The sequence below is a fragment of the Microbacterium sp. MRS-1 genome (genome assembly GCF_000585455.1).
Classification (GTDB): Bacteria; Actinomycetota; Actinomycetes; order Actinomycetales; family Microbacteriaceae; genus Microbacterium; species Microbacterium laevaniformans.
The window spans coordinates 1-55,732 of record NZ_JAUF01000048.1 but is presented as its reverse complement, the minus strand read 5'-3'; the positions used below and the strand labels follow the sequence as shown (position 1 = coordinate 55,732).

The 55,732-nt window shown below is 68.8% G+C and carries 51 protein-coding genes and 2 tRNA genes; 26 read left to right on the top strand and 27 right to left on the bottom strand.

The genetic code is table 11. The features are described 5' to 3' along the window. Positions 1-50 precede the first annotated feature (50 nt). Together istB and drmC are read left to right on the top strand one after the other, a co-directional pair. Positions 51-866: an IS21-like element helper ATPase IstB gene (gene istB / locus AS96_RS09555; protein WP_016464970.1), complete on the top strand. Its 816-nt coding sequence runs from the start codon at positions 51-53 to the stop codon at positions 864-866. Positions 867-932: 66 nt separating this feature from the next. Continuing rightward, positions 933-1,541, top strand: a complete 609-nt coding sequence (drmC, locus tag AS96_RS09550; RefSeq protein ID WP_231477205.1) for a DISARM system phospholipase D-like protein DrmC — start codon at positions 933-935, stop codon at positions 1,539-1,541. A 111-nt stretch (positions 1,542-1,652) separates the two neighbouring features. Here drmC and dnaB read toward each other — a convergent pair whose 3' ends face one another. Further along, positions 1,653-3,035 carry a replicative DNA helicase gene (dnaB, locus tag AS96_RS09545; RefSeq protein WP_036288932.1) on the bottom strand — a complete coding sequence of 461 codons (1,383 nt, stop codon included), beginning with the start codon at positions 3,033-3,035 and terminating at the stop codon, positions 1,653-1,655. 457 nt (positions 3,036-3,492) lie between these two features. Here dnaB and AS96_RS09540 point away from each other — a divergent pair, with 457 nt between their 5' ends. Then, entirely contained in the window at positions 3,493-4,452 is a 960-nt protein-coding gene (locus AS96_RS09540; RefSeq protein ID WP_036288942.1) for a hypothetical protein, read from the top strand. A gap of 83 nt (positions 4,453-4,535) precedes the next feature. Further along, positions 4,536-5,516 (top strand): hypothetical protein, encoded by a 981-nt coding sequence (locus tag AS96_RS09535; protein ID WP_036288930.1) that lies wholly within the window; start codon positions 4,536-4,538, stop codon positions 5,514-5,516. Positions 5,517-5,681: 165 nt separating this feature from the next. Here AS96_RS09535 and rplI read toward each other — a convergent pair whose 3' ends face one another. From rplI to rpsF, 4 genes are all read right to left on the bottom strand, one after another. Next, positions 5,682-6,134: a 50S ribosomal protein L9 gene (gene rplI, locus AS96_RS09530; RefSeq protein WP_036288929.1), complete on the bottom strand. Its 453-nt coding sequence runs from the start codon at positions 6,132-6,134 to the stop codon at positions 5,682-5,684. 12 nt (positions 6,135-6,146) lie between these two features. Continuing rightward, a complete protein-coding gene (rpsR, locus tag AS96_RS09525; protein WP_005054609.1) occupies positions 6,147-6,401 on the bottom strand; it encodes a 30S ribosomal protein S18 in 255 nt (84 codons plus the stop codon). Positions 6,402-6,502: 101 nt separating this feature from the next. Further along, a complete protein-coding gene (locus AS96_RS09520; RefSeq protein WP_005054611.1) occupies positions 6,503-7,009 on the bottom strand; it encodes a single-stranded DNA-binding protein in 507 nt (168 codons plus the stop codon). 5 nt (positions 7,010-7,014) lie between these two features. Next, entirely contained in the window at positions 7,015-7,353 is a 339-nt protein-coding gene (gene rpsF / locus AS96_RS09515) for a 30S ribosomal protein S6 (RefSeq protein WP_036282987.1), read from the bottom strand. A 195-nt stretch (positions 7,354-7,548) separates the two neighbouring features. Here rpsF and AS96_RS09510 point away from each other — a divergent pair, with 195 nt between their 5' ends. Both AS96_RS09510 and AS96_RS09505 read left to right on the top strand, forming a co-directional pair. Then, a complete protein-coding gene (locus AS96_RS09510; RefSeq protein ID WP_036288927.1) occupies positions 7,549-9,114 on the top strand; it encodes an MFS transporter in 1,566 nt (521 codons plus the stop codon). Between the two features lie 25 nt (positions 9,115-9,139). After that, on the top strand, positions 9,140-10,309 hold the full coding sequence (locus AS96_RS09505; protein WP_036288924.1) for a hypothetical protein: 1,170 nt from the start codon (positions 9,140-9,142) through the stop codon (positions 10,307-10,309). 259 nt (positions 10,310-10,568) lie between these two features. Here AS96_RS09505 and AS96_RS09500 read toward each other — a convergent pair whose 3' ends face one another. The 5 genes from AS96_RS09500 to AS96_RS09480 form a co-directional block, all read right to left on the bottom strand. Beyond that, positions 10,569-12,230: a dipeptide ABC transporter ATP-binding protein gene (locus AS96_RS09500; RefSeq protein WP_036288921.1), complete on the bottom strand. Its 1,662-nt coding sequence runs from the start codon at positions 12,228-12,230 to the stop codon at positions 10,569-10,571. Further along, a complete protein-coding gene (locus AS96_RS09495; protein ID WP_005054620.1) occupies positions 12,230-13,234 on the bottom strand; it encodes an ABC transporter permease in 1,005 nt (334 codons plus the stop codon). The genes AS96_RS09500 and AS96_RS09495 overlap by 1 nt, the downstream gene beginning before the upstream one ends. 14 nt (positions 13,235-13,248) lie before the next feature. Then, positions 13,249-14,340, bottom strand: coding sequence for an ABC transporter permease (locus tag AS96_RS09490; protein ID WP_005054622.1), 1,092 nt, complete (start codon positions 14,338-14,340; stop codon positions 13,249-13,251). Positions 14,341-14,461: 121 nt separating this feature from the next. Beyond that, a complete protein-coding gene (locus AS96_RS09485; RefSeq protein ID WP_036288918.1) occupies positions 14,462-16,108 on the bottom strand; it encodes an ABC transporter substrate-binding protein in 1,647 nt (548 codons plus the stop codon). Between the two features lie 177 nt (positions 16,109-16,285). Next, positions 16,286-16,696: a hypothetical protein gene (locus tag AS96_RS09480; protein ID WP_036288916.1), complete on the bottom strand. Its 411-nt coding sequence runs from the start codon at positions 16,694-16,696 to the stop codon at positions 16,286-16,288. 151 nt (positions 16,697-16,847) lie between these two features. Here AS96_RS09480 and AS96_RS09475 point away from each other — a divergent pair, with 151 nt between their 5' ends. Genes AS96_RS09475 through AS96_RS09460 form a run of 4 tightly spaced genes read left to right on the top strand, consistent with a single transcriptional unit; the run spans position 16,848 to position 20,382 of the window. Next, positions 16,848-17,753 (top strand): ABC transporter ATP-binding protein, encoded by a 906-nt coding sequence (locus AS96_RS09475; protein ID WP_036288913.1) that lies wholly within the window; start codon positions 16,848-16,850, stop codon positions 17,751-17,753. Next, positions 17,750-18,583 carry an ABC transporter permease gene (locus AS96_RS09470; protein WP_036288910.1) on the top strand — a complete coding sequence of 278 codons (834 nt, stop codon included), beginning with the start codon at positions 17,750-17,752 and terminating at the stop codon, positions 18,581-18,583. Before AS96_RS09475 ends, AS96_RS09470 begins: the two co-directional genes overlap by 4 nt. Before the next feature lie 24 nt (positions 18,584-18,607). Beyond that, positions 18,608-19,780, top strand: a complete 1,173-nt coding sequence (locus AS96_RS09465; protein WP_051498823.1) for a sensor histidine kinase — start codon at positions 18,608-18,610, stop codon at positions 19,778-19,780. After that, positions 19,777-20,382, top strand: coding sequence for a response regulator transcription factor (locus tag AS96_RS09460; RefSeq protein WP_036288907.1), 606 nt, complete (start codon positions 19,777-19,779; stop codon positions 20,380-20,382). Before AS96_RS09465 ends, AS96_RS09460 begins: the two co-directional genes overlap by 4 nt. A gap of 137 nt (positions 20,383-20,519) precedes the next feature. Here the strand turns inward: AS96_RS09460 and AS96_RS09455 are convergent, their stop codons facing one another. From AS96_RS09455 to AS96_RS09445, 3 genes are all read right to left on the bottom strand, one after another. Continuing rightward, positions 20,520-20,903 (bottom strand): DUF779 domain-containing protein, encoded by a 384-nt coding sequence (locus tag AS96_RS09455; protein ID WP_036288904.1) that lies wholly within the window; start codon positions 20,901-20,903, stop codon positions 20,520-20,522. Positions 20,904-20,995: 92 nt separating this feature from the next. Further along, positions 20,996-22,543, bottom strand: coding sequence for an acetaldehyde dehydrogenase ExaC (gene exaC, locus AS96_RS09450; RefSeq protein ID WP_036288901.1), 1,548 nt, complete (start codon positions 22,541-22,543; stop codon positions 20,996-20,998). A 243-nt stretch (positions 22,544-22,786) separates the two neighbouring features. Beyond that, the gene (locus AS96_RS09445) at positions 22,787-23,278 is read right to left on the bottom strand and encodes a MarR family winged helix-turn-helix transcriptional regulator (RefSeq protein WP_036288898.1); all 492 of its coding nucleotides are present in this window, start codon (positions 23,276-23,278) and stop codon (positions 22,787-22,789) included. 40 nt (positions 23,279-23,318) lie between these two features. Here AS96_RS09445 and AS96_RS09440 point away from each other — a divergent pair, with 40 nt between their 5' ends. Beyond that, positions 23,319-24,230, top strand: a complete 912-nt coding sequence (locus tag AS96_RS09440) for a DMT family transporter (RefSeq protein WP_231477204.1) — start codon at positions 23,319-23,321, stop codon at positions 24,228-24,230. Here AS96_RS09440 and malQ read toward each other — a convergent pair. From malQ to AS96_RS09420, 4 genes are all read right to left on the bottom strand, one after another. Next, a complete protein-coding gene (gene malQ, locus AS96_RS09435; RefSeq protein WP_036288895.1) occupies positions 24,202-26,340 on the bottom strand; it encodes a 4-alpha-glucanotransferase in 2,139 nt (712 codons plus the stop codon). The genes AS96_RS09440 and malQ overlap by 29 nt on opposite strands. Positions 26,341-26,491: 151 nt before the next feature. Next, positions 26,492-27,820 carry a GAF domain-containing protein gene (locus AS96_RS09430; protein WP_036288893.1) on the bottom strand — a complete coding sequence of 443 codons (1,329 nt, stop codon included), beginning with the start codon at positions 27,818-27,820 and terminating at the stop codon, positions 26,492-26,494. 138 nt (positions 27,821-27,958) lie between these two features. Beyond that, a complete protein-coding gene (locus AS96_RS09425; protein ID WP_036288890.1) occupies positions 27,959-29,398 on the bottom strand; it encodes a CCA tRNA nucleotidyltransferase in 1,440 nt (479 codons plus the stop codon). 39 nt (positions 29,399-29,437) lie between these two features. Further along, on the bottom strand, positions 29,438-30,985 hold the full coding sequence (locus AS96_RS09420; protein WP_036288888.1) for a DUF7059 domain-containing protein: 1,548 nt from the start codon (positions 30,983-30,985) through the stop codon (positions 29,438-29,440). Positions 30,986-31,141: 156 nt separating this feature from the next. Here AS96_RS09420 and AS96_RS09415 point away from each other — a divergent pair, with 156 nt between their 5' ends. The 4 genes from AS96_RS09415 (at position 31,142) to trxA (ending at position 36,456) form a co-directional block, all read left to right on the top strand. Then, positions 31,142-33,367, top strand: a complete 2,226-nt coding sequence (locus AS96_RS09415) for a DUF6049 family protein (protein ID WP_036288886.1) — start codon at positions 31,142-31,144, stop codon at positions 33,365-33,367. Then, positions 33,360-34,970 (top strand): murein biosynthesis integral membrane protein MurJ, encoded by a 1,611-nt coding sequence (gene murJ / locus AS96_RS09410; RefSeq protein ID WP_036288883.1) that lies wholly within the window; start codon positions 33,360-33,362, stop codon positions 34,968-34,970. The genes AS96_RS09415 and murJ overlap by 8 nt, the downstream gene beginning before the upstream one ends. 83 nt (positions 34,971-35,053) lie before the next feature. Next, positions 35,054-36,034, top strand: coding sequence for a thioredoxin-disulfide reductase (trxB, locus tag AS96_RS09405; protein WP_005054660.1), 981 nt, complete (start codon positions 35,054-35,056; stop codon positions 36,032-36,034). A gap of 98 nt (positions 36,035-36,132) precedes the next feature. After that, a complete protein-coding gene (gene trxA, locus AS96_RS09400) occupies positions 36,133-36,456 on the top strand; it encodes a thioredoxin (protein WP_005054661.1) in 324 nt (107 codons plus the stop codon). Positions 36,457-36,514: 58 nt separating this feature from the next. Here trxA and AS96_RS09395 read toward each other — a convergent pair whose 3' ends face one another. The 9 genes from AS96_RS09395 to rpmH form a co-directional block, all read right to left on the bottom strand. Next, complete coding sequence (locus tag AS96_RS09395; protein ID WP_036288880.1) at positions 36,515-36,856, bottom strand: hypothetical protein; 342 nt, start codon at positions 36,854-36,856, stop codon at positions 36,515-36,517. A gap of 9 nt (positions 36,857-36,865) precedes the next feature. Then, the gene (locus tag AS96_RS09390) at positions 36,866-37,897 is read right to left on the bottom strand and encodes a ParB/RepB/Spo0J family partition protein (RefSeq protein ID WP_036288877.1); all 1,032 of its coding nucleotides are present in this window, start codon (positions 37,895-37,897) and stop codon (positions 36,866-36,868) included. Further along, on the bottom strand, positions 37,897-38,832 hold the full coding sequence (locus tag AS96_RS09385) for a ParA family protein (protein WP_016463839.1): 936 nt from the start codon (positions 38,830-38,832) through the stop codon (positions 37,897-37,899). The genes AS96_RS09390 and AS96_RS09385 overlap by 1 nt, the downstream gene beginning before the upstream one ends. Before the next feature lie 1,003 nt (positions 38,833-39,835). Further along, positions 39,836-40,489 (bottom strand): 16S rRNA (guanine(527)-N(7))-methyltransferase RsmG, encoded by a 654-nt coding sequence (gene rsmG, locus AS96_RS09380; RefSeq protein ID WP_036288874.1) that lies wholly within the window; start codon positions 40,487-40,489, stop codon positions 39,836-39,838. A 5-nt stretch (positions 40,490-40,494) separates the two neighbouring features. Further along, positions 40,495-41,001 (bottom strand): Jag family protein, encoded by a 507-nt coding sequence (locus AS96_RS09375; RefSeq protein WP_036288871.1) that lies wholly within the window; start codon positions 40,999-41,001, stop codon positions 40,495-40,497. Between the two features lie 26 nt (positions 41,002-41,027). Then, complete coding sequence (gene yidC / locus AS96_RS09370; protein WP_081768022.1) at positions 41,028-42,155, bottom strand: membrane protein insertase YidC; 1,128 nt, start codon at positions 42,153-42,155, stop codon at positions 41,028-41,030. Positions 42,156-42,158: 3 nt separating this feature from the next. Further along, a complete protein-coding gene (gene yidD / locus AS96_RS09365) occupies positions 42,159-42,569 on the bottom strand; it encodes a membrane protein insertion efficiency factor YidD (RefSeq protein WP_036288869.1) in 411 nt (136 codons plus the stop codon). Further along, entirely contained in the window at positions 42,542-42,880 is a 339-nt protein-coding gene (gene rnpA, locus AS96_RS09360; protein WP_036288867.1) for a ribonuclease P protein component, read from the bottom strand. The genes yidD and rnpA overlap by 28 nt, the downstream gene beginning before the upstream one ends. 10 nt (positions 42,881-42,890) lie before the next feature. Further along, complete coding sequence (rpmH, locus tag AS96_RS09355) at positions 42,891-43,028, bottom strand: 50S ribosomal protein L34 (RefSeq protein WP_005054680.1); 138 nt, start codon at positions 43,026-43,028, stop codon at positions 42,891-42,893. Between the two features lie 327 nt (positions 43,029-43,355). Here rpmH and dnaA point away from each other — a divergent pair, with 327 nt between their 5' ends. The 10 genes from dnaA (at position 43,356) to AS96_RS09305 (ending at position 53,981) form a co-directional block, all read left to right on the top strand. Then, the gene (gene dnaA / locus AS96_RS09350; protein ID WP_036288864.1) at positions 43,356-44,774 is read left to right on the top strand and encodes a chromosomal replication initiator protein DnaA; all 1,419 of its coding nucleotides are present in this window, start codon (positions 43,356-43,358) and stop codon (positions 44,772-44,774) included. A 466-nt stretch (positions 44,775-45,240) separates the two neighbouring features. Continuing rightward, positions 45,241-46,383, top strand: coding sequence for a DNA polymerase III subunit beta (gene dnaN / locus AS96_RS09345; RefSeq protein ID WP_036288861.1), 1,143 nt, complete (start codon positions 45,241-45,243; stop codon positions 46,381-46,383). A gap of 61 nt (positions 46,384-46,444) precedes the next feature. After that, on the top strand, positions 46,445-47,653 hold the full coding sequence (recF, locus tag AS96_RS09340; RefSeq protein WP_036288858.1) for a DNA replication/repair protein RecF: 1,209 nt from the start codon (positions 46,445-46,447) through the stop codon (positions 47,651-47,653). Next, on the top strand, positions 47,646-48,131 hold the full coding sequence (locus AS96_RS09335; protein ID WP_036288854.1) for a DUF721 domain-containing protein: 486 nt from the start codon (positions 47,646-47,648) through the stop codon (positions 48,129-48,131). Before recF ends, AS96_RS09335 begins: the two co-directional genes overlap by 8 nt. Positions 48,132-48,254: 123 nt before the next feature. Continuing rightward, positions 48,255-50,294 (top strand): DNA topoisomerase (ATP-hydrolyzing) subunit B, encoded by a 2,040-nt coding sequence (gene gyrB, locus AS96_RS09330; protein WP_036288850.1) that lies wholly within the window; start codon positions 48,255-48,257, stop codon positions 50,292-50,294. 54 nt (positions 50,295-50,348) lie between these two features. Next, the gene (gene gyrA, locus AS96_RS09325) at positions 50,349-52,925 is read left to right on the top strand and encodes a DNA gyrase subunit A (protein WP_036288847.1); all 2,577 of its coding nucleotides are present in this window, start codon (positions 50,349-50,351) and stop codon (positions 52,923-52,925) included. After that, a complete protein-coding gene (locus tag AS96_RS09320; protein WP_036288844.1) occupies positions 52,922-53,323 on the top strand; it encodes a DUF3566 domain-containing protein in 402 nt (133 codons plus the stop codon). Before gyrA ends, AS96_RS09320 begins: the two co-directional genes overlap by 4 nt. 69 nt (positions 53,324-53,392) lie before the next feature. After that, positions 53,393-53,469, top strand: a tRNA-Ile gene (locus AS96_RS09315). 11 nt (positions 53,470-53,480) lie between these two features. Continuing rightward, positions 53,481-53,553, top strand: a tRNA-Ala gene (locus tag AS96_RS09310). A gap of 137 nt (positions 53,554-53,690) precedes the next feature. After that, positions 53,691-53,981 (top strand): YdeI/OmpD-associated family protein, encoded by a 291-nt coding sequence (locus AS96_RS09305; RefSeq protein ID WP_036288842.1) that lies wholly within the window; start codon positions 53,691-53,693, stop codon positions 53,979-53,981. 14 nt (positions 53,982-53,995) lie between these two features. Here AS96_RS09305 and AS96_RS09300 read toward each other — a convergent pair whose 3' ends face one another. Beyond that, positions 53,996-54,388 carry an MmyB family transcriptional regulator gene (locus AS96_RS09300; protein WP_269319611.1) on the bottom strand — a complete coding sequence of 131 codons (393 nt, stop codon included), beginning with the start codon at positions 54,386-54,388 and terminating at the stop codon, positions 53,996-53,998. A 41-nt stretch (positions 54,389-54,429) separates the two neighbouring features. On the opposite strand from AS96_RS09300, the gene istA reads away from it, so the two are divergent. After that, positions 54,430-55,732: IS21 family transposase (gene istA / locus AS96_RS09295; protein ID WP_231477199.1), on the top strand; the 1,303-nt coding region annotated here is incomplete at its 3' end.

Sequence of the window (55,732 nt, the reverse complement as noted above, 5' to 3'; positions counted from 1 at the left end):
ATCAGCCTGGCCGCTTATGAGCAGGCCGCGAAGAACAGGAACACCCTCCGATGACCACCACCACGACCGCCCCGGCAACCGCGGCCAGCATCTATCAGCAGCTGCGCGGCCACCTCACCGATCTCAAGCTCGCCGACGCCGCCGACGCGCTCCCATCCGTACTCGACCAGGCCCAAGCCGAGGGCTGGTCGCTGACACAAGCCCTTGAGCATCTGCTGCGAGTCGAGATCACCGCGACCGACGCGCGGCGCCTGGCAGGCCGGTTCCGGTTCGCGAACCTTCCCACCGGGCAGACCCTCGCCGACTTCGACCTCGATGCTGCCAGCGGCATCGACCAGTCCCTGCTTGCAGAACTGGGCACCTGCCGGTTCGTCGACACCGCCACCAACGTACTCCTCATCGGCCCTCCCGGCGTCGGCAAGACCCACATCGCGACCGGCCTCGGCCACGCCGCCGTCACCGCCGGCTACCGGGTCTACTTCACCTCCGCAGCCGACCTCGCGGCCCGCTGCCACCGCGCCGCAATCGAGGGCAAATGGTCCACCATGATGCGGTTCTTCGCCGGCCCCACCCTGCTCATCATCGACGAGCTCGGCTACCTGCCACTGCCCGGCGAGGCCGCGTCCGCACTGTTCCAGGTCATCAACCAGCGCTACCTGAAGACCTCGATCGTGATCACCACGAACCGCCCCGTCGGAGCCTGGGGCGAGATCCTCGGCGACGCCACCGTCGCCGCCGCGATGCTCGACCGACTCCTACACCGATCCGTCGTGATCACCCTCGACGGAGCGTCCTACCGCCTCCGCAACCACCACGCCGCAGCAGACGAACTCCGCCGCATCACCACCGGCACCAACCTGCGCTAACCTTGCCCCGCGACCTGAGGAATTCCGATGAGCAACTCTGGGGAAATTCGCTGAGCGCCGTCAGCCGTGCGCGAGATCGCGATCAGCCGGCGCAATCAAGTCAGGATGTTGTTGACCGACGCGGGACTCAGCCCGGCCGACCGGGAGAAGGCCGGGAGCGTGCTGCGCGCAATCGCCGGTGCGAAGACAATGCTGCGCGAGCTAACACCTGTGTGGACTATGCCAGGCAACGAGGCCAACACCGGGCACCTCACCAGCGAGTTCCACCGCATCGTCGGAGCGGCCCGTCAATCGGTAACAGCGGCGACCTACAACTTTCAGGACACGTCGAACATGTGGACCGCGTTGAAGGCTGCCTCCGAACAGCCCGGCGTCGTCGTCACCGTGTACGTGGACGCCGGGGTTGCCGACGGCGCCACAGTCAAGGCCCAGCTTCCGAAGGCCACTGTCTACCGCTCAGCGGTTTTGCCGAACGGCAAGCCAGTGGTCAGCCACGCCAAATTCATAGTGGTCGACCACGAGCTTCTACTCATCACGAGTGCGAACTTCAGCTACTCCGCCGAGAACAAGAACATTGAGTTTGGAATCCTCGTCCGTGACACCGCCCTCGCCACCTCGGTCGAGGCGACGATGATGACCAAACACGGTTCGCTGTTCGAGCTCATCACGGTCTGAGCATCCGGTTATGGGCGACCGCTCACCGGCTCCTTGGCATCGAGAAATGTCCAGATGGACATCGCGTGGACATTTCACCCGCGAAATGGACATCTCAGAAAAATCCCTACATTAACCGAAGTCTCCAGGGGCCATGTCCGTGAAGCGGGAGAAGTGGCCCTGGAAGGCGACGGTGATCGTGTCGGTGGGGCCGTTACGGTGCTTGGCGACGATCAGGTCGGCCTCGCCGGCGCGGGGGCTGTCCTTCTCGTAGGCGGCCTCGCGGTGCAGCAGCACCACCATGTCGGCATCCTGCTCGATCGAGCCCGACTCACGCAGGTCGCTCAGGGCGGGCTTCTTGTCGGCGCGCTGCTCGGGACCACGGTTCAGCTGCGACAGCGCGATCACCGGCACCTGCAGCTCCTTCGCCAAGAGCTTCAGCGCACGCGAGAATTCCGAGACCTCCTGCTGACGGCTCTCGACCCGCTTGCCCGACGTCATCAGCTGCAGGTAGTCGATGACCACCATCTTCAGGCCCACCCGCTGCTTGAGCTTGCGGCACTTCGCGCGGATCTCGACCAGCGTCATGTTGGGGCTGTCGTCGATGTACAGCGGCGCGTCGTTGATGCGCCCGCGGGTCGCCGCGATCGTCGTCCAATCGCGCGAGTCGAGCGTGCCCTTGCGCATGCTCTGCAGCGGAATCGCACCCTCGGCGCTCATCAGGCGCATCGCGATCTCACTGCGACCCATTTCGAGCGAGAAGACGATCGTCGGCTGCTGCGCCTTGATCGCCGCGGCCCGCGCGAAGTCCAACGCGAGCGTCGACTTACCCATGGCGGGACGCGCGGCGATGATGATCATCTGCCCGGGGTGCAGGCCATTGGTCAGCTGGTCGAGACCTGAGAAGCCGGTGGGGATGCCGGTCATTTGACCGTCGCGCCCGCGCGCCGCCTCGATCTCCTCCACCGCGGCATCCACCGCGATCTGCAGCGGCACGTAGTCTTCGGCCTGCTCCGCGCCGGTGACCGAATAGATCTCCGCCTGCGCGTTGTTGACCAGGTCGAGCGCATCGCCCTGACCGTTGTAGCCCATCTGCACGATGCGGGTGCCGGCCTCCACCAGCCGTCGCAGCAGCGCCCGCTCGCGCACGATCGACGCGTAGTAGGCGGCGTTGGCCGCCGTCGGCACGATCGAGGTCAGCGAGTGCAGGTAGTCGGCACCGCCGGATCGCTGCAGGTCGCCGGTCTTGATGAGCTCGTCGGTCACGGCGACGACATCGGTGGGCTCACCGTGCGAGTACAGCGAGAGGATCGCCTCGAAGATCAGCTCGTGCTTCGGCACGTAGAAGTCGGTGCCGCGCAGCGCCTCGATGACATCGGCGACGGCGTCGCTCGACAGCAGCATGCCGCCCAGTGTGCTCTGCTCGGCGAGGAGGTCGTGCGGCGGCGTGCGCTCGGGGCCGCGGCTCTCCAGGGGTCCACCGAAGCGATCCTCGGAGATGTCCGCGATCGACATGCAGTCCCCTTCACACGCTCGATGACCGGTCCCGCCGCGAGACCACACGTCACGTTAGGCACGGGTTCCGACAGTCGCAAACAGGCCTGTGGATAACTCTGTGGATGATGTGCGCGAAACGCCGGACACCCTGTGCACAGCACCTGTGGAAACACGCCGAGCAACCTCAAGATTCACTGACAGAAACATCCTCTGACCCGGGTTTTCCTGACTCACAACCTGTGGATGCGCAATGTGGTTGAAGTACCGCTTGAAGGTTGACGCTGTGGGTGAGGGTTGGGGACAACCATGGGGATGAATGCGCCCTTGTCAAGTCGAGCCGTCCGCCCCGGCGCGTCGGAAGTTTCGCGACAGGGGTCTGGACACGAGTTATATATCTGCGTATCTTCTCTGTTCCAGGCACTCCATGGGTGTCGGCGTGCGCCGGCATCCCGACACATCGTCGTGGGAGGTGAACATGGCAACAATCGCAGTCCCCCCGCTGCGCCGCGGACGATCGACCACCGAGTCGACACGGCGATGGTCGATGCTGGGCGCGCTCGGCGTCGGAGCCGCGTTCGCCTGGTTCGCCATCTCCCTGTTCTCGGGTCCGTCGGCCCACGCCGCCGACGGCACCGACAATCCCCTCGGCTCCTTCGTGGGCGGTGTCTCCAGCACGCTCTCGAAGGTGACCACACCCGTCCTCGACCCGGTCGCAGAGATCCTCTCTCCCGTCGCCGAGACCGTCGCCCCCGTCGTCGAGAGGGTCGCTCCGCCGGTGGGCGGCATCGTCGACTCCGTCGCCCCCGTCCTCGAGCCGCTCGCACCGGTCGGCCAGATCGTCGCCCCCGTCGGCTCGGCGGTCGGCGAGATCGTCAGCCCCCTCGCACCCGTTCTCGCGCCGGTCACCGGCGCGGTGAAGCCCATCGTGGATGCCGCGGCCCCCGTCACCGACGCCGTGAGCTCACTTCCGGTCGTCGGCGAACTCGTGACCCCCATCACGAGCGTCGTCGTCCCCCCTGTCGGTGGCCCGGCATCCCCCTCCGACCCCTCCGCGCCTGCCGTGGGAACTCCCCCCGCCGAGGCCGCTCTGGCCGTGCTGTCGGCCGCGTGGGATCAGACCATGCATGGCGTCGCGACCATGACGACGGCGGCCTCACTCTCGCTCGGCAGCGCCGTTACCTCGTTCGTTCCGGGCGCGGGCGCTGTCGCATACCCGGCAGCGCCCGGAACTCCGACCGGCGGCTGGGGACTTCTCGGTCCCACCCTGGACGCCATCTCGTTCTTCTCCAGCGGAGCTGGATTCTCGTTCGGCGCGGGCGCTGTGCTCGCCTTCGGTCTGTTCGCTGCACACCGCGCCTGGGTGCTGCGACGCCGACCGGAGGACGACTCTGCCCTCCCCGCGCCGGTGTTTGCCACCGACGTCTCCCCTGACTGACGGGGGTTCGGCCGCCTTCCGAGCGGCACGATCCCGCGCGCTGTGCGCGCATACCCCCCAACACTCTCAGGAGAGAAATCATCATGAACACCAACCTCAAGCGCGCCCTGTGGGGCACGCTCCTGGCCGGAGGCATCACGCTCTTCGGCGCAACGGTCGCCCAGGCGGCCGAGACAACGGGTGACGACGGTCTGCTGTCGGGCACCCAGGGGCTCATCTCCGTCGCGGTGCCCGTCACGGTCGCCGGCAACGGCATCTCGGTGCTCGGCGACGCCACCAGCACCGACGCGCAGACCTCGACCCCGTCGATCTCGGTCGGCGGCGCTGACGCGTCGACGAGCGGCTCCGACGGCGCCGGCTCGGGCACCCAGGCCCTCATCGACGTCGTCCTCCCGGTGACGCTTGGCGGCAACGCCGTCTCCGTCCTCGGTGACGCCGAGAGCACGGATGCCGCGACCTCGCAGCCGGCTGAGGCACCCGCAGCGGCGCCGGCGGCACCGGCGGCTCCCGCACCCACCACGAGCGGCTCCGACAGCATCCTGGGCGGCACCCAGGGCGTCGTGAACGTCGCCGTGCCGGTGACCGTGGGCGGCAACGCCATCTCGGTCCTCGGCGACGCTGACAGCACCAACGCCACCACCACGGCCCCCACCGGCACCTCCGGCACGACGACCGACGGCTCCACCACGAGCGGCCTGGACGGCATCCTCGGCGGCACGCAGCTGGGCCTGCCGATCACCGCGCCGATCACGCTCGGCGGCAACGCCGTCGCGATCGTCGGCGATGCCACGACGACGGGGCCGACCACCGGCACCCCCGGCACCCCCGGCAACCCCGGCAACCCCGGAAACCCCGGAAACCCCGGCAACCCCGGCAACCCGGGCAACCCCGGCACGTCGACCACCGGCGGCACCGAGGTCACCGGCATGGTGGCCGTGAGCGGCCCGGTGAAGGCGCTCGCCACGACCGGCGGCATCCTCAACCTGCTGCCGCTGCTGGCAGGGCTCGCCGCTCTCGCGCTGGGGGTGATGCTCACCGCACGCCGCCGCAGCCGCACCGAATGACCCCCGGCGGCGGGGGCCGGCGACCGTGCCTGGCGCCGGCCCCCGCACCGTCAGGGCGTAAACGACGGATGCCGTGACCTCACCTTGGGGGAGGTCACGGCATCCGTGCGGCGTTTCGACGAGGCGCTGCGCGCCTCGCTCAACGACCGGGAAACCCGGCGGGTCTTACTTCGCGGCGACCACCTGAAGGGTGATCACAGCGGTGAGGTCGTCGCGCAGACGCACGGTCGCCTCGTGCTCACCGACGGCCTTGATCGGCGCGGTGATGTGGATCTTGCGCTTGTCGAGCTCGCCGAGACCGGCAGCCTTGACGGCGTCGGCCACGTCGGCGGTCTTGACCGAACCGAAGAGGCGGCCTTCCTTGCCGGCCTTGACCGACAGCTTGACCTTGTTCGACTCGAGGGTGTCCTTGAGCGCGACGGCCTCTTCGTGGTCGTGGATCGCGCGGGCGTCACGGGCGGCGCGGATCGACGCCACCTGCTTCTCGCCACCGCGGGTCCACGCCACAGCGAAGCCCTGAGGGATGAGGTAGTTGCGGGCGTACCCGTTCTTGACCTCGATGACGTCGCCGGCGCTTCCGAGCCCGGCAACCTCGTTCGTGAGAATCAGCTTTGCCATGATGGGTGCTCCTTAGCGGCCAGCGCCGGCGTAAGGCAGGAGCGCCATTTCGCGCGCGTTCTTGATCGCCTTGGCGATCAGACGCTGCTCCTGCACCGAGACACCGGTGATACGACGGGCGCGGATCTTGCCGCGCTCCGAGATGAACTTGCGAAGCGTTGCGACGTCCTTGTAGTCGATGACGCCGACGCGGATCGCCTTCGCGGGAGCGGCGTTCTTCGCGCCCTTCCGCGGCTTACGGCGATCGCCGGTAGCCTTTCCAGCCATTGTTTTCCTTAAATGTGAGCGGATGCCGAGGCATCCAAGATTTTCTGCGTGAGGGTTTCGACTCGGCCCTGCGGGCCTCGCTCAACCCCCGGCGGCGACGATCAGAAAGGAGTGTCGTCGCCGTAGGCGCCGGGTGCGCTCCAGGCGTCGGGGGCAGCAGAGCCGGGAGTGGCCCACGGCTCCTCCTGCTGCACCTGCTGCTGCGGACGCGACTGCTGGCCGCCTCCGAAGTTGCCTCCGCCGGACGCGGCACGCGTGACCTGAGCCGTGGCATACCGCAGCGAGGGGCCGATCTCGTCGACCTCCAGCTCGATCGCGGTCCGGTTGTTGCCCTCGCGGTCCTGGTAGGAACGCTGCTTCAACCGACCGGTCGCGATGACACGGGAACCCTTCGTCAGCGAACCGGCGACGTGCTCGGCGAACTCGCGCCACACCGACGCGCGGAGGAACAGCGCTTCGCCGTCCTTCCACTCGTTGGCCTGACGGTCGAAGTTGCGCGGCGTCGACGCGATCGTGAAGTTCGCGACGGGCAGGCCGTTCTGCGTGTAGCGCAGCTCGGGGTCTGCCGTGAGGTTTCCCACGACGGTGATGACGGTCTCGCCGGCCATCGTCCTTACGCCTTCGCTGCCTTGCGGGCGGCCTTGGCCTCGGCGCGCTCCTTCTCGGCGGCGACCTGAGCGATCGCCTCCTCGGCACGCAGGACCTTGGTACGCATGATCTGCTCGTTCAGCTTGAGCTGACGGTCGAGCTCCTGCGTGGCCTCGCTCGTGGCGGTGAAGTTGACGACGGCGTAGATGCCCTCGTTCTTCTTCTGGATCTCGTACGCCAGGCGACGCTTGCCCCAGACGTCGACGTTCTCGATGGAGCCACCGTCTGCGGTGATCACCTTGAGGAACCCGTCGAGCTTGGGGGCGACCTGACGCTCGTCGATCTCGGGGTCGAGGATGACCATGAGCTCGTACTGGTGTGAGTGCGTCACTAACCCACCTCCTTCGGACTAGAACGGATGCCGGGCATTTCCCGGCATCAGGAGGGTTGATGCACGTGCCCGAGCGTTGTTCCGGAACGGAACGCAGACGGGCAACCACAACAGTCTACCCGACGACCGCTACGCTCATGGACGACGGGGGCGACGGAAGGACGGTGGATGCCGGGCACGCACGTTCCCGCGCGCGCAGGCGTGGTCCTGACCGCGCTGCTGATGGCCGCAGCGGTCTGCAATCTGACCACCGGCGGCGCCAGCGTCGCCCTGCCCGACATCGCCGGCACCTTCGACGCCCCCCAGACGACACTCAACCTCGTCGCGCTCGGCACGGGCCTCGGACTCGCGATGACCGTGCTGTACGCCGGCGCCCTCGGCGACCGCTACGGTCGGGTGCGACTGCTGTGCATCGGGCTGATCGGCCTGCTCATCGCCGGCACCGCGGCAAGCCTCGCCCCGACGATCGAGTTCCTCATGGGAGCGCGCGTGCTCACCGGCATCGCTGCGGGCTGCGCCTTTCCGACGACGCTCGCCCTCATCACCGCCCTCTGGGCCGAGGGGCCGGCGCGCGTCCGCGCGATCGCCCTGTGGACGGCGACCGGCGCCGTGGCCACGGTCGCCGGTTCGGTGATCTCGGGTGCGCTCGTCGTCGCCTTCGGCTGGCGCATCGCCCTGCTGCTGCCCGTGCCGGTCGCCGTCGTGGCGCTGCTCATCGCCGCACGGTCGATTCCGCGGGGCGTGGCGGAGTCCGACGAGCCGGTCGATCATCTCGGCGGCATCCTGTCGGTCATCGCCGTGGCCGCGCTGGTGCTCGGTCTCGGCGTCGTCTTCGCCCCGGGGGAGACGGGTGCGGGGGCGGGCCTGCTCGTCGCGGCGGCGGTGCTGATCGCCGCTTTCGCGGCACGCCAGCTGCGCGTCGCGGCACCCCTCTACGACCTGTCGATCGCGCGGCGACGCCTGTTCTGGGTGCCGGCCGTCGCGGGAACTCTCGCCTTCGGCGCGCTCGTGGGGGCGATGTTCGTCGGCCAGCAGTACCTGCAGAACATCCTCGGCTACGACGCGCTGCAGGCGGGCATCGCGCTCATCCCCGCCGCGATCGCGCTGCTCGTCTGCGCACCGCTGGCAGCGGTCCTCGTCGAACGCGGCACGCGAACGGCGATGATCGTCGGCTACGTCGTGCTCATCGCCGCCTTCGGCACGATGCTCGCGTGGAACGAGACCACACCGCCGGTGATCGTCGCGCTCGCGTTCGCCCTGGTCGGCGGGGGTGCGTCGTTCGTGATGACCGCGGCATCCCGATCCCTGACCAGCAGCACCCCGGTGCGCCGCGCGGGCATGGCCTCGGCGACCAGCGATCTGCAGACCGACCTCGGCGGCGCCGTGATGCAGGCACTGCTCGGTGCCGTGCTCGCCGGCGGGTTCTCGCACGTGTTCGCCGGGCTCATCGCCGCCTCTCCCGAAGCCGCATCGCTCTCCGACGACATCACCCGCGCCCTGCAGGCGTCGTACGCGTCGGCCGCCCACGTGGCCGCCAACAACCCCGCCTACGCGGCGCACATCCTCGAGGCGGCGCGGTTGAGCTTCGTCGACGGCGCCTGGGCGGCGTACCTCGTCGGGGCGATCGCCCTCCTGCTGGGGCTGATCGTGGTGGGCGTGGGCCTTCCGGGGGTCGCCGTCGAGAAAGAGTTGCGAGGCCGTTATCGCGACGAGGACGCCCTGACGGCGCCCTGAAAGCTCGCCCGGGTAGCGTGGCGATATGAGCACGCCCGCGGCATCCTCAGCCTTCGACGCGCGACCGCTCATCGAGCCTGCCGATCGGGCGACCGTGCGCGCCTACGTCCGCGACCTGCGCGCGAGCGGACGGGCACCGGCGCCGAACGTCGCGTCGCGGGCCGTCTTCGCCGTGCTCGCCGTCGTGGCCGTGCTCTTCGTCTTCGGGTCGACGGTGATCGGTGTCGTGGGCGGCATGATGACGGCATCCGGGGGCGGGTTCTCGCCCTTCATGATCGCGCCGATCCTCGTGGTCGTCGGTGTGGCCGCGGTGCTCGCGACCGCGCTGGTGCGCATGTTCGGCGCCCGCACGGGGGAGCGGTGGTGGCGCCTCGACCGCTTCGCGCGGGCCAACGCGATGACCTGGTACCCGTCGGTGTCGAACCCACCGCTGCCGGGAATGGTGTTCGGCATCGGACACGGGCGCATCGCGAGCGACGTGGTCCGCGGCGAGAGGCCGCGCTTCGTCGAGTTCGGCAACTATGTGTACCGCACGGGCTCGGGCAAGAACGAGTCGACGCATCGGTGGGGCTACGTCGCCGTCAAGCTGTCGACCCCGCTGCCCAACATCGTGCTGGATGCCGTCGGCAACAACAGACTGTTCGGCTCCAACCTGCCGGCCGCACTCGAGGGGTCCCAACGGCTGAGCCTGGAGGGCGACTTCGACCGTTCCTTCACCCTGTACTGCCCGTCCGGCTACGAGGCCGACGCGCTCTACCTCTTCACGCCCGACATCATGGCGCGATTCGTCGACCACGCTGCCGCCCTCGACGTCGAGATCGTCGATGACTGGCTCTTCCTCTACACGCCGCGCGAGGCGTCCACGCTCGACCCGGCCACCTGGGCCTGGCTGTTCTCCGTGGTGGCGGCGCTGCTCGACAAGCTCGCACAGTGGGAGCGCTGGCGCGACGAGCGCCTCGCCGCACCGGCGACCGGCGCGGCCGTCCCCGCGCGTGACGCGGCGGGATCGGCGGCACTGCCGTTCGCGGCGCCCGCGGCATCCCTGGGTCCACCTCCCGGCGTCGCACCCGAGGGCCGCCGGCTGCGACGTCGGGTGCCGTGGGCCGCGATCATCGTGATCGGCGCGGCACTGCTGCTGATGCTGTTCGGCCCGCTGGGTGTGTTCGCGTCGATCATCGAGAACCTGTCGAACTGACACCCGCCGTTGCACGTGAAACGGTGTGCGGCGCCGGTCAGGCGACGGCGGGGGCGGCATACGCGGCATCCACCTCTGCCGGAGTGTCCTGCACGAGCGCGAGCGCGCTGCGGTGTCCGCCGGACGCCGGCAGTTCGGGAGGAGATTTCACGTCGGGAGGATGCCGTGGCCCGATCGATCCTCCCGGAGCGAAATCTCCTCCGGTGGCGCAGCCCGCAGCCCGCAGGCCGCAGGCCGCAGGCCGCAGGCGCGGGTTGGCTCAGCCGCGTGCGGCGCGCCAGGCCTCGCGGCGCGCGGCCTGCTCCACCGGATCGGGCACCGGCAGCGACGCGATGAGCTTGCGGGTGTAGTCGTCCTGGGGGTCGCCGAGCACCTGCGCGGTTGGCCCGGTCTCGGCGATCGTGCCCGTGTGCAGCACCACGACCCGGTGGGCGAGCATGTCGACCACCGCGAGATCGTGGGTGATGAACAGGGTCGCGAACCCGAACCGCTCCTGCAGCTCGCCGAACAGTTCCAGCACGCGTGCCTGCACCGACACGTCGAGCGCGCTCGTGGGCTCGTCGGCGATGAGCAGCTTCGGGTCGAGGGCGAGGCCGCGGGCCAGCGATGCGCGCTGGCGCTGTCCGCCCGACAGCTCGTGCGGGAAGCGGTCGCCGAACGCCTTCGGCAGCTGCACGGCCTCGAGCAGCTCGTCGACGCGGTCGCGGGCATCCGCGGCATCCCGAGCGCCGCCGTGCACGACCAACGGCTCGGCGACGTTCTGCGCGATCGTCAGCAGCGGGTTGAAGCTCGTCGCCGGATCCTGGAACACGAACCCGAGGTCCTTGCGGTGGGGCCGGAACGTGCGCTCCTTGACCCCGTTCATCTCGACCCCGAGCACCCGCAGCGAGCCGCCGGTCACGGGTGTGAGCCCGGCGATCGCACGGCCGATCGTCGTCTTTCCCGATCCGCTCTCGCCGACCAGACCCACGACCTCGCCCGGCGCGATCGAGAAGCTCACGCGGTCGACGGCACGGAAGCCGGCACGACGCAGACGCCCGGCGTACTCGATGACGAGATCCTCCGCCACCACGACCGGCGCCGCCTCGGCCACTCCCGCCGGCAGCTGCCGGTCGACGATCTCCAGGCGCGGCACGGCGGCCAGCAGGCGCTTCGTGTAGTCGTTCTGCGGGGCGGCGAACAGCTCCAGGGCGGGCGCTGTTTCGACGACCTCGCCATTCAGCATGACCGCGACACGGTCGGCGAGGTCGGCCACGACGCCCATGTTGTGCGTGATCAGCACGATCGCGGTGCCGTCTTCGTCGCGCAGGCGCCGCAGCAGATCGAGGATCTCGGCCTGCACCGTGACGTCGAGTGCCGTGGTCGGCTCGTCGGCGATGATCACGGTCGGATCGAGCGCCAGCGCCGTGGCGATGACGATGCGCTGCTTCTGCCCGCCGGAGAACTGGTGCGGGTAGTCGTCGACGCGCCGCTCGGGATCGGGGATGCCGACACGGCCGAGCATCTCGATCGCGCGCGCCCGCGCCTGCTTCTTCGTGTACGTCCCGTGGGCGCGCAGACCCTCGGCCAGCTGCCACCCCACGGTGAAGACGGGGTTCAGGGCGGTCGAGGGCTCCTGGAAGATCATCGCCGCCTTCGTGCCGCGCACCCGGCGCATCGCCTCGCGGTCGAGGCCGATGACATCGGTGCCGTCGAGCACGACGGCACCCTGCGTCAGCGCCGTCTCGGGCAGCAGGCCCAGGATGCTGCGGGCGGTGACCGTCTTGCCGCTGCCCGACTCGCCGACGATCGCGAGCACCTCGCCGGGGCGCACGTCCAGGCTCACACCGCGCACGGCGTGCACGTCGCCACCGTCGGTCGCGAAGGTGACGTCCAGGTCACGGATGTCGACGGCGCGTGCGTCGGAAGAGGCCGCAGCCATCACTCCACCTCTCCCATCATCTCGCGGGACGCCGGCTGGCTCGCCGCGACGGCATCCGCCGGTGTCGGTGTCTTCTTCGCCGACCCTGCCCGACGCCGCGCGCGCAGGCGCGGGTCGGCGAGGTCGTTGAGGCTCTCGCCGATCAGCGTGATACCCAGCACCGTCAGCACGATCGCGAGCCCCGGGGGAACCGCGGTCCACCAGATGCCCGCGGCGACGTCGCTGATCGACTTGTTGAGGTCGTAACCCCACTCGGCGGCGACGGTCGGCTGGATGCCGAAGCCGAGGAAGCCGAGAGCGGCGAGGGTGGCGATGGCCTCCGACGCGTTGAGGGTCACGATCAGCGGCAGCGTGCGCGTGGAGTTGCGCAGCACGTGGCGGAACATGATGCGCGGCGTCGAGGCACCGATCACCTTCGCCGATTCGACGAAGGCCTCCGTCTTGACCCGCACCACCTCGGCGCGCACGACCCGGAAGTACTGCGGGATGAACACGACGGTGATGGATGCCGCGGCCGCCATGATCCCGGGCCAGAGCCCTGACTGTCCGTTGTTGATCGCGATGGCCACGACGATCGCGAGCAGCAGCGTCGGGAACGCGTAGATCGCGTCGGCGACGACGACCAACGCACGGTCGACCCAGCCGCCGAGGTACCCGGAGACGAGACCCAGCAGGATGCCGACGAACACCGACATCGCGATCGCGACGATCACGACCATCAGCGCGGTCTGGGCGCCCCAGATGACGCGCGACAGCACGTCGTAGCCGCCGACCGTCGTGCCGAGCAGGTGCGCCGCGCTCGGCGGCTGCTGCGCGCCGAAGTTGCCGTCGGGTCCGTCGAGCTGGGCGTAGCCGTAGGGGGCGATGAGCGGCGCGAAGATCGCGCAGAACACGAAGATGCCGGTCAGCACGAGGCCGGCGACCAGCATGCCGCGCTGCAGGCCGACGCTCTGGCGCAGCTGATGGATGACCGGCATCCGGTCGATGAGGCGAGGCTTCGTCATGTCCGCATCCCTCCTCAGTACCGGACCCGCGGGTCGATGAACGCGGCGATGATGTCCACGGCGAAGTTGGTGACCGCGACGATGATGGCGATCATCGCGACGATTCCCTGCACGGCGACGAAGTCGCGCGAGCCGAGGTAGGCGGCCAGCTGGAAGCCGAGACCCTTCCACTCGAAGGTCGTCTCGGTGAGCACGGCACCGCCGAGCATCAGCGCGATCTGCAGGCCGATGACCGTGATGATCGGGATGAGCGCAGGCTTGTACGCGTGCGTGCGCACCAGGCGTCCCTCCCGCACACCGCGTGAGCGGGCCGCGTCGATGTAGGGCATGTTGAAGGTGCCGATGACGTTCGTGCGGACGAGCCGCAGGAAGATGCCGGCGGTGAGCAGACCCAGCGTGAGGGCGGGGAGTACCGCGTGCAGCAGCACGTCCTGCACGTAGGCGGGGTTGCCGGAGGCGATCGCGTCGATGAGATAGATGCCGGTGCCGCCGTTGCGGCCGATGGCGAGCTCGGTGCGTACGCTCGCGCGTCCGGAGATGGGCAGCCAACCGAGCCAGACGCCGAAGACGAGCTTGGCGACCAGGCCCGCGAAGAAGACGGGCGTCGCGTAGAAGAGGATGGCGCTCACGCGCAGCAGCGCGTCGGGCCAGCGGTCACGCAGCGCCGCCGCGACCATGCCCAGCGGGATGCCGACGATGAACGCGATCACGAGCGAATAGAGCACGAGCTCGAGGGTCGCGGTGCCGTAGGTGGCGATGACCTGCACGACCGGCTGGTTGTCGGTGATGGTCGTGCCGAAGTCGAAGGTGAAGATGCGGCCGAGGTACTCGACGTACTGCACGAGGATCGGTCGGTCATAGCCGGCCTCGTGGATGCGCTCGGCCAGCTGATCGGCCGGCAGGCGTCCGCCGAGGGCGGCGGTGATCGGGTCGCCGGTGAGGCGGATGAGGAAGAAGACCAGCGTCACGAGGATCAGCACGGTCGGGAAGATCAGCAGGAACCGGATGAGGATGTACCGGCCCAGGGCTGAGCCGGATCCGGTCTTGCGGACCTCCAGCGCGGGAGGCGGCTCGGCGACGGAGGATGCCGTGGCGGTGCTGGTCATAGATGCCTACTCTACGGATGACGGGCGTTTCGACTCGCTGCGCTCGCTCAACGACCGGGGGTGTGATTCCCCCGGTCGTTGAGTGAGGAGCGCAGCGACGAGTCGAAACGCCCGGAACGCGTTACTTCGTGATCGGAGCGAAACGGAGCTTGAACGACGCGTCGAGCGTGACGCCCTTCACGTCGGCACCGGTCACCGCGACCTGAGCGCCCTGCAGCAGCGGGACGGTCGAGAGGTCCTTGGCCACGAGGTCCTGGATCTTCTCGATGTCGGACGTGCGCGTGGCGGCATCCGTTTCGACGGCCTGCTTGAGGATCAGGTCGTTGACCTCCGGGTTGACGTAGTGGTTGCCCAGGAAGTTCTTCTCCAGGAAGAACGGCGTCAGGTAGTTGTCGGCGTCGGAGTAGTCCGGGAACCAGCCGAGCTGGTAGGCCGGGTAGACGTCGGCGGTGCGGTCCTTGGAGTACTGCACCCACTCGGTCGACTGAAGGTTGACGGTGAACAGACCGTCCTTCTCGAGCTGCTGCTTCACCAGCGCGTACTCGTCACCCGACGACGGACCGTAGTGGTCGGGGCTGTACTGCAGGCTCAGCGTGACCGGCGTCGTGACACCGGCCGCGGCCAGGGTCGCCTTCGCCTTGTCGGCGCTGGGGCCTCCGTTGCCGTCGCCGTAGAGACCCTTCAGGGCGTCGGTCGCGCCCGCGAAGCCGGCCGGAACGTACGAGTAGAGCGGGGTGTAGGTGCCCTTGTAGACCTGGTCGGAGATCGTCTTGCGGTCGATCAGATCGGCCACCGCCTGGCGGACGGCGAGCGCCTTGGCCGGGTCGGCCTCGGCGGTCGTCGCACCGTACGGCTGCGTGTTGAAGTTGAAGACGATGTAGCGGATCTCGCCACCCGGACCCTCGACGACCTTGACCTTGTCGTTGCCCGACAGGTCGGCCACGTCGGTCGACGACAGGCTGCGGTAGGCCACGTCGACGTCGCCCTGCTGGACGGCGAGCTTCAGGTTGGACGACTCGGCGAAGTAGCTGAGGATGGCGCCCGAGTTGCTCGGCGCGGCGAGCAGACCCTTGTAGTTCTTGTTGGGCGTGAACTCGACCGTCTTGTTGAAGTCCCACTTCGTGATCGAGTAGGGGCCGCCGAAGGCGTCGGCCTTCACGATGTCCTGGTCGGGCGTGACGGCGTCGGCCGAGAACACCTCCTCGTCGACGATCGCGCCGGGGAAGGACGTGAGGATGAAGGGGAAGACCTGGTCGTTGTCGGTCTTGAGCTTGAAGACGACGGTCGTGGCATCCGGCGTGGAGACGCTGTCAAGGTTGTAGAGCAGGCTCGAGGCGCCGTTGGGGTCGGCGATCTTCAGGTTGCGGTCGAACGAGAACTTGACGTCCGAGGAGGTCAGGTCGTGGCCGTTGGCCCACTTCAGGCCCGCGGGGAGCTTCACGGTGTACTCGTTGGGCGAGGTGAACTCGGCGGACTCGGCGAGGTCGGGAACGACCTTGTTGGAGTTGTAGTCGGTGTTCACCAGGTAGGGGAAGACCTGGGTCTGCACGGCGAGCGAGCCGTTGTCGTACGAGCCGGCCGGGTCGAGCGTGGTGACCTTGTCGGTCGTGCCGATGATGATGGGCCCGGATGCCGCGCCATCGGTCGACCCGCCCGTGGACCCTCCGCCGGCGCAGCCGGCCAGGAGCAGCGCGGAGACGGCGAGCGCGCCCGCTGCCAGAGCGGTGCGGGCGCGGGCGGAGCCCGGCGAACTGAAGTGCAGTGCCATATGTGAGTACCTCTGCTGTATGTCGGTCGGCCCCGCCGGACAGGCGAAGCTCAGGTCGCTATCCTTTCGTGCACATCGCCGGCCTGCCTCGTGATCGCGCTTTTTGTAACAGGAATGAAACCGGAGACCACCGCGCCTGAGGCAGGTCTCTCGCGCAGGAGCGTCCATCGCGCCGCGTCAGTGATCGCGTGCGCTCGCGTGTTCCGGCGGGAGCAGGCCGTCGTCGCGCGCGGCCTGCGCGAGCTCCGAGTTGGTGTGGATGACGAGCCGGGCCTCCTGCGCGCTCAGAGCGGGGCGCACGGCGAGCGCGTCGAGCCTCGCGCGCGCATGGGGCGACCGGGCGCGCGCACCCCGGCGGACCGCATCGACGACCGCCCGCACGATACCCTCGGACTCCCGCGAGGACACGATGCCCTCCACCCCGGCATCCATCAACGTCCGGACGACGTGGTCGGGGGCGTCGGCGGTGAGGGCGACCACGCGCATGCCCAGCCGGCCCGCCAGCAGCTCGCGCGCGTGCGCCCTGCGAGCGCTCGATGGGTCGACGATCGTCACGCGCCGCAGTGCCGCGCCTCCCGAAGCGGTCATGTCTCCTCCTTGCGCTCCACCGGTAGAGAGTGCGAAACCGGCGATTCGTCACGCGAGTACGCCGACGAGTTTTCGGCCGTGACGAATGTCATGGCGCAGTCGTGACGGCCGTGTGCGGTGCACAGGCCGGCGCGCGGGCAGAGTCGGAGACATGGATGAGAACCAGGGACTGCTCGCGGTGGATGCCGCGGGCCTGCGCAAGAGCTTCGGCAGTGTCCGAGCGGTGGAGAGCGTCGATCTGCGGGTGCGCCCGGGCGAGATCGTCGCCTTCCTGGGCCCGAACGGCGCCGGCAAGACGACGACCATCGACATGCTGCTGGGCCTGTCGGACCCCGACGGGGGCGCGGTGCGCGTGTTCGGCGAGAGCCCGCGCGCGGCCATCTCGCACGGCCTCGTCTCGGCGGTGTTGCAGACCGGCGGCCTGCTGAAGGACATCACGGTGCGCGAGACGCTCGCGCTCACGGCGAGCCTGTTCGCCGACACGCGTCCGATCGAGGAGGTCATGCAGCGCGCGGGCATCAGCGACCTGAGGAGCCGCCGGGTCGGCCTGTGCTCGGGCGGCCAGCAGCAGCGACTGCGCTTCGCGATGGCGCTGCTCAGCGACCCCGGACTGCTGATTCTCGACGAGCCCACCACCGGGATGGACGTCGAGGGCCGCCGCGCGTTCTGGAGCGCGATCCGCGCCGACGCCGCCCGCGGGCGCACGGTGCTGTTCGCGACGCATTACCTCGACGAGGCCGATGAGTACGCCGACCGCATCGTGCTGATGAGCCGCGGGCGCATCGTCGCCGACGGCTCCACCGCCGAGATCAAGAACCTCGTCTCCGGTCGCATCGTCCGCGCCACCCTGCCCGGCGCCGACCCGGCGCGGCTCGCCGGCCTTCCCGGCGTCGACGACGTCGAGTTCGCCGGCGACCGCATCAGCATCCACACGAAGAACTCGGATGCCGTCGCCCGCCACCTCCTCACCGAGACGGCGGCCCGCGACGTCGAGATCACGTCCCAGAACCTCGAGAGCGTCTTCCTCGCCCTCACCTCCGAAGGAGCCTCCGCATGAGCACCGCATCCTCCGCGACGTCCGCGCTGTCGGCCGACCGGGTCACCCTCGACCGCCGCGTCCCTCCGCTCGGCGGCTTCAATCTGACCTATCTGGGCATCGAGCTCAGACGGCGCCTGCGCAATCGCCGGACGCTGTTCTTCACGATCGCCTTCCCCGTCATGATGTACGTCATCATCGGCCTTCCCCTCCGCGACGAGCAGCTCACGGCGACGCCCGTCGCCGACGGCGGCGTGTCGGTCGCGGCGTACATCATGGTGTCGATGGCGATGTACGGCGCCATGATGTCGGCCACGCAGACCGGCGCGGCCGTCGCCCTGGAACGCACGCAAGGCTGGAGCCGGCAGCTGCGGCTGACCCCGCTGAACCCGCTCGTCAACATCATCATCAAGATGATCGCGGGCATGGTGCTGGGCCTTCTCGCGGTCGTCGCCACATATGCGGCCGGCGCGATCAGCGGCATCCAGCTCAGCGCCGGGCAGTGGATCGGCACGGGACTGGTCGGCTGGGTGCTCGCGAGCGCCGTCTTCACGACCCTCGGGCTGTTCGTCGGCTACCTCATGCCGAGTGAGAACGCCGCGCAGGTGACGAGTCTGATCGTCGTCTTCCTGTCGTTCCTCGGCGGCCTGTTCTACCCGCTCAGCAGCATGCCCGACTTCATGCAGACGATCGCGAAGTTCACGCCCGTCTACGGCATCGGCGAGCTCGCCCGCTCACCGCTGACCGGCGAGAGCTTCGACGCGATGTGGCTGGTCAACGCGCTCGTCTGGCTCGTGCTGTTCGTCGCCGGCACGACGTGGGCGTTCCGGCGCGACACGAAGCGCGTGTGAGCCGCGCGTCCTACAGTGAGATCCGTGACCGCACTCACCGGCGGCGGCCCGTCGCACGACTTCGGCGAACCGCGCTGGAACATCCAGCCGACCGACGGCACGTCGCCGCGCACGGTGAAGGGGATCCTCACCGGGCGCGGCGCCGTGCGCTGGTACACGGGGTCGGCGCTGTCGATGATCTGGCTGCTCACCTTCATCCCGATCCTCACCGCCGACGGGCCGGTACGGGCGATCGTCCCGCTGACGCTGCTGGCGGTCTTCGCGGTCGGGTTCCTCGTGGGCGCCCCGCTCGCGTGGGCACCCCGCGCGACGCGGCATCGGCTGCTGCCAGCCGCCGCGCTCTTCGTGTTCTCCTTCTCGCTGTTCCCCTGGGCGGGGTGGGAGGTGCGCGGCCTGTGGACGTACGTCGGCGTGCTGGTGGGCATGGCGGTGCTGCCGCTGCGCCTCACCTGGCTGCTGCTGTTCGCCCTCGGCGCGGCATCCCTCCTCGCCGGCGTCGCGCTGAACGGCTGGAACGAGGACATCCTCTGGATCCCCGCGATACTCATCTCCATCTCCGCCATGATGGCCGCCTTCGCCCGCAACATCGCCGCGATGAACGAGTTGCGTGCGACGCGCGATCAGATGGCGACGATGGCGGTCGAGCGCGAGCGCAGCCGGGTCGCCCGCGATCTGCACGACATCCTCGGGCACTCGCTCACCGTCATCACCGTCAAGACCGAACTGGCCGGGCGCCTCATCGACGTCGATCCCGAGCGCGCCCGTACGGAGATCGCCGAGGTCGAGCAGCTCGCCCGCGGCGCGCTGACCGATGTGCGCGCCACCGTCGCCGGCTACCGCGGAGTCAGCATCTCCGGTGAGCTTGCCGCGGCACGGGCGGCGCTCGAGGCGGCGGGCATCGAGGCGCAGCTGCCCGGCTCGACCGACATGCTGCCGGCGGACAGGCGGGAGCTCGCGGGATGGGTCGTGCGCGAGGGCGTCACGAACGTCATCCGGCACGCGCAGGCCTCGCGCTGCCGCATCGAGCTGACCGCTCGCGCCGTCGCGATCTGCGACGACGGCGTCGGACCGAGGGCGGACGAGGCCGTCGGCGGCAACGGGCTCGTCGGCATCCGAGAGCGCGTCGAGAGCGCCGGCGGCCGGCTCACGATCGGGCGCAGCGACCTCGGCGGGTTCCTCCTGAAGGCGACGCTGTGATCCGCCTGCTCATCGCCGACGATCAGGCACTCGTGCGCGGCGCCCTGTCGGCCCTGCTCGGTCTCGAACCCGACATCGAGGTGGTCGCCGAGGTGGGTCGCGGTGACGAGGTCGTGGATGCCGCCGTGCGATCGGCTGCGGACGTCGCCCTGCTCGACATCGAGATGCCGGGGATGGACGGGATCGCGGCGGCATCCGCGCTGCGCAGCGCCCTGCCGACCTGCCGGACGCTCATCGTGACCACCTTCGGGCGGCCGGGGTATCTGACGCGTGCGATGCGGGCGGGAGCGTCCGGCTTCGTCGTGAAGGACACGCCCGCGGCACAGCTCGCCGACGCCGTCCGACGGGTGGCGCAGGGGCTGCGGGTCGTCGATCCCGCCCTCGCCGCCGACTCGCTCGCGCAGGGCGAGTCGCCCCTGACGGCCCGCGAGACCGATGTGCTCGCGGTGGCCCGGACAGGCGGCTCGATCGCCGACATCGCGCAGATGCTGCACCTGAGCGAGGGCACGGTGCGCAACCATCTCTCCATGGCGATCGGCAAGACGGGTGCCCGCAACCGCGCCGACGCCGTGCGGGTCGCCGACGAGAACGGCTGGCTCTAGCCGCGGCATCCGGCGCCTCCCCCCTCACCGCGAGACACGCGCTGCGCACCCAGACACGCGCTGTGCACCGGTGTCTCGGTGCACGCGTGGTGTCTCGCGGTTCGCGGGGCGGTTCGCGGCGCGGCGGCGGGCCGCCGTCAGCGCAGGCCGAAGTGGTCGAGTTCGGCGTCGTCCAGCATCCGCGAGCGGATGAGGAAGCGCATGCCGGTCGGCCCCTCGACGCTGAAGCCCGCGCCGCGGCCCGGAACGACGTCGATCGTGAGGTGCGTGTACTTCCAGTACTCGAACTGCGATGCGGAGATGAAGACCTCGATGGGGTCGTCCAGCCCCACGTCGAGGTCGCCGAGTTTCACGTCCGACGGCCCGGTGAGGAACATCCCGACGGGGTAGCACATGGGTGCGCTGCCGTCGCAGCATCCGCCGGACTGGTGGAACATGAGCTTGCCGTGCTGCGCCGTGAGCTGACGCAGGAGGGATGCCGCGGCATCCGTCACCGCGACCCTGCTGAGTGTGGCCGTCATGACCGACCCCTTTCTCTGCCGAGACACGACCTGCCGCCCGAAACGCACGGGCGTCTGGGGCGGCAGGTCGTGTCTCGCCGATGTGTCTCGACTCAGAAGAAGCCCATCGGCCCTTCGGCGTAGGACACGAGCAGGTTCTTGGTCTGCTGGTAGTGATCGAGCATCTTGAGGTGGTTCTCGCGGCCGATGCCCGACTGCTTGTACCCGCCGAACGCGGCGTGCGCCGGGTACTGGTGATAGGTGTTCGTCCACACGCGACCGGCCTCGATGCGGCGACCGGCGCGGTACATCGTGTCGGCCGACCGGCTCCACACGCCCGCACCCAGGCCGTAGAGGGTGTCGTTGGCGGTGTGGATGGCGTCGTCGAAGCCGTCGAAGCTGGTCACCGAGACGACGGGACCGAAGATCTCCTCCTGGAAGATGCGCATCGAGTTCTGTCCCTCGAACACCGTCGGTGCCACGTAGTAGCCACCGCTGAGCTCGCCGCCGAGGTCCACCCGCTCCCCGCCGGCGAGCAGCTTCGCGCCCTCGGCCTTGCCGATCTCGATGTAGCTGAGGATCTTCTCGAGCTGGTCGTTCGAGGCCTGCGCACCGATCATGGTGGCGGGGTCGAGCGGGTTGCCCTGGATGATCTTGCCGACGCGCTCGAGGCCGTCGCCGAGGAACTGGTCGTAGATCGAGCGCTGGATGAGCGCCCGCGACGGGCAGGTGCAGACCTCGCCCTGGTTCAGCGCGAAGAACGTGAAGCCCTCCAGCGCCTTGTCGTAGTAGGCGTCCTTCTGCCGAGCGACGTCCTCGAAGAAGATGTTCGCGCTTTTGCCGCCGAGCTCCAGCGTCACCGGGATGAGGTTCTGCGACGCGTACTGCATGATCAGCCGACCGGTCGTGGTCTCTCCCGTGAACGCGACCTTGCGGATGCGCTTGTGCTGGGCGAGCGGCGCGCCCGCCTCGATACCGAACCCGTTGACGATGTTCACGACACCGGCCGGCAGCAGGTCGCCGATGATGTCGAAGAGGAACAGGATGGATGCCGGGGTCTGCTCAGCCGGCTTCAGCACGACGCAGTTGCCGGCGGCGAGCGCGGGCGCGAGCTTCCACGTGGCCATCAGCAGCGGGAAGTTCCACGGGATGATCTGGCCGACGACGCCCAGCGGTTCGTGGAAGTGATACGCGACGGTGTCTTCGTCGATCTGGCTGAGCGTGCCCTCCTGGGCGCGCAGCACACCGGCGAAGTAGCGGAAGTGGTCGATCGCCAGCGGGATGTCGGCGGCGAGCGTCTCACGGACCGGCTTGCCGTTCTCCCACGTCTCGGCGACGGCGATCTTCTCGAGGTTCGCCTCGATGCGGTCAGCGATCTTGTTGAGGATGTTCGCACGGTCGGCCGGGGTGGTCTTCTTCCACGACTCGAACGCCTTCCAGGCGACGTCAACGGCGCGGTCGATGTCTTCCGCGGTACCGCGGCCGACCTCGGTGAACGGCTTGCCCGTGACCGGGGTGATGTTCTCGAAGTACTGCCCCTTGATCGGTTCGACGAACTCGCCGCCGATGTAGTGGCCGTACCGCGGACGGTACTCGGCGATGGCCCCGCGCTGGCCGGGAGCAGCGTAAACGCTCGAGACGCCCTCTTCGACGATGGTCATGATGTCTCCTTCGACAGTGCATGGTCCGCGGCATCCCTCGCCGCGTTCGGATGCGCTGACGCTACGCACCGCAACGTTGCATCGCGTTGCGTGGGCGGCTGGCGCCGCGGCATCCGCGTGGCTCGCGCCCCGGCATCCGCCACGAGAAACACGTTGCGTGCCGAGAAACCCCTGCGTGGGGTGTTTCTCGGCGCGCGAGTGGTTTCTCGCGGCGGGGGCGGGGGCGGGGCGGGATGCCGGGGGTCAGTCGTGGGCGAGGGCGGCGAGCCAGCGGCGGGAGGCGTCGCGCAGGGCGCCGGCGTCGCCCGCAGGCAGGAGCGCGAGAAGGCGGTGCTCGTTGGCGAGGTGCGCCGTGAACGCACGGTCGATGAGGTCGACGCCCTCGGGGGTGAGGCGTACGAGGCGCCGACGGCGGTCGTCCTCGGCATCCGTGCGGACGACGAGGCCGCGGTCGATCAGGCGGTCGACACGCTTGGTGAGCCCGCCGGTGGTGACCATCGTGTGGTCGGCCAGTTCGCCCGCCGGCAGCTCGTACGGCGCACCGGCGCGGCGAAGGGATGCCAGGAGGTCGAACTCGGCCTCGCTGAGCCCGAACTGCGCGTAGACGGCGGTCAGCTCCGCCGTCAGCGCCGCGGCCAGGCGATGAAGACGGCCGATCACGCCCTGCGGAGACGGATCGAGATCGGGGCGTTCGCGGCGCCACTGCTCCTGGACGAGGTCGACGTGATCCTGCACGCCGTCGACTTTACCTTCCGCGGAAGCTATATTATCTTCCGTGGAAGATAAAAGGCTGCGATGGGTTCTCGTGACGGCGATCGCCCCCATCGCCTGGGGGAGCACCTACTTCGTGACGCGTCATGTGCTGCCGCCCGACGCGGCGCTGTGGGGCGCGGTCATCCGGTGCCTGCCGGCGGGGCTTCTCGTGCTGCTCGTCACCCGGCGACTGCCGCGCGGCGCGTGGTGGTGGCGCTCGGTCGTGCTCGGCGGTCTCACCGTCGGGGGCCTCAACGTGCTCGTCTACGTCGCCGCACAGCGCCTCGCGACGAGTCTGGCCGCGACGATCATGTCCACCTCGGCGGCGGCGCTGCTGCTGCTCAGCTGGATGTTGCTGCGGCAGCGGCCGGCGCTCCGGGCGGCGCTCGGCGCGGCGCTCGGCATCGTCGGCGTGGTCGTCATGCTCCAGCCCGGCGGAGGGGATGCCGACGGGTGGGGCATCGCGGCATCCATCGTGGCGATGCTCTCCTCATCGCTCGGCTTCGTACTGACGACGCGGTGGGGAGCGGACGTGCCACCCCTGACGATGACGGCGTGGCAGCTCATCGCCGGCTCCCTCGTCGTGGCGCCGGTCGCGATCATCGTGGAGGGTGCGCCGCCGGCCCTCGATGGACCGGCGCTGCTTGGGTTCGCGTACATCATCCTCGTGGCGACGGCGGTCGCCTACGCCGCGTGGTTCACCGGGCTGTCGCGACTGCCCGGCGCGGTCGTCGGCGTGATCGGGCTGCTCAACCCCGTGACCGGTGTGCTCCTGGGCGTCGTCGTCGCGCACGAGCCGTTCGGGCCGGCGCAGATCGTCGGCCTCGCGCTCGTCGTGGTCGGGGTGCTCATCGGCACCCTCGCGCCCACCGCTCCGGGGCCTGGGCCGGCGCCCCAGCCGCTCGTCAGAGGTGGTCGTCGACGGCGCGCGTGAGCGCGTCGAACCGCGAGTTGTCCGCGAGCTCGTCCAGCAGCACCGCACGACCGTCCGGTCCCGCGAGCGGGATCTGCCAGTTGGGGTACTCGCGGTCGGTTCCGGGCTGGTTCTGCGCGCGGCGCTCCCCGACGGCATCCACCAGCGCCACCCCGAGCAGCTGCGAGGGGGATGCCGTGATCAGCACGTTGAGCGCCGCGATCACCTCCGCCTCGCTCGGGTCTGCGCCCAGCAGGCCGCGCTCCCGCAGCATTGCCAGCATGGTCGCCCGCTCGGCATCCGCGTCGGCCAGCTCCTCCTCGACCGGACGCGTCAGCAGACCGAGCCGTGCGCGGAGGGCGACGTGCTCGTCGGCCAGGTACCCCGCGGTCGGCGGCAGGTCGTGCGTGTTCACGGTCGCCAGCAGCGATCGGCGGTACTGCTCCGGCGGACGGAAGCCGTCGCCCTCGCGCTCGAACCACAGCACCGAGGTGCCCAGCACGCCGCGCGCCGACAGGTACTCGCGCACCCACGGCTCGACGTTGCCGAGGTCCTCGCCGATGAGCACCGCACCCGCGCGGTGGGCTTCGAGCAGCAGCACGCCGATCATCGCCTCGTGGTCGTAGCGCACGTAGGTGCCGGCGGCGGGGCTGAGCCCCTCGGGGATCCACCACAGGCGGAACAGCCCGATCACGTGATCGATGCGCAGCGCGCCGGCGTGGCGCAACAGCGTGCGGATCATGTCGCGCAGCGGCGCGTACCCGGCCTCGGCGAGCGCGCGCGGCAGCCACGGCGGCTGATTCCAGGTCTGGCCCTGCTGGTTGTACATGTCGGGCGGCGCGCCGACCGCCATGCCGGTCGCGTACATCTCCCGTAGCGACCACGCGTCCGACCCCTGCGGGTGCACCCCGACGGCCAGGTCGTGCATGACACCGATCGCCATGCCCGCCGCCCTGGCTGCGGCCTGCGCGTCGGCGACCTGCTGGTCGGCGATCCACTGCAGCCACACGTGGAACGCGACGCGATCGGCCAGGCGCGTGCGCAGCTCGGCGACCAGCGGGGAGCGGATGTCGTCGACCTCGGCGGGCCTCTCGCGACCGAGGTAGTGCTCCTCGAGCGCGCACCACAGGGCGAAGTCCTGCAGCGGCTGCCCCTCGCGCGCGGCGAACGCATCGAGCTCGGCGCGGCGCGACGGCGTCAGCGGCACCGCGAAGATCGCGTCGAGGCCGAGTCTCTTCGCGGCCCAGACCGCGTCGCGATCGATGCGGTCCGCGTCGTCGTCCATCGCCGCGACGGGACCGCGGGCGGCCTCGACGACGGCGCGCTCGGTGGGCGTCAGGTAAGCGACCTCACGGACGTCTTCGGGGCGCACGTACAGCGGCGCCAGGAAGCGGCGGGTCGCGGGGCGGTACGGCGACGGTTCGATCGGACTGGTCACCTCGGCAGCGTGCACGGGGTTGATCAGCAGGAAGTCGGCGCCGCGCTCGCCCGCGATCGCCGCGAGATCGGCGAGGTCGGCGAAGTCGCCGAGGCCCCACGATGCCCGTGAGCGGACGGAGTACAGCTGCGCCATGAGGCCCCAGCCGCGCGTGCGCCCGGGACGGGCGGGCGGGTCGCCGAGGCGATCGGGCGTGATCACGAACGGGGCGGATGCCGTGCGGTCGGCTTCGGCGCCGCCGCCGAACGGGCGCTGCTCCGCGCGCACGGTGTGCCACCCCAGCGGCAGGTCGTCGGGCACCGGAATCTCGACCCGCCACCGCAGGATGCCGTCCACCAGCCGCGCGGCCGGGCGCTGCTCGGGGATCGTGAGCGCGCGCTCCGACCCGTCCTCGAGAGCCACCGTCACGGTCACGTCGTGCCCGTCGAAGACGTGCACCCACAGCACGCCGACGCCGGCGCGCGTCACGAACGAGGCGGGGAGCAGTTCGCGCCACACCCGCTCCTCCTCCGCGACGAGGGCCGCGCTGATCGCGGCATCCGTCGACGCGTCGATGCCCATCGCCGCCAGCACCGCCCGCAGGGTGGATGCCGGGACCTGCACCCGGTCGCCGAAGAACGACCAGTACTCCGTCGCGATGCCGTAGGCGCTCGCGAGTCGCACCAGGTCGGGTGTGGGCGCGTCGTCGGTCATGTCTATCCTCCCTCGGCGCCGGTGACGGCGTCTGCGCCCATCCTGGCATCCTCGCCCGACCCTGTCGCGCCGGGGTCGGGTCGGACGCCGCCGCGCGCGCAACTCCGCCTCAACCAACCGCTCCGCGCCCCCAGCCCACCACCACCCGCGCTCAGCGCTCGAGCTTCTCCAACCGCGCGACGAGACCGGCTCGTCGCGGCGAGCGCGCCGGCAGCATCTCGAGCGCCAGACGCAGGACCTCGGCGTCGTCGGCGCCGTCGTCGGTGTCGGCGTACGCGAGCAGCACGTCGACGGAGGCCTCCGTGAGCAGGGCCTCGCGCAGGGCGAGGCGCACCGACTCGCGGAACTCCTCCACGCCGGGGGCGACCGAGTTGGGCAGCACGCGCCCGCGGTAGGCCGCGAGCGCGACGCGGTGCGCACCGCGTCCGAGCAGCGCGACCACCTGATGGGCGTCGGTGTGCAGCTCTGTCGTGAGGCGGTAGGGGCGGGATGCCGGCACCAGCTGCGGCGCCACCCGCTCCAGCACCTTGCGCAGGCGCACCAGCTCGGGTCGCAGCGTTCCCTCCGCGTCGTCCTCGCCGTAGACGAGCTGTCCGAGCCGCTCGGCCGACAGTCCCTCGCGATGCACGGCCAGCATGAGAAGGATCTCGGCGTGCCGAGCCGACAGCTCGGTCACCGTGGCACTGTCGGGCCCGGCGACATCGAGGAGCGCCCGGTCGCGTCCGAGCACGCGCAGCATCGTCGTTGCGGTCGCCGCGGTCGCCGCGGGCCGCCGCGTCCGCCGCGGCGCGGGAGGCTCGGCGCGGGCGCGGAGCCTGCCGACGAGCAGCTCGGCTTCGACGGCGCGCGCCGTCGCGTCGACGAGCAGCTGCGCCTGCGGGGTGGCGGCGTCGCTGTCGCCCGTGACATCGATGACGCCGAGGACCTGGCGCGTCTCCGGGTCGTAGACGGGCGCCGCTGTGCACGACCAGGGCTGCACGAGGCGGTTGTAGTGCTCGGCGCCGTGGATCTGCACCGAGCGCCCGAGGGCCAGCGCGGTGCCGGGCGCCGCGGTGCCCACCGCCTCCTCCGACCAGTTCGCGCCCGCGACGAAGCCCATGTCTCCCGTGAGGCTGCGCACCCGGCGGTCGCCCTCCACCCACAACAGGCGGCCGACGGCATCCCCCACGGCGACCACGACTCCCGAGTCGCTCTCCCCACCCGGCAGCAGCAGGGCGCGGATCATGTCCATCGCCGCCGAGAGAGGATGTGCCCGCCGATACGCCTCGAGTTCGTCGTCACCCAGGTCGAGCGGCGGCAGCCCCTCGGCGCCGACGAGGTGCGCGAGCGAGCGTCGCCAGGAGTCCTGCACGAGCGGGCGGATCTGACCGAGCCGCGGATCGCCGACGTTGCCCCCGACCAGCTCTTCGTGCGCGCGCTCGATCAGCAGACGCGACGTCTCTGGCGAGACCTCGCGGCGCGATGACCACGGCGAGGGCACGGCGACTCCGTTCGACGGTGAGGAGGTGCCGTCAGTCTAGATCGCGAGCCACCAAGATTGCCCCGAGCCGCCAAGATTCAACGCGCCAGAGCATGGCGACTCGGCACGAACGTGGCGGCTCGCGGAGGGGAAGAGGGGTCAGCGGGCGTCCCACCAGGCACGCAGGCGCTGCTCGGCGGCGTCCGCGCCGATCGGGCCCTCGTCCAGGCGCACCTCCAGCAGGAAGCGGTACGCCTCGCCGACCTCGCGGCCGGGCGGGATGCCGAGGATCTCCTGGATCCGGTTGCCGTCGAGCTCGGGGCGGATGGCGGCGAGCTCCTCCTGCGAGGCGAGCTCGTCGATGCGCCACTCGATGTCGTCGTACGCGCGGCGCAGCCGCGTGGCCTTCTTCGCGTTGCGGGTGGTCACGTCGGCGCGGGTGAGGATGTGGAGCCGCTCGAGCTGATCACCGGCATCCCGCACGTATCGCCGCACCGCCGAGTCGGTCCAGGCGCCCTCGGCGTACCCGAAGAAGCGCAGGTGCTGCTCGATGAGCTGCGTGACCGCCGAGATCGTGTCGCCGTCGAAGCGCAGCGCCTGCAGGCGCTTGCGCGCCAGGCGCGCACCCTTGACGTCGTGGTGGTGGAAGCTGACACCGCCGCCCGGCTCGAGCTTGCGCGTCGCTGGCTTGCCGATGTCGTGCAGCAGCGCGGCCAGGCGCAGCGTCGTATCGGGCGCCGCCCCCGGATGCCGGGCGTGCTCCAGCTCGATGGCCTGGCGCAGGACCGTGAGCGAGTGCTCGTAGACGTCCTTGTGGTGATGGTGCTCGTCGACTTCGAGGCGCAGTGCGGGCACCTCGGGGAGGATCTCGCCCATCAGCCCCGTCTCGACGAGGATGCGGATGCCGCGCACCGGATCGTCGGTGGCGAGGAGCTTCACGAGCTCGGCCTGCACCCGCTCGGGGCTCACGATCGCGATCGTCGCGCGCAGGCGCTCCATGGCCTCAAGGGTCGCCGGCGCGACCTCGAACTCGAGCTGACTGGCGAACCGGGCGGCGCGCAGCATGCGGAGGGGATCGTCGCCGAAGCTGACGTCGGGGTCGCCCGGGGTGCGCAGGACGCCCGCGATGAGATCCTCGACGCCGCCGGTCGGGTCGACCAGGGCGGGCACGGGCAGACGCAGCGCCATGGCGCCGACCGTGAAGTCGCGACGGGCGAGGTCGTCGTCGAGGCTGTCACCGAACGCGACGGTGGGCTTGCGTGTGAGCCCGTCGTAGCTGTCGGCGCGGTAGGTGGTGATCTCGACCTGCTCGGAGGTGCCGGAGGGGCCCGGCATCTTCGCGCCGATCGTGCCGAACGCCCGACCGATGTCCCACGTCGCGGTCGCGAGGGGCTTGACGATCCGCAGGATGTCGTCGGGGCGGGCGTTGGTGGTGAGGTCGAGGTCGTGGGTCGGGCGACCCAGCAGCGCGTCGCGCACCGGACCGCCGACGATCGCCAGTTCGAACCCGGCCTGGGCGAACGCGGCGCCGAGGGTCGCCATGATCGGCGAGGTCGCGAGCGACCCGAGCCGGTCGAGGCCTTCGGCCATGTTGAGCATGGTTTCCAGCCTACCGGCGCACCCTCGCCGCCCCCGGGGTCACGCCAGCCGCAGCATCCCGATGAAGACGAGCTCGCGCACCCGCGGCAGCAGATCGGCACGCAGGGCCGCGGCATCCACTTCGAGCAGCTCCGCGATCGCATCGGAGAGCTGGCCCACGGTGAGCTCACCGTCGGAGGCCCCGACGAGAGCGGCGAGGGCGGGGTCGACCTCGAGGGTGCGCCCGAGACCGCCGCCCTGGCGCAGTTCGATGACGCTCGGGGCTTCGGCGCCGGGCAGATGATGACGCGCCTCGGTGACGTCGTCGGCGACGATGGTGCGGGCGGCGGCGAGGGCCGCGTCGTCGACCTGCTCGAGGGCGTCGAAGGCGGCGAGCGCGGCGCCCAGGTGCGCACCGAGGGCGCCGTCCTCGGGCAACGGGTGCGTGATGCGCTCGTAACGGGCCAGCGCGGGAATCGCGGATGCCGGGCGCCGCAGCAGCAGGTAGCCGAACCCGACCGCATCGACCTCGCGGGCGGCGAAGTCGGCGAGCCACGTGTCGACGAGCGCGCCGTAGCCCGCCGTCCCCGGCGCGGTGCCGCCGTCGCGTACCCAGAGTTCGGCGTAGGCGAGGGGGTCGAGGCGCTCCCGCTCGATCACCCAGGCCTCCAGCGGTACCGGTGAGGCGGCGACCCACTCGCGCACGCGCTGCAGACCGTCCTGGCCGGCGCGGTACTCCCAGTTGCCCAGCAGCTGCGCGGTGCCGCCGGGTGCGAGCACCGCGCCGACCCCCGACACGAACGCCGCGACGAGGTCGTCGCCGGCGTATCCGGCGTCGCGGTACTCGTATTCCGGCACGCCCGCGACGCGCGGCGTGATGACGAACGGCGGGTTCGACACGACACGGTCGAACTGCTCACCTGCGACGGGTTCGAAGAGGCTGCCGCGACGGGTGTCGATGCCCTCCACCTCGTTGAGCAGCGCATTGATGCGGGTGAACAGGAGCGCACGGCCGGAGACGTCCGTGGCGACGATCGGCGGCGGGGCGGGCTGAGTGCGCAGGGCGAGGTGGGCGCGCAGGGCCTGGATGCCGCAGCCCGTGCCGACGTCGAGAACCCGCCCGGCGGGCGTGGTCAGCTGCAGACCGGCGAGTGTGAGGGAGGCACCCCCCACGCCGAGGACGTGGCCCGTGGGCAGCGGTCCCCCGAGCGCGGCCTCGTCGAGGTCGCTGGCGATCCACCATTCGGCGTCGTCGGGAGCGCCCGCGACGTCCTGGGGACGCACGAGAACCGTCGGCGCGACGGCATCCCCGTCGATCCGCGCGAAGCCGAGATCGACCAGCCCCTGTGCTCCGAGCATCGGCAGGGCGCGCGCGACGGCAGCACGGTCGGTCGCCGCCCCGAGGTACAGCAGGCGCGCGAGGGCGGCGAGCGCGTCACTGCGCGGTGCCAGGGCCGCCAGCGCCGGTCCGTGCAGCCCGTGGCCGACAGCGGTGTCGGCGACCGGGCCCCACAGCGATCTGACGGCGTCGGCGCGGTAGCCGGCGGCGGCGAGGTCGCGGCGCAAGGCGCTGATGAGCGGGGGGTCGGGGTTCAAGGTGGGCTCCACAGCATCCCATCCTCACGCACGCCGGTGCGGGACGCCGCACTCGGCGAGGCGACGGATCGCGGCGATCGCGGCCGGTCACGGGCTACCCACAGCACGAGGACCCTAGAATCACAGCTGATCGTGCGGTCAGGCATCGCACAGGAGCCGATTCCCGCTATGACTGTGTCTTTCCCCGCCGCCGCGCGCCGACCTCCCGACGGAGTGCGCGGCCGTCGTCGTCGCACGATCATCGGCGCGGCGCGGCGAGGGCTGCGCGCCGCCGTGCTGCTCGCAGCGTCGACCGGGATGGCGCTCGCGATCGTCGCCGCCCCCGCGCCGGCCCCCGCGGATGCCGCGACCGGTGCCCCGCAGCCCCCCGCAACTCCGAGCGCCACCGACGCCGCGGATGCCGCAAATCTGTCGGTCGTCGTCGCCCCGGCCGGCAGCGGCGTGGTCAGCACGACGGTCGTCTCCGTCGCGGTCGCCGTCTCCAACACCGGCGACGCCCCGGCGGCGAGCGGAACGATGACCATCGCGCTGAGCCGATCGCCGCTGGCCACCAGCGCCGAGGTGACGAGCTGGCTCGACGCCCAGACGGTCGCCGACACGACCGTCGCCTCCGTACCGGTCACCGCCGTCGTCGCGCGCGGGACCGCGACGGCGACAGCGGCGGTCGATCTCGGCGCGCTGGGCGCGCTCGCCCCCGGGGTCTACCCGCTGAGCGCCGCGTACTCCTCCCCGACCACCGGCACACAGCCGCTCGTCGCGCACAGCGTGCTGACCGTGCCCGATGCCGCGTCCGCCGCGAGCGGTGTCGGCGTCGTCGTGCCGATCACCGCTCCGCCGACCACCACCGGCCTGCTCAGCGCGGACGACCTGAAAGCGCTCACCGCCGACGACGGAGCCCTGCGCACGCAACTGAACGCCGTGACCGGTACGCCGGCGATCCTCGCCATCGACCCTGCGATCCCCGCGGCCATCCGCGTCCTGGGCTCGTCCGCACCGGCATCGGCGCGGCAATGGCTCGCCGACCTGCTGGCTCTGCCCAACTCCCGCTTCGCTCTGCAGTTCGGCGATGCCGACCTCGCCACGCAGATCGCCGCCGGCCTTCCCGCGCCTCTGCGCGTCTCCACCCTCGATCCCTTCATGTCGGCGCGGAACTTCACCTCCACCGCCGTGGCCGCCGGCGCGAGCCCCACAGCGACCCCCGCGCCCGACGGGCGCACGCTGCCCACCCTCGACCAGCTGCTCGACATCGGCACGGCGCGCGCCGACGTCTTCTGGCCCGCGACGGGCTCGGCCCCCGCGGGTGTCGTCGCCGCACTGCAGAGCGCGCCGGGCGCCTCCGGCTCGACCGAGCCCGCTGCGATCACGCTCGTGGGCACGAGTGCTCTCAGCGGTGCCGTCGGGGCACGAGCGGATGCCGCGGGCGCCGGCATCCTCGCCTACGACGACGGTGCCTCCCGCGCGCTGCGCACCGCCTCGCTCGCCTCCGACCCTGTACACCAGGGTGCCGGTCTCGCGGCCGCCTCCGCCTACGCGAGCGTCGCCACACGGGGTGCCGCCTCCTCCGCGCCGCTGCTCGTCGTCGTCGACCGGGCGACCGGACGGTCGGCGACGGGCCTGCGGGCCGCGATCGCCGCGGCATCCTCCCTGGCCGGGCGCACGCCGTGGGATCTGGATGCACTGCTGGCGGCCCCGGCGGCGTCCGTCTCCGTCACCGGCGGCACGGCGGATGATCCGACACGCGTCGATGCCCTCCACGATCTGCTCGACCAGGAGAACCGCGTCGCCGCGTTCGCCACCGTGCTCGCCGATCCGACGCTTCTGACCGCGCCCGACCGGGCGGAGATCCTGCAGCTCCTGGGCAACGTGTGGCGGGCGGCACCCGACCAGTTCGCCACCGCACTGTCCGATCACCGCGATGCCACGACCACGACTCTGGGCTCCGTGGCGATCGTGCCCCCGAGCGACATCACACTGCTGGCCTCCTCGGCTCCGCTCACCTTCTCGGTGCGCAACGATCTGCCGTGGCCCGTCACCTTGACCCTCTCTGCCACCCCCAACGACCCGCGCCTCATCGTGCAGAAGTCGGCGGATGTGTCGGCCGGCGCGGCCCAGAGCACCCGCGTGCTGGTTCCGGTGCAGGCGCGGGTGGGAAGCGGCGAGTCGACGCTCGACCTGCAGCTGCGCAGTTCGGCCGGCGTGGAGATCGGCCCCCGAGTGCGCGTCGCCATCTCGGTGCGCGCCGAGTGGGAGTCGGTCGGCATCGTCGTCATGTCGGTGCTCATCGGCGCGATGCTCGTGCTCGGCATCGTCCGCACCGCGCGCAAGATGCGCCGCCGCCGCATCGCCGCCGCCACCGCGGCGCACAACCCCCAGACAGAGGACGTCGATGGCTAATCTCGGTCGCGCGAGCGCCATCATCGGAGCGGGAACGCTGTTCTCGCGCGCCACCGGGCTGGTGCGCTCTCTCGTGCTCGTCGCCGTGATCGGCTCGTACGGCAGTAAGGCCGCCGACGCCTTCAGCATCGCGGCGCAGCTGCCGACGAACGTGTACGAGCTCCTCGCCGCCGGTGTGATCACCGGCATCCTCGTCCCGCAGATCGTGAAGGCCGCCGCGCACAGCGACGGCGGCTCGCGGTACGTGTCGAAGCTGCTGACCCTCGGCAGCGTCGTGCTGGTCGCGGCAACGGCCCTCATGATGGCGCTGGCGCCCGCGCTGATCTGGCTCTACACGGACGGATGGAACGGCACCCAGAAGGGTCTCGCCGTCGCCTTCGCCTACTGGCTGCTTCCGCAGCTGCTGTTCTACGGGCTGTTCGCGCTGCTGGGCGAAGTTCTCAACGCTCGCAAGGTCTTCGGCCCCTACAGCTGGGCTCCGACCGTGAACAACCTGGTCTCGATCGCCGGGTTCGGGGTGTTCCTCCTGGTCTTCGGGGGTCCCTTCACCGCCGTCGCGGACTGGGATGCCGGAATGATCGCGCTCCTCGGCGGAACCGCCACGCTGGGCATCGCGATGCAGACGTTCGTGCTCCTGCTGTTCTGGAAGCGCACGCGGCTGCACATCCGACCCGACTTCGGATGGCGTGGCATCGGCCTCCGACACGTCGGCACGCTCGCATGGTGGACGTTCCTCGCCGTGGTCGTCGGCCAGCTCGCGGGAATCGTGCAATCCCGCGTCGTCACACAGGCGTCCGGCGAGGCGAGCGTCACCGTCATGGTCTACGCGTGGCTCATCTTCATGCTCCCGCACTCGATCGTCGCGATGTCGATCTCGACCACGTACTTCACGCGGCTCGCCGAGGAGGTCGCCGCAGGGCGGCTCGATCGCGTCGCTCCCAACCTCGACGAGTCCATCCGCGCCATCGCGCTGTTCGGGTTCGGATTCACGGCCGCGATCGGCGCGGCATCCGTCCCACTCTCCCGCGTGTTCACGACCGACTCCGACGGTGCGGTCCCGATGGCGTGGGTGCTCTGCGGCTACCTCATCGCGCTGGTGCCGTTCGGTGTGCTGCTGATCATCCGCCGGGCGTTCTTCGCCTTCCAGGACACCCGCACGCCGTTCGTCTTCTCTTTCGTGCAGGCCGCCCTCGCCGCCCTCGGCGCCGCAGTCGCGGCGGTCGCGGTCGCAGCGGGACTGCTGCCGTTGGCCTTCCTCGCCGCCACCGTCGCCTTCACGCAGTCGCTCTCGACGTACGTGCAGCTCCCGGTTGCGCTGCGTCTGCTGCGGCGGCACACGGACACGACCGCACTGCGCACGACCTGGAGGGCACTCGGTCGCTTCGCCATCGCCGCCGTCCCTGCGTTCGCCGCCGGCTGGGCCGTGTTCCTGCTGATCGGAGGACCGACGGGGTGGACCGTGTCCGACCGCCTGCTCGGTGCGATCGGTGGCGGCCTCGTCGGCGCCGCGTCACTCGTCGTCTACATCGCCGCTCTGGCGCTGCTGCGCACCCCGGAGCTCGCGATCGCCGGCCGCCTCCTGCGGCGCATCACCGGGCGTTGACCGCCGGCGCGGAATGCCGCGCGGTTAGCATGGGTTGCACGCACTGGAGCCCGACAGGGGCTCGTGCGGAAAGGGAAGAGCACGTGCGACAGGTCATCATCATCGGTTCCGGCCCGGCCGGATTCACCGCCGCCATCTACGCGGCGCGGGCGAACCTCTCCCCCCTGCTCATCGCGAGTTCGGTCGAGGCCGGCGGCGAGCTCATGAACACCACCGAGGTGGAGAACTTCCCCGGGTTCCCCGAGGGCATCATGGGTCCCGACCTCATGGCGAAGATGCAGGAGCAGGCCGAGAAGTTCGGCACCGAGGTCGTCTACGACGATGTGGTGAAGCTCGAGCTCACCGGCGACGTCAAGAAGATCGTGCTCGGCAGCGGTGCCGAGCACGAGGCTGAGAGCGTGATCTTCGCGACCGGCTCAGCCCCCCGCAAGATCGGCATCGAGGGCGAGTCGCGCCTGTCCGGTCACGGCGTGTCGTACTGCGCGACGTGCGACGGCTTCTTCTTCCGCGAGCAGGCCATCGCGGTCGTCGGCGGCGGCGACTCGGCCATGGAGGAGGCGACCTTCCTGACCAAGTTCGCGTCGAAGGTGTACGTCATCCACCGCCGCGCCGAGCTGCGCGCCTCCAAGATCATGCAGGAGCGGGCGTTCGCGAACGAGAAGATCGAGTTCGTGTGGAACAGCGAGGTCGTCGATGTTCTCGGTGACGACGCGGTCTCGGGACTGCTGCTGCGCGACACCGTCGACGGAACGGAACGGGAACTGGCTGTGACCGGGGTTTTCGTCGCGATCGGCAACGACCCGCGTACGCATCTCGTGCACGATTCGCTGCGGTTGACCGAGCACGGCACGATCTGGGTGGACGGCCGCTCCTCGCGCACCTCGGTGCCCGGAGTCTTCGCCGCCGGTGACGTGGTCGACCCGATCTATCGCCAGGCGGTCACCGCTGCCGGCAGCGGCACCACCGCCGCCCTCGACGTCGAGCACTACCTCGCCGCCCGCGGCGATGCCGGAGCGCCCGAGAAGGATGCCGCCGAGATCGACGGCCTCGAAGACGCCGCCTGACCGAGCCCGTGCGTGCGGCGTCGGGAACATCCCGGCATCCCCCCGTGTTTCACACACCGGAGCCGAAAGAACCGCGGCTCACAACGAAGGAGACAGACATGACCGCCAAGGCCACGAGCGAGAGCACCTGGCAGCAGGACGTCATCGACGCTGAGGGACCCGTCCTCGTCGACTTCTGGGCCGCCTGGTGCGGTCCGTGTCGCATGGTCGGACCCATCCTCGACGAGATCCAGTCGGAGAACGGCGAGAAGATCACGGTCCTCAAGCTCAACGTCGACGAGAACCCCAACCTCGCCATGGAGTACCAGATCACCTCCATCCCGGCGATGAAGGTGTTCAACAAGGGCCAGGTCGAGAAGACGATCATCGGCGCCAAGCCGAAGTTCGCCCTCGAGCAGGACCTCGCCGCCTACCTCGGCTGAGCACTCCTCAGCCCGCGGCCGCCCCGCGCGGCACCCAAGCACTGACCCGCACCGGCGTTCAGGATGCTTCGGCTCGCACCGACGCGTCCCAACGCCGGTGCGGTTCGCTTCCCAGCAGGCGCCACACCGCCCGCGTCAGCGGCGGGTACTGCAACGCGATCTGTCGCAGCACCCGGTAGTTACGCGACGCCGTCGGCTTGTTGCCGCCGTCGGAGGCGATGTTCTCCGCCCGCAGGGTGAGCACGACGAGCTCGTCGACCGACGGCAGATCTTCCATGAAGTCCCACGGGTCCTCGCCGTCGCGGATGCGCTCCTCGACGAGCACAGCCAGCTCGTCCGCCGCTTCGGCGCGCAACAGCTCCAGGCTGGCGCGACGCGGGAGCGAGGGGTCGTCTTTCACCCCTCCAGCCTACGCGCCGCTTGCGGCGCCGTACCCGTCCTCACCGAGCTCACCGAGGATGCGGTTGAGATCCTGAACGGTGGCGAAATCAATGTTGATCTGGCCTTTTCTTGCCGTCAACGTGATCTTCACCTTCGTGTTGAGACGGTCACCGAGGCGCTCGGCGACGTCGTCGAGGTGCGCACGTCGCGCCCCCGCCTTGGGTGCGATCCGACGTGAGCCCGCGTCCGCGATGCCCTTCGCGACGGCTTCCGCGGCACGCACGGAGAGATCCTCGTTGATGATCTTGTCGGACAGTCGCTGCATCGCGTCGGCGTCATCCAGCGAGAGGATCGCGCGTGCGTGACCTGCGCTGATGACGCCCGCCGCGACGCGCTGCTGCACCGGCATGGGCAACTTCAAGAGTCGGATCGTGTTGCTGATCTGCGGCCGCGACCGACCGATGCGCGTCGCCAGCTGCTCCTGCGTGATGCCGAAGTCCTCGAGCAACTGGAGGTACGCCGACGCTTCTTCGAGCGGGTTCAGCTGCGAGCGATGCAGGTTCTCCAGCAGCGCGTCGCGCAGCAGGTCCTCGTCGGCGGTCTCCCGGACGATCGCAGGGATCGACGTCAACCCGGCCTCACGAGAGGCACGCGTGCGACGCTCCCCCATGATGAGCTCGTATTTGCCCTCGTCGTTGAGACGGACGACGACCGGCTGCAGCACTCCGAACTCGCGGACGCTGTGCACCAGCTCCGCGAGATCGTCGGGATCGAAGTTCGTGCGCGGCTGGCGGGGATTGGGAACGATGTCGTTCGGGTCGATCGTGATCAGTCGCGCCCCCGGCACCGCCACGAGCTCGGCTTCGTCACCCACGGCGGATGCCGCGGCATCCGAGTCTGCGACACCGGAGACCTGTGCATCGCGCGACTCGACGGTCGCGGCCGCAGCCGCGGCAGATGACGCACCGGGGAAGAAGACGTCGACGGGACGCGCCTCTGCACTGTCACCGGTGGGGATGAGTGCGCCGATTCCGCGGCCGAGACCGGTACGTTTCGCCATCAGGAGTTCTCCTCGTTCGCGGGGGCGCGCTGAGCGCGTTGGACCAGTTCTACCGCCGCTTCGCGATACGACACGGCACCGGCCGACTGGCCGTCGTACGCGATGACCGTCTGTCCGAAGCTCGGCGCCTCCGAGACGCGCACCGAGCGGGGAATGACTGTCCGCAGCACCTCCTGCGGAAAGTGCTGGCGCACCTCATCGGCGACCTGCTGAGCAAGGCGCGTGCGGCCGTCGTACATCGTCAGAAGGATCGTCGAAAGGTGCAGGCGGGGGTTCAGGTGCTTCTGGATCATGCGGACACTCCCCAGAAGCTGGCTCAGACCCTCGAGCGCGTAGTACTCGCACTGAATGGGGATCAGCAGCTCGCTCGCGGCGGTGAAGGCATTGATGGTGAGCAGTCCCAGCGAGGGGGGGCAGTCGATGAGGACGATGTCGATGCGTTCCGACGTGGTGGCGAGGAAATCGTCGAGCGCCGTGCGCAGGCGGTGCTCGCGCGCCACCTGCGACACGAGTTCGATCTCTGCTCCGGCGAGGTGGATCGTGCTGGGAGCGCACAGCAGATTCGGCGACTCCGGGCTGACCTGGATGATGTCAGCGAGGGGGAACTCGTCGATGAGCACGTCGTAGACGCTGGGGATGTCGGCGGAGTGTGGCACACCCAGCGCCGTGGACGCGTTTCCCTGCGGGTCGAGATCAATCACCAGAACACGCGCTCCGAGCGATGCCAGCGCGGCCGCGAGGTTCACGGTAGTCGTCGTCTTTCCGACGCCGCCCTTCTGGTTCGATACCGTGAAGACGCGCGTGGCGCCCGTGAACTCGACGTCGACGGCATCCAACGCCTTCCGGCGCGACGTGAGGTCGGCGAGTTCGCGAGCGATCGGGCTGTCGTCGATGGAGAAGGGTGCGGGTGCGGTCGCGTTCTCCGATTCCGGCACCATCAACTCCTGTCTTTTCGGGACTCCTCTACTGTAGTCGAGGCGTCCGACGCGGCGGTCCCCGGGGGCCTCATCCGAGCATGTTTCACGTGAAACGAAGGGCTGCGCGTGACGTGGGTGCTGTTCGACGCACAGTGGGCGCTCCACTGACACCGCGCCGTCTCGTTGTGTTTCACGTGAAACAGTGGCGTCTACTCACGGCCCACCGGAACTCGGGCATGCGCGCGTCTCGGTCACCGCGCCCGCAGCTTCTGAGACGAGACGCGAGCGCGGCCCGTTCGACGCGGACAGTCTGCACGTCCACCTGCGCAGCGGTCCTCAGGTGACCACGCTCATGTTTCACGTGAAACCGACGTGAGACAACGTGCGGCGGGTCCGATGCGCCGACGAGTCCGGAACAGTGGGCACGCGTTACACCATCAGGCCCTGGGTGTCAGCCCCGTTCGATCGCCCGACCTGCTCTCACTCCGTAACGTCGACGCCATCGAGATGCCGGGCTCAATGATGCGCAGGGGGATGCCGCGCTCCGTACCCCTGGGGCCGACGTCGGGCCTTGGCGCCGGGGCAGGAATCTCTGGCCGCAGCTCTCACCCGGTCGGCTCGTCATGAGCCGTGCGACGACAGAGCTCGTCGAACCCCAGCAGGCCTCCCGACGAAGTCGCCCGGGTATCGCCCCCATGATGACGCCGACGGTGACCATCGCCACCACCCAACGGTGATCGGCATGCCGATCACCGTCCCGATTGCGCCTCACCCGGGGATCCCTCGCGTACACCTCGGCGTGGGAGCCTCATCGTGCGCGCGAACCCGTATGCACGCGAAACCGGCGTGTGCAGGATGTATCGCATCGGCGACGCGAGCACCCGTCGTCGTCCAGGCGGCACCGTCCAAAGAGACCAGCTCAGTGCGTCGATGCTTCACGTGAAACGATCACCACGCCGTCACGGGCAGATCCCGCGCGGGTGTTTCACGTGAAACAGTAGCGCCGAACAGTGTGCAATGCTCACGCAGCCCGTGTCGCGCGAAGGACGCGGGTGGGCTCAGCGATGATCCCCTCGCCGACCGTCTCAACGCGCACATCGGTCAGCTTGTAGCGACGAATCACCTTCTCCGCGGCCGCGATCTCATTCTCCGCATTGGCGCCCTTGAGCAGCACGAGTTCGCCCCCCGAGCGCAACAGGGGAGCGGTCAGCGGGATCAGTGTGCGCAGCGCGCTCACCGCACGCGCCGTCACGGCGTCGAGAACGGGGCCACCGGTCCACTCCTCGCCACGCGCGCGCACCACCTCGACATTGTCCAGACGGAGCTGCGCTGTCTGTTCCTCGAGCCACGCCACCCGTCGCTCCATAGGCTCAACAAGCACCCACTGCACATCCGGGCGCGCAATAGCGAGCACCAGACCCGGAAGGCCGGCCCCCGACCCCACATCCGCCACGCGTCCACCGGTCGGGAAGAGCGGCGCTGCAATCGCGGAATTGAGGATGTGGCGGTTCCACAGCCGAGGAGGTTCGAGCGGACCGATCAGCCCGCGCTCTTCGCCGTGTGCCGCAAGGGCGGCCGCGAATTGGCGGGCGAGGGGGAGTCGGTCGCCGAACACGATGAGAGCAGACGCTGGTTCTGTCTCGACCCCGGTCGTTTCACGTGAAACGTCGTCCATGGGTGTCAGGCGCGACGGATCACCGTGTGACGGTCGGCGCCGTCGCCGTACGACTCGGACACCAAGCCCCGGTCAGCGACGATGTCATGCACGAGCTTTCGTTCGTAGCTCGTCATCGCCGGAAGCGATGCCTGGGACGCACCCTCGTCCAGTCGCGCGATGGCACGATCGACGAGCTTTTCCAGTTGGCGCTGGCGTGCGTCACGAGAACCGCCGACGTCGAGAATCAGCCGCGAGAAGCGACCGGTCTTCGTCTGCACAGCAATGCGCACGAGCTCCTGCAGCGCCTGCACCGTGTCAGGCTCCGAGAGCAACCGCAGCGCGTCGGCATCATCGTTCTCGACCGACACATACGCACGGCCGGCACGCACATCGAGTGCCAGGTCACCATCGATGTCAGCGATGTCGAGAAGTGCCTCCAGGTAGTCGGCCGCGATGTCGCCTTCCTGCTCGAGTTGCTCGGTGGTCGCGGCGGGACGCTCGGCGGCGTCACTCTCGGAAGTAGTGCTCATGAGGGTCCTCGGAATTGACGATTCGATCAAGAATCGGTGGTGGGCTTGTTCTTCGGCTGCTGCGACTGCTTCTTTGCTCGCTGCTTGCTCACCGGCTGCTGCCGCTTGGGAGCTTCAGCCTTCGCCTTCTGCGCCTCTTCGTAGAGGCGCTGCTGTTCGGCCTGGTACTTCTCCAGCGGCACGATCTTTCCCTGTGCGTCGATGGCCTTGCCCTTGCGCGCAAGGCGCTCTTCGCGAGCCTTGGCCGCCTCGGAGCCGGGCGTGGGGAGGTTTCGAATCACGAGGAACTGCTGCACCATTGTCCAGATGTTCGAGGTGAACCAGTAGAGCACCACGCCCAGCGGGAAGAAGATGCCCGAGAAGATGAAGGCGAGCGGCAGGATGTAGAGCATGATGCGCTGCATCTGGTAGGCCTGGCCGGTCTTGGCCTCGGGGGAGAGGTTCTTCGAGATGATCTGCAGCTGGGTGATGAACTGCGACGCGATCATCAGCACCACGAGGACGATCAGGATCGCGACCGTTGCTTCCCAGCCGGACGGCTTCTGATTGATGGCCTCGACCAGGCTGGTGTGCAGCGGCGCGACACCGAAGAGTTTCGCCTCGTAGAACTGCCACGTGAGGTCCTTACTCAGAAGCCCCACGCCTCCCACGCCCCATTCGGCGTGCTTCTTCACATCGCTGAGCGTGTAGAACATGCCGAGAAGGATGGGCATCTGCACCAGCAACGGCAGACAGCTCGACACGGGCGTCGTGCCGTGCTTCTTGTACAACGCCATCGTCTCGCGGCTCATCGCCTCACGGGAGAGCTGATCCTTCTTGCCGCGGTACTTCTCCTGAACTTTTCGCAGTTCAGGAGCGATTTCCATCATCTTGCGCTGACTCTTGATCTGACGCACGAAGAGAGGGATGAGGGCGCTGCGGACGACGATCACGAGGCCCATGATCGAGAGCACCCACGTGAGTCCGGCGTCGGCCTGGGGGCCGAGCGAGGTGAAGATCCAGTGCCAGAACACGAGGATCGCTTCGACGATCCACTTGAACGGCCACATGATGGTGCTGAAGAAGTCGAGGCTCGACGACGGCGTCGGCGTGGTCGGCGTCGGCACGACGGGGGTCGGTGTCGCCGCGGCAGCGGCGTACAGAAGATCCAGCACGGATCAGTCCTTTCTCGGCGACGCGTCGGGCGACGCCTCGTCTGTGGGTGGCACGACGAAGCCGAAGCGGGTCAGCTCGTGTCGGAAGTTCGCGTGCAGGGGCACATCATCGATTCCACCATGAGCCCACGGGTGACAGCGTGCGAGGCGGGCGGCCGTGAGGGCCGAGCCCTTGACGAGACCGTGCTGCTGCACCGCTCCGACCGCGTAGGCAGAGCAGGAAGGGTAATACTTGCAGACGTCGCCGTACAGGTGGGAGATCGTCGCGCGATAGCCGTGCAGAAGAACGAGGCCTGCATTGCGCGGCAACAGGGGGATGGACGCCAGTACACCGGATGCCGTGAGGTGTCCGGTGCCGAGGGAGTACGAGGGCAGCGTCGTCGTACTCACGCGGCGGCCCGTCGTGCCAGGCATCGGGTGACCTCGTCGCGCAACTGCGCGAAATCCGCGGTCGCGGCACTCGGAAGCGCGCGGATGACGACGTCCGCACCGGGGCGGACATCGTCCATCGCCTGTGCACACACGGCCTTCAGGCGTCGACGAACGGTGTTGCGGACGACAGCGCCGCCCACCTGCTTGCTCACGATGAAGCCGAAGCGCGGCGGGCGGTCCTCCGTCGACGTCGTCACATACGTCACGGTGTGCGGCGCGGCACAGCGGACACCCCTGCGGACGACGGTCTTGTACTCCGCCCCGCGGGTGATGCGGTTCCCGCGCGCCAGCACTTTTGTCGGATCAGGCGGAAAGCTCGGTGCGACCCTTGGCGCGGCGCGCCGACAGGATCGAACGACCGGCACGCGTGCGCATGCGGGCGCGGAAGCCGTGCTTCTTGGCGCGGCGGCGGTTGTTGGGCTGGAACGTGCGCTTGCTCATGAGGATCACTCCGGATCGGCGGTCACCCGAACGCTCTAGACCGGGGACACGGGGTACAGGGACTGTCCAAGAGCGTCCGAGGGCGCCCCAGGGCATAAGTCAACCGACTAAGGCTACGTCGAGAACCACAAGAACTCAAACCGAGCGACCCGGACGGATCATTATCCACCGACTGCGGATAGCGTGTGGTGAAGACACGCGGGCCGGATCTACAGTGGATTTTGCTCTTCGCGGGGTCGCTGACTACCGTGACTGCGATAGTTATCCACAGGTTCGATCATCGTCGATGTCGCCCTGTCCCGCACCGATCGCACCCCCGGAGGGGACATGTCACAGCACGAGATTCCAGATGTCCCTGTCTGGGCCGCCGTGCTGGAAGAGCTCTCCGGAGACGAGCGCGTCACTCCACAGCTGCAGGGCTTCATCAATCTCGCCGTCGCCCAGGGCGTCATGAGCGGCACCCTCTATCTGGACGTTCCCAACGACCTCACCGCGGCTCAGCTCAACAAGCGTCTGCGGGCTCCCATCATGGAGGCTCTGGCTCGCGTGGACGCGGAGCCGGCGGCATCCTCGTTCCGCGTCGTGGTCAACCCCGAGCTCGCCGATGCGCACCTCACGGTGCCGGTGCCTGTTCAATCCGCCTCCGCGCCGGTGCCCATCGCCCGACCCGCTGCCGAAGACTACGCCGAGACGGCGGCCTCGCCCTCGCGCAATGACACGCGCCTGAATCCGAAGTACAGCTTCGACAACTTCGTCATCGGTCAGTCCAACCGCTTCGCGCACGCGGCGGCCGTCGCCGTCGCGGAGGCGCCGGCGAAGGCGTACAACCCGCTCTTCATCTACGGCGACTCCGGGCTGGGAAAGACCCACCTTCTGCACGCGATCGGCGACTACGCCCTCAGCCTGTACACCGGCATCCGTGTGCGATACGTGTCCAGCGAAGAGTTCACCAACGACTTCATCAACTCGATCGCCAACAACCGCGGCTCCGCTTTCCAGGCGCGCTACCGCGATGTCGACATCCTCCTGATCGACGACATCCAGTTCCTCCAGGGAAAGGCCGAGACGCAGGAGGCCTTCTTCCACACCTTCAACACGCTCCACGACCACGACAAGCAGGTCGTCATCACGAGCGATGTGCCGCCGCGCCACCTCACCGGCTTCGAAGACCGCATGCGCAGCCGCTTCGAGTGGGGCCTCATCACCGATGTGCAGGCGCCCGACCTCGAAACCCGCATCGCCATCCTGCGCAAGAAGGCCCAGTCCGAACGCCTTCTGGTGCCCGACGAGGTCCTCGAATACATCGCCACGAAGGTCTCGAGCAACATCCGTGAGCTGGAAGGCGCGCTGATCCGGGTGTCTGCGTTCGCGAGCCTGAACCGCTCGACGCTCGACATCTCACTCGCCCAGACCGTCTTGCGCGACATCGTCGACACCGACGACGCCAACGTCATCTCGCCGACCGACATCATCACGGCGACAGCGCAGTACTTCCGGCTGTCGGTGGACGATCTCTACGGTTCCAGTCGATCGCAGTCGATCGCAACGGCACGGCAGATCGCCATGTATCTGTGCCGCGAGCGCACGAGCCTCTCCCTCCCCAAGATCGGCCAGCTCTTCGGCAATCGCGATCACACCACAGTGATGTACGCGTACAAGAAGATCAGCGAGTTGATGAAGGAGCGGCGCTCCATCTACAACCAGGTGTCGGAGATCACGACGCAGCTCGGCCGCGTCGGCCGCTGAGCGCTCGCTGCGCTGGCCTCCGAGAAGACCCCCGGTGTCGTCACCGGGGGTCTTCTCGCGCAGATCGTCCTTGACAGGCTCACACAGGCGGCGCCAATATACGCGTTCTGCACAATGTGGACAGGCTGTGGATAACTCGGCATCCCGGTGGACTCTTGTGAGTCGATGACGCTGTCCTGTGGATGACGTGAGGGCCACAACGGCGACGGAGCTCATGTCGCTCACCGACTCTCCGCAGGCCGCCCACAAGTTACACGCGTGTGGTTTCCCTGTCGCGACTGGGATCGGTCGAGTTCTCCACAGTTTCCACAGCCGTTAACACCATGACAAAGAACTTCATCTAGGAATCCGATTCGATCACCTCGTCGGTGCCGACCGTGCGGACGCGGCACGAGGATGCCGGGTCAATCCGGTCGGATCGTGGCACTAGCATGGGAGAGCCCTACTCGACGTCAAGGGAGCGCCAGTGAAGTTCCACGTGAATCGCGATGTTTTCAGCGAGGCCGTGTCGTTCGTTGTCAAGCTCCTGCCGCAGCGCAACCCGCAGCCGATCCTGGCCGGTGTGCTGATCGAAGCATCCGAAGATGGCCTGTCGCTCGCGGCTTTCGACTACGAAGCGTCGGCGCGTACGACCATCGAAGCGACGGTCGATGAGCCCGGCACGATCCTCGTGCATGGACGACTGCTGTCGGAGATCGCCAGCCGTCTGCCCAACGCGCCGATCCAGATCGAGGTCGGCGAGGACGACGGCATCGTGCTCACGTGCGGATCCGCACGATTCACGCTCGCGTCGATGCCCGTGCAGGAGTACCCGGCGATTCCCGAGGTCTCCGGTGAGTCGGGACTCGTCCAGGCGGAGGACTTCGCCACCGCGATCGCCCAGGTGGCCTTCGCCGCGTCCCGTGACGACGTCACCCCGGTTCTCACCGGTGTCCAGCTCGAGGTGGCCGGCAACGAGCTCAGCCTCGTGGCGACCGACCGCTATCGCGTCGCACTGCGCGACGTAAAGTTCGACGGCGGCGGTGTCGCGAGCGAGGAATCGACGACAGCACTGGTTCCCGCGCGCACTCTCACCGAAGTCGGAAAGACGTTCGCGCACTCCGGTGACATTCAGATCGCCTTCTCGGGATCCGGAGATCGCGAGATCATCGCTTTCACCGCGGGCAACAAGACCGTGACCTCGCTGCTGATCAAGGGCAACTTCCCGCCGGTGCGCCGCCTGTTCCCCGAGCAGACGGACCACTACGCGGTCGTCAACACCGCTGAGCTGGCCGAAGCCGTGCGTCGCGTCGCCCTCGTCCTGGATCGCTCGGCCCCGCTGCGTTTCACGTTCACCGAAGACGGCGTCTCGATGGACGCGTCGGGCACCGAGCAGGCGCGCGCGACCGAGTCGGTCGATGCGACCCTCACCGGCGAGGACGTGACGCTGGGACTGAACCCGCAGTACCTCCTCGAAGCCCTCGGCGCGGTCAAGAGCGAGTTCGCGCGCATCACCTTCACCTCCAGCGACAACGCCAACAAGCTCAGCCCGGTGCTGATCACCCCGCAGACGTCGGGCACGCCGGAGAGCTTCAAGTACCTGCTGCAGCCGAACCTGCTGCTGCGCTGATCGGCTTCCGCCGGCTCGAGCGGGGCCCCGAAGCGTCGGCACCGCCGAATAGGCTGGGTCGGTGATCGTGGAGCAGCTCAGCCTCGTCGACTTCCGCAACTATGCGGCCGCCGACGTCTCGCTGGATGCCGGCGCCAATGTCTTCGTCGGCCGCAACGGTCAGGGCAAGACAAACCTCGCCGAAGCGATCGGGTTCTTCGCCACACTGGGATCGCATCGGGTGTCGCAGGATGCTCCCATGGTGCGCGACGGAGCGGACGCGGCGATCGTGCGCATGCGGCTCGCGTATGGCGAGCGGCGAGTGATGCTCGAGGCGCAGGTGAACAGAACCGGCAGCAACAAGGCGCGCGTCAACGGCTCGTCGGTGAAGACGTCGGAGCTTCCGCGATACGCCCAGGTCGTCCTATTCGCACCCGAGGATCTTCAGATCGTCCGATCCGACCCGTCTGCGCGGCGTCGTTTCGCCGATCAGCTGCTCATTCAGCGCGCACCGCGCATGGCGGGAGTGCTGTCGGACTACGATCGGGTGCTCAAGCAGCGGACGGCGCTGCTGAAGTCCGCGCGTGCGCGCGGCATCCGCGGGCAGGGCCTGTCGACCCTGGAGGTCTGGGACGACAAGCTCGTCCAGCTCGGCACCGACGTGATCCGCGCACGACTCGCCCTCGTCGACGACCTGGCCGGCCCCGTCTCGCGGGCGTACACGGCGATCGCCGGAGCCGACCATCGCCCGGAGATGGAATGGATGCTCTCGATCGGCGGAACCGACCCCGACGACGACGGTGTCGAGGCCGTCGACGGTGCGCCATCGTCCCTGCGCGGACTCGGCGCCGAGGACATCCAGCGCATCTTCCGCGAGCAGCTCGTCGTGATGCGGGCATCCGAGCTGGAACGTGGGCTGACGCTGGTGGGCCCGCATCGCGATGACCTGCTGCTGCGTGTGCGCGGTCTGCCGGTCAAGGGCTACGCGTCGCACGGCGAATCGTGGTCGGTCGCCCTCGCACTGCGTCTCGCCTCGGCCGAACTGCTCCGCGCGCAGTCCCAGCTGGGCGATCCGGTGCTGATCCTCGACGACGTGTTCGCCGAACTCGACGCCGACCGCCGTTCGCGCTTGGCAGGCCTCGTCGAAGGCTACGAGCAGGTGGTCGTCACGGCCGCCGTCGAGGAGGATGTGCCCGCCGCGCTGCGCGCGCGGACGGTGTGCGTCGTCGCCGGCACGATCGTGGCCGCCGACGCCGACGGCGACGGTGATGCGGAGGTCGACGATGAGTGACGAGATCCCGGAGACGATCGGCACGTATCTGCGCCTGCGCGGCCTGGAGCCGTCCCCCCGTATGGCGCGTCGCCGCAAGAAGCGCGCCCTCGATGACGACGACAAGCAACCATTCGCTCCCGGTCGCGATCCCAAGGGCGTCGCGGACGTGCTGTCCGATCTCACCCGTCAGTCCGGATGGGACGCGCAGCTGGCGCGGGAGGATCTCGTCCTGCAGTGGACGGATGTCGCCGGCGAGGAGACTGCCCGCCACGCGCATCCGGTCGCCCTCGCCGATGGGCTTCTGACCGTGCAGTGCGACTCGACGGCCTGGGCGAAGAACCTCCAGTTGATGCGCGCGGAGATCGTGACGCAGCTGATGAGGCGGTTCCCGGATGCCGGGGTGCAGAATGTCCGATTCGTGGGGCCGGACGTCCCCTCATGGAAATGGGGCCCCAGAGCCGTTCCAGGGCGGGGTCCTCGCGATACCTACGGTTGAAGAGGGTCCGGGGGCATCCGGAACGATTTCAGGGCGCCACAGGGGCCTTCTCCGGACTTTCGGTAGCCGTGTGGGGGTAGAATGAGACGTCTCTGATCGACCATCCAGGAGCGCTCGAAACCTATGACGTCCGATACCCCCGACAGCGTTCCTCAGGAACTTCCTCCGAAGCAGTCACAGAAGGTCGAGAACGAGTACGGGGCCGACGCCATCCAGGTGCTCGAAGGCCTCGAGGCGGTGCGCAAGCGTCCCGGGATGTACATCGGTTCCACCGGTGAGCGCGGCCTCCACCACCTCGTCTACGAGATCGTCGACAACTCCGTCGATGAGGCCCTCGCCGGCTATTGCGACACCATCACGGTCACGATCCTCGAAGACGGCGCAATCCGCGTGGTCGACAACGGCCGCGGCATCCCCGTCGACATCCACAAGGCCGAGGGCAAGTCGACCGTCGAGGTCGTGCTGACGGTGCTGCACGCCGGCGGCAAGTTCGGTGGTGGCGGCTACGCGGTCTCGGGCGGTCTGCACGGTGTGGGCTCCTCCGTCGTCAACGCACTGTCGACGCGGCTGGATGTCGAGGTGCGCCGGCAGGGACACGTGTGGCGTCAGTCGTTCCGCGACGGCGGTGTGCCGCAGGCGCCGCTGAGCCAGGACGAAGCCACGGAGGAGACCGGCACGACCATCACGTTCTGGCCGGACGACGGGATCTTCGAAACGATCGACTTCGATTACGACACCCTGCGCACGCGCTTCCAGCAGACCGCGTTCCTGAACAAGGGGCTGCGCATCACGCTGAGCGATCTGCGACCTTCCTCGGCGTACGTCGTCGACGGCGAAGACGGGCGGGCCGTCGAGAAGCAGCCGTTCGACGACTTCCACTACGAACGCGGCCTCGTCGACTACGTCGAGTACCTCAACAAGATTCGCAAGGCCGAGGTCGTCAACGACGAGATCATCGAGGTCGAATCCGAAGACACCGAACGGCACATCTCGCTCGAGCTCGCGATGCAGTGGACGACGAGCTACACGGAGAACGTCTTCACCTTCGCGAACACGATCAACACCCACGAAGGCGGTACCCACGAAGAGGGCTTCCGCGCCGCGATGACGACGTACATCAACAAGTACGCGCGGGAGAAGGGCCTGCTCAAGGAGAAGGACGACAACCTCACGGGTGAGGACATCCGTGAAGGGCTCACCGCCGTCATCTCCGTGAAGCTGTCCGAGCCGCAGTTCGAGGGGCAGACCAAGACGAAGCTCGGCAACACCGAGGCGAAGGCGTTCGTGCAGAAGGTCGTCGGCGATCAGCTCACCGACTGGCTCGACCGCAACCCCGCCCAGGCCAAGCGCGTCATCATGAAGGCGATCGATGCCGCGACCGCGCGACTGGCCGCCCGCAAGGCGCGCGAGACCGCCCGACGCAAGAGCGTTTTCGAGTCGGCATCCATGCCCGACAAGCTCAAGGACTGCACGAGCAAGGACCCGTCGATCAGCGAGATCTTCCTCGTCGAGGGCGACTCGGCCGGCGGTTCGGCCGTCCGCGGTCGCGACCCCGAGACGCAGGCGATCCTGTCGCTGCGCGGCAAGGTGCTCAACGTCGAGAAGGCGCGGCTGGACCGCGCGCTCGGCAACAACGAGATCCAGGCGATCATCTCGGCGTTCGGCTGCGGGATCGGCGAGGACTTCGACGTCGCCAAGGCGCGCTATCACAAGATCGTGCTGATGGCCGATGCCGACGTCGACGGGCAGCACATCACGACGCTGCTGCTGACGCTGCTGTTCCGCTACATGCGCGGACTCATCGAGGCCGGTTTCGTCTACCTCGCGATGCCGCCGCTGTACCGCCTGAAGTGGACGAACGCCGAGCACGAGTACGTGTTCAGCGACCGGGAGCGCGATGCGCTGCTGGCCGACGGCCTGGCCAACGGAAAGCGGATGCCGAAGGAGTCCGGCATCCAGCGCTACAAGGGTCTCGGCGAGATGAACCCGAAGGAGCTGTGGGAGACGACCATGGATCACAGCACCCGCACCCTCCGGCAGGTGACGATCGACGACGCGGCCGCCGCGGACGAGATCTTCTCGGTGCTGATGGGCGAGGACGTCGAGTCGCGCCGGAGCTTCATCCAGCGCAACGCCAAGGACGTCCGCTTCCTCGACATCTGATCCATTCCATTCACCTGCAGCGGTAGCACGGCATCCCCGTGAGAACGAGAAGACATGACTGACGAAGAACGCCCCGACCCGAACGCCGGCCACAACCACGGCAACATCGACCAGGTCGACCTCCAGGTCGAGATGCAGCGCAGCTATCTCGACTACGCGATGAGCGTCATCGTCGGCCGCGCCCTGCCCGACGTCCGTGACGGTCTCAAACCCGTGCACCGCCGTGTCATCTACGGCATGTACGACGGGGGCTACCGCCCCGACAAGAGCTTCAACAAGTGCGCCCGCGTCGTCGGCGAGGTGATGGGTCAGTATCACCCGCACGGTGACAGCGCGATCTACGACGCGCTCGTGCGCCTCGTGCAGCCGTGGTCGCTGCGCTACCCGCTGGCCGACGGTCAGGGAAACTTCGGATCTCCGGGCAACCAGGGTGCGGCCGCGCCGCGGTACACCGAAACGAAGATGGCCGCGCTCGCCATGGAGATGGTGCGCGACATCGACGAGGACACCGTCGATTTCGAGGACAACTACGACGGCAAGACGCAGGAGCCGACGGTGCTGCCGTCGCGCTTCCCGAACCTGCTGGTCAACGGCTCGGTCGGCATCGCGGTCGGCATGGCGACCAACATCCCGCCGCACAACCTCCGCGAGGTCGCGGAAGGTGCGCTGTGGGCGCTGGAGAACCCGGACGCGCCGCGCGAGGAGCTGCTCGAGGCGCTCATGAGCCGCATCCACGGGCCGGACTTCCCCACCGGGGCGCAGATCCTCGGAACCAAGGGCATCCGCGAAGCGCAGCGCACCGGTCGGGGTTCGATCACGATGCGCGCCGTCGTGAACGTCGAGGAGATCCAGGGCCGTACGTGCCTCGTGATCACCGAGCTGCCCTACCAGGTCAATCCCGACAACGTCGCGCTGAAGATCCGCGATCTCGCGCGCGATGGTCGCATCACCGGCATCGCCGACATCCGCGACGAGACGAGCGACCGCACGGGCCAGCGCCTCGTCATCGTCCTGAAGCGGGATGCCGTCGCCAAGGTCGTCCTGAACAACCTGTACAAGCACACGCAGCTGCAGGAGAACTTCGGCGCCAACATGCTGGCGATCGTGGACGGTGTGCCGCGCACCCTGGCCCTCGACGGCTTCATCTCCTACTGGATCGACCATCAGGTCGAGGTCATCGTGCGGCGCACGCGCTTCCGTCTGCGCAAGGCCGAAGAGCGCATGCACATCCTGCGCGCGTACCTCAAGGCGCTCGATGCGCTGGACGAGGTCATCGCACTCATCCGCCGCTCGCCCACGGTCGACGAGGCGCGCGAGGGTCTGAAGTCGCTGCTCGCGATCGACGATGTGCAGGCCGATGCGATCCTCGCGATGCAGCTGCGCCGCCTGGCGGCGCTCGAGCGTCAGAAGATCATCGACGAGGCCACCGAGCTGGAGGCGCAGATCGCCGATCTGAACGACATCCTCGTCACGCCGGGTCGTCAGCGCACGATCATCGCCGCAGAGCTCACGGGCATCGTGGACAAGTTCGGCGACGAGCGGCGCACGACGATCCTGCACGGCTTCGATGGCGACATGTCGATGGAAGACCTCATCCCCGAAGAGGAGATGATCATCACCGTCACCCGCGATGGGTACATCAAGCGCACACGCAGTGACAACTACCGTTCGCAGCACCGCGGCGGCAAGGGTGTCAAGGGCGCCCAGCTGCGGGCGGACGATGTGGTCGAGCATTTCTTCGTGACGACCACGCACCACTGGCTGCTGTTCTTCACCACGAAGGGTCGCGTCTACCGGTCCAAGGCGTACGAGGTGCCCGAGGCCGGCCGCGATGCGAAGGGTCAGCACGTCGCGAACCTGCTGGCGCTGCAGCCGGGTGAGGAGATCGCGCAGATCCTGGACATCCGCGACTACAAGGTCGCGCAGTACCTGGTGCTGGCCACCCGCGACGGCAAGATCAAGAAGACCTTCCTCAGCGAGTACGACACCAACCGTCAGGGCGGGATCATCGCGATCCGCCTGCGCGGGCAGGACGAGGAGGACGGCGACGAGGTCGTCAGCGCGCTGCTCGTGGACGACACCGACGACATCCTGCTCATCTCGCGCCAGGGCATGTCGCTGCGGTTCACCGCGACCGACGAGTCGCTGCGCCCCATGGGACGCTCGACGGAGGGTGTGAAGGGGATGTCGTTCCGTGAGGGCGATACGCTCCTGTCGGCATCCGTCGCGAAGGACGATGCCTACGTCTTCGTCGTGACCGAAGGCGGGTACGCCAAGCGCACCGCTGTCGACCAGTACCGCCTCCAGGGACGTGGCGGACTGGGCATCAAGGTCGCCAAGCTGAACGAGGATCGGGGCGACCTGGCGGGCGGTCTGATCGTCGGTGAGGACGACGAGGTCTTGGTGGTTCTTGCCAGCGGCAAGGTGGTACGCTCTGCCGTGGCCGAGGTGCCTGCGAAGGGTCGCGACACCATGGGAGTGGTCTTCGCCCGTCCCGACGACGACGATCGCATCCTCGCGATTGCACGGAACTCGGAGCGAGCGCTCCGAGCGGAGCAGGACCCGGCCGAGACCACCGACGCCGAAGACTCCCCCGCTTCGCGCCCCGAAGGAAGTGACACCGACGCATGAGCACGGTAGCCGACAAGCTCGCCAAGAAGTCATCCAGTAAGACCAGCGCCAAGCAGGTGCGTCTGCGCCTCGTGTACGTGGACTTCTGGTCCGCCGTGAAGCTGTCCTTCCTCGCCGCGGTCGCCATCGCGATCGTCACCGTGGTGGCCAGCTTCCTGATCTACACGGTGCTCAGCACGACGGGACTGATCGGCAAGCTCGACGACCTTTTCAAGGCGTTCGACGACAACTTCAAGTTGAGCGATGTGATCAACCTCGCACAGGTCATGGCGTTCTCCTCGGTGGTCGCCATCCTGAACCTGATCGTGATCACGGTGCTGGGTGCCGTCGTCGCCGGGATCTACAACCTGATGGTCAAGGTGACCGGCGGACTGCTCGTCGGCTTCACATCCAACTGACCGATTTTTTGTTTGCCCGCTCGTCGGGTAAAGTCTTGGAGGTTGACGGCGGCAACGCCGCCTCCGGACGGGGCTATAGCTCAGGCGGTTAGAGCGCTTCACTGATAATGAAGAGGTCCCAGGTTCAAGTCCTGGTAGCCCCACCAAACACCCGTCCGGGGCCTTAGCTCAGTTGGTAGAGCGCCTGCTTTGCAAGCAGGATGTCAGGAGTTCGAATCTCCTAGGCTCCACAGTTTTTCTCGCGACACCATCGCTTCACCGATGGACCTGCTGGGCATGCTCACCTCTCTGCACGGCGTCGCGACCGGCCCGTCGTCCGCCGCGGGGTCGTGGGCGGTCTTCCGCGTGGAGGGGGCATACTCGCAGCATGCGGTTCGAAACGACGCACTTCCAGCAGGGAAACAACACCGGCATCATGGTTCCCCCCGGCCTCGCCGGCGGTGACGCGATCGAGGTCACCCTCGAGCTCGACACGGCACCGCGGACGGTCGAGGTCCCGGACGATCTCGCCGTCGCCTTGGACGATGCGGGGATCCGCGCGCGCTTCGACGCGCTCGCTCCCAGCGCGCGCAAGGCGCACGTCACGAACGTCGTCTCGGCCAAGTCAGATGAGACCCGCACGCGACGCATCGCCGCGATCGTCGCGATGCTCGCCTGAGCGGCGGCGCAGCCTCAGTCCTTCGTGCGCGCGAAGCGCCGTCGGGTCTCGGCATCCGCGACGTAGACGACGAGCTGCAGATCGAGGTGGTCGGAAGGCCGCAGCTGGTGGTGCTCGAACACGAGCCGGCCGAGCTCGGGATGACGGAACACGCGCTCGCGTGAGACGAAACCGCCGACGCCGTGCTCGTTCCAGCGGGTGTCGAAGTCGACGCTCGCCGCGCGGAGCCGAGAGATGAGGTCGAGGTAGCGGGGATCACTCAGGCGCGGTCCGGCCTCCGCCCGGAACTCGGCGAGGAAGCGCCGGCTCGTGTCGTCCCAATCGTCCAGCAGCGAGCGCACGGACGGGTCGGTGAAGACTGTTAAGAAGGCGCTTCGGGTAGCGCGCGTGTAACGATCCGGTAGCACGCGTGCGGGGAGCCGGTAGCGCCCCGGTGGCGGGTTCGAGGATGACTTCCGCCGCGGCCAAGGGCTGGTCGCTGGTGGAGAGGAACGTCGTGATGACGGACTACCGGTTTGTGATGGGCCTGCTGGTGCAGGGGTATGCGTATAGGCAGATCGAGGCGATGGCGGGGTGTTCGCATCGCGCCATCGCCAGGGCTCGCCGGGTCCTCGATGAGGAGGGGTTCACGACGCGGGAGCAGGTCGACGGCCTGTCGCTTGAGGAGATCGACCGGCTGTTCACCGATGGCCGCAAGAGCGTGGTCGACGAGTTCGTCCCCGTCGACATCGACAAGGTCGTCACGGCGAGGCTGGGGCGGAACAAGCCGCCGTTGAAGGTGTTGTGGGCACGCTATCTGGAGACCGACGCCCCGGCCGGCGCGCGATTCTACGGGTATGAGCGGTTCTGCCAGATCGTCGCGGAGCACGTCCGCGTGAACGATCTGACCCTCCCGATCGCGCACGTCCCCGGACATACGATGCAGGTCGATTGGGCTGGCACGCAGATACAGCTCACCGACCCGATCACGAGGGAGTCGACGCGGGTGTCGGTGTTCGTCGCGTCGCTGCCGTTCTCCGGGATGGTGTTCGCGTACGGGTGTCTGGACGAGAAGCAGCCGGCCTGGTTGGACGCGCACCGTCGCGCGTTCGAGTATCTCGGCGGCGTCACCCAGGTGGTCGTCCCGGACAACGCGTCGACCGCGTCGAACCAGATCTCCCGGACCGAGAAGGCGAGGGAGGTGAACTCGTCGTATGCGGAGTTCTTGGAGTACTACGGCACCGCCGCGGTCCCGACCCGCTCGTATCGTCCGCGCGACAAGGGGCATGTCGAAGCCGGGGTGAAGGTCGTCACGAACTGGGTGATCCACTACCTCGCCGATCGGGTGTTCGCGTCGCTGGATGAGTTGAATGCCGTCGTCGCCTCCCAGGTCGAGGCGATCAACGACCGGGCCCCGTTCCGCGGTGAGCCCCGGTCTCGCCGCGCATGGTTCGAAGAGCACGAGCGGGGTGAGCTGATCGGGCTGCCGTCCCGTCGCTGGGAGCCGGTTCTCTGGCGCAAGGCGAAGGTCCACCGGGACTGGCACATCCAGCTCGACACGATCAAGTACTCCGTCCCGTCGCAGTTCGCCGGTCTCAGCGTCGACGTCCGGGTCATCGGGGAGCAGATCGACGTGCTCTCCGGCGGGGAGATCATCGCGACCCACCACCTGGGGCCGCGCCGCAATGGCTACGTCACCGACCCCGAACACGCTCCCGCGCACGCGGAGACGGTGTCGGGGCTCTGGACGCGCGGGTACTTCCTCCGGCAGG

Excerpts from the sequence above, each read along its gene's own strand:
- istB (WP_016464970.1), top strand. The coding sequence starts at position 51 with ATGACCACCACCACGACCGCCCCGGCAACCGCGGCCAGCATCTATCAG.
- dnaB (WP_036288932.1), bottom strand. The coding sequence starts at position 3,035 with ATGTCGATCGCGGACATCTCCGAGGATCGCTTCGGTGGACCCCTGGAG.
- AS96_RS09540 (WP_036288942.1), top strand. The coding sequence starts at position 3,493 with ATGGCAACAATCGCAGTCCCCCCGCTGCGCCGCGGACGATCGACCACC.
- AS96_RS09535 (WP_036288930.1), top strand. The coding sequence starts at position 4,536 with ATGAACACCAACCTCAAGCGCGCCCTGTGGGGCACGCTCCTGGCCGGA.
- rplI (WP_036288929.1), bottom strand. The coding sequence starts at position 6,134 with ATGGCAAAGCTGATTCTCACGAACGAGGTTGCCGGGCTCGGAAGCGCC.
- rpsR (WP_005054609.1), bottom strand. The coding sequence starts at position 6,401 with ATGGCTGGAAAGGCTACCGGCGATCGCCGTAAGCCGCGGAAGGGCGCG.
- AS96_RS09520 (WP_005054611.1), bottom strand. The coding sequence starts at position 7,009 with ATGGCCGGCGAGACCGTCATCACCGTCGTGGGAAACCTCACGGCAGAC.
- rpsF (WP_036282987.1), bottom strand. The coding sequence starts at position 7,353 with ATGGTCATCCTCGACCCCGAGATCGACGAGCGTCAGGTCGCCCCCAAG.
- AS96_RS09510 (WP_036288927.1), top strand. The coding sequence starts at position 7,549 with ATGCCGGGCACGCACGTTCCCGCGCGCGCAGGCGTGGTCCTGACCGCG.
- AS96_RS09505 (WP_036288924.1), top strand. The coding sequence starts at position 9,140 with ATGAGCACGCCCGCGGCATCCTCAGCCTTCGACGCGCGACCGCTCATC.
- AS96_RS09500 (WP_036288921.1), bottom strand. The coding sequence starts at position 12,230 with ATGGCTGCGGCCTCTTCCGACGCACGCGCCGTCGACATCCGTGACCTG.
- AS96_RS09495 (WP_005054620.1), bottom strand. The coding sequence starts at position 13,234 with ATGACGAAGCCTCGCCTCATCGACCGGATGCCGGTCATCCATCAGCTG.
- AS96_RS09490 (WP_005054622.1), bottom strand. The coding sequence starts at position 14,340 with ATGACCAGCACCGCCACGGCATCCTCCGTCGCCGAGCCGCCTCCCGCG.
- AS96_RS09485 (WP_036288918.1), bottom strand. The coding sequence starts at position 16,108 with ATGGCACTGCACTTCAGTTCGCCGGGCTCCGCCCGCGCCCGCACCGCT.
- AS96_RS09480 (WP_036288916.1), bottom strand. The coding sequence starts at position 16,696 with ATGACCGCTTCGGGAGGCGCGGCACTGCGGCGCGTGACGATCGTCGAC.
- AS96_RS09475 (WP_036288913.1), top strand. The coding sequence starts at position 16,848 with ATGGATGAGAACCAGGGACTGCTCGCGGTGGATGCCGCGGGCCTGCGC.
- AS96_RS09470 (WP_036288910.1), top strand. The coding sequence starts at position 17,750 with ATGAGCACCGCATCCTCCGCGACGTCCGCGCTGTCGGCCGACCGGGTC.
- AS96_RS09455 (WP_036288904.1), bottom strand. The coding sequence starts at position 20,903 with ATGACGGCCACACTCAGCAGGGTCGCGGTGACGGATGCCGCGGCATCC.
- exaC (WP_036288901.1), bottom strand. The coding sequence starts at position 22,543 with ATGACCATCGTCGAAGAGGGCGTCTCGAGCGTTTACGCTGCTCCCGGC.
- malQ (WP_036288895.1), bottom strand. The coding sequence starts at position 26,340 with ATGACCGACGACGCGCCCACACCCGACCTGGTGCGACTCGCGAGCGCC.
- AS96_RS09425 (WP_036288890.1), bottom strand. The coding sequence starts at position 29,398 with ATGCTCAACATGGCCGAAGGCCTCGACCGGCTCGGGTCGCTCGCGACC.
- AS96_RS09415 (WP_036288886.1), top strand. The coding sequence starts at position 31,142 with ATGACTGTGTCTTTCCCCGCCGCCGCGCGCCGACCTCCCGACGGAGTG.
- murJ (WP_036288883.1), top strand. The coding sequence starts at position 33,360 with ATGGCTAATCTCGGTCGCGCGAGCGCCATCATCGGAGCGGGAACGCTG.
- trxA (WP_005054661.1), top strand. The coding sequence starts at position 36,133 with ATGACCGCCAAGGCCACGAGCGAGAGCACCTGGCAGCAGGACGTCATC.
- AS96_RS09390 (WP_036288877.1), bottom strand. The coding sequence starts at position 37,897 with ATGGCGAAACGTACCGGTCTCGGCCGCGGAATCGGCGCACTCATCCCC.
- rsmG (WP_036288874.1), bottom strand. The coding sequence starts at position 40,489 with ATGGACGACGTTTCACGTGAAACGACCGGGGTCGAGACAGAACCAGCG.
- AS96_RS09375 (WP_036288871.1), bottom strand. The coding sequence starts at position 41,001 with ATGAGCACTACTTCCGAGAGTGACGCCGCCGAGCGTCCCGCCGCGACC.
- yidD (WP_036288869.1), bottom strand. The coding sequence starts at position 42,569 with ATGCCTGGCACGACGGGCCGCCGCGTGAGTACGACGACGCTGCCCTCG.
- rpmH (WP_005054680.1), bottom strand. The coding sequence starts at position 43,028 with ATGAGCAAGCGCACGTTCCAGCCCAACAACCGCCGCCGCGCCAAGAAG.
- dnaA (WP_036288864.1), top strand. The coding sequence starts at position 43,356 with ATGTCACAGCACGAGATTCCAGATGTCCCTGTCTGGGCCGCCGTGCTG.
- AS96_RS09335 (WP_036288854.1), top strand. The coding sequence starts at position 47,646 with ATGAGTGACGAGATCCCGGAGACGATCGGCACGTATCTGCGCCTGCGC.
- gyrB (WP_036288850.1), top strand. The coding sequence starts at position 48,255 with ATGACGTCCGATACCCCCGACAGCGTTCCTCAGGAACTTCCTCCGAAG.
- gyrA (WP_036288847.1), top strand. The coding sequence starts at position 50,349 with ATGACTGACGAAGAACGCCCCGACCCGAACGCCGGCCACAACCACGGC.
- AS96_RS09320 (WP_036288844.1), top strand. The coding sequence starts at position 52,922 with ATGAGCACGGTAGCCGACAAGCTCGCCAAGAAGTCATCCAGTAAGACC.
- AS96_RS09305 (WP_036288842.1), top strand. The coding sequence starts at position 53,691 with ATGCGGTTCGAAACGACGCACTTCCAGCAGGGAAACAACACCGGCATC.